Origin of the sequence: Maritalea sp. S77 (assembly GCF_049801075.1) — a bacterium.
In the GTDB taxonomy this organism is placed as follows: Bacteria; Pseudomonadota; Alphaproteobacteria; order Rhizobiales; family Devosiaceae; genus Maritalea.
In genome coordinates this window covers 57,672-113,635 of sequence record NZ_JBNAGG010000002.1, presented here as the reverse complement: position 1 = coordinate 113,635, position 55,964 = coordinate 57,672, and the positions used below count along the sequence as shown (strand labels likewise).

Below are 55,964 nucleotides of genomic sequence, written 5' to 3'. Positions count from 1 at the left end.
AACAAGGACGGGATCAATCTTGATCTGGGTGCTGACGCTGCAGTTGAAGCCGGCACAGAAACCAACCAAGACGGCACAAACACAAGCACAGACACATCTGTTGATGGGAACGTTGATTTGAACAGCGATGACCAGGACAAATCAATCACCGCAGACATTTCTGCTGACGCCATGTTGGCAACTGATTTGTTGGGTGAGGACGTTCACACCCAGGCAGATGCAAACCTTCAAATTGTTGGCGACGTCAATGACATCGTGATGGACGAAGACGGCAATGCTGACTGGTTGATCGTTGGCGTGGGTGGCTTTCTCGGCCTTGGCGAAAAAGAAGTCGCCATCTCAGCTGATCAAGTTGCTTGGGCCAATATCGACAACGAGCAAGTTGTCGTAACCCAAATGACCCAAGCTGAATTTGAAGCGGCAAACGCTTTTGACCGCGCAGAACTCCAAGCAAACGGTGAATACACAGCCGAAGATCTGTCATGGACAGCTGAAGGCGAAGCCCGTTTGAGCGCTGAACAATAAGATCTTCCGAACAACGGAAGCGTCAAAGAGTAAACAAGGAGCAAAACAATGAAAAAGATGACAACCAAATTGCTAACCACAACCGCCCTGCTGACATTGATGGTACCTGCCGGCTTTGCCGACAACCATACATTGTCAACCGACACCAACACAGGTGTGGATGCAAATGTTGAGTTGAACACCGAAGACGGTGTGAGCGTTGACGGTGAAGTCAACACTGATCTAAACGCCGACGCCTCAACCATGGGCAAAGACGGTGCGATGGGCACCAACACAGCCATGGGTGCAAATGCACTCCTCGCGTCAAACTTCATGGACAAGGAAGTCTTTGTTGAAGGCAAAAGCGGTGCAGAATCTGTCGGCAACATCCACGACATTGTTATGGATGAAGAAGGCAACGCCGAATGGATCATCGTTGGTGTTGGCGGCTTCCTCGGCCTAGGTGAAAAAGAAGTTGCCCTGTCAGTCGACAATATCGAGTGGGTTGAGCGCGATGGCGAACGCGTGATCGTGACCAGCACGACAAAAGCTGATCTTGAAGCAGAACCTGCTTTCGACCGTGCAGCTGTCGAATCTCAAGGCGAGTACAGCGCTGAGCGTCTATCTTGGACAGAAGAAGGCCAACAATGGCTTAAAGATACGCAAATGAAAGCCCAAAAAGCCTTGGACGATATGTCCATGACCGATGAGCAAAAAGGTGAAGATGGCAAAACTGCCCCGACACCACCGAGCAACGGTGAAAACACCGACACCACAATGACTGACGGTCAAGACTTGGCTGTTGAAGGTCAGGATGGTGACATGAGCACCGATGGCTCTGCCCAGATGGACACCAACACCGATTGGAACTGGGACGCGGACGGCATGGAAACAATCGCCAATGGCGAATTGAGCGCCGAAGAATTGATCGGCACCCGTGTATACGGTCCAGACCGTGAAGATGTAGGTGAAATCTCAGACGTGTTGATGACACAGGACGGTCAAGTAACAGCCTACATCGTTGATGTTGGTGGTTTCTTGGGCCTCGGTGAGAAACCGGTTGCCTTGAGCGCAAACGAGTTGAAAATCTACACCGATGCCAATGGTGAGTTCCGTGTACGCTCAGAATTCACAAAAGAAACGCTAGAGTCAGGCCCAACATATTCTGAAGAAGAATATAACAACAATCCTGATGGCGTCATCATTCAATAGGTATTTATAAAATATCGAATTAGGAGGCGCTGTTTTCAGCGCCTCTTTTTTTGTGGAACGAAAGTATGTTGAGAACGTTTAGTTATCAGCAATCCAAAAAGGAGGATTACGATGGCGACGAAAGCAACAAATCAAAACTCTACATCGACCAATCAAGCCGACCTCGTAAAAGCGTTGGAATCTCAAATTGAGGGATTGCAAAGCGATGTACACGCCCTGATGAAGGCCGTGACGGAAAAGGGCGAAAGCAAGCTCGACCAAGCAGCAGAAGCTGTGAGCGAAACATCGCAAAAAACCGCTGATTTCGCCAATGAAGAAGTTGAGCAAGTGCGTAACTACATCAAAAAGCAGCCGTTGAAATCAGTGGGCATTGCACTTGGCGCCGGCATGGCACTGGCGCTTCTTTCACGTGGCTCACGCGGGTAGAGGAACATGTCTCAGTTTAACGGACCAAGCATTCTCGCAACGCGCCTGTCCAACATCATGATGAACCGAGTGCAGACGAACACCGTGCTGCTGCTGGTGTGCCTCACCACAGGCGCCGTGGCTTATTTGGCCTTCATCGCTGCAGCATGGTTTGCGCTTGAGCAGGCAACCAATGCGGTTTACGCCTCCTTGATTGTGGCCACCGGCATGTTAGCGCTCACCTTCATCGTGTGGATGATCAAACGTTTCCGCGACAAGCGCGAACAGGCGCGTCAGACAATCACGCAAAACCAATTGCTTGCGACGCTAACCCACACCACGGTGGACCGTGCGCTTGAGAAAAACTCTTTGTTGGCCCCTGCCGTCGCTCTAATCGGCTGGTCGTTGCTCAGCAAAGATCAAGATAATTCGAACGTCAAACACCTCCCACGATAGCGCCTCTCACGCGCTATCGCGGCACCTAGCCTAAATGCCACCGCCACCTCAATTTTTGCACATGATTGGACCCTTCCAATGTCGCACCGCTTTGACAAATTGCATGTCGCCCCTTGGCTTCTGAGCCTGTTGCAAGCGGGGGCGCTGACGCTAATCATTGTCATAGCGGCAACGACTATTCTTGTGTTTGGCCAAGTCTTTCTGGCGCCTCTTATCGCCTCAATCGTCATTGGGCTTATGTTCGGCCCCCTTGCGGACCGGATCGAACGGTTCGGCATCCACCCTGCAATTTCGGGCGGCGCTGTGGTTGTGATATTTTTCTTGATCATCATGACCATGCTAACCGCTTTTGTGTGGCCCCTATCGGGCTGGATTTCGCGGCTGCCGGAACTATGGTCGAAACTGCAGGGCATCATTGCTGACTGGCAGGGCATGATGACGACAATTGAGGGCGCGCGCGAACAACTCAACCAGTTCACCAGTCAATCCGCAGATATGGTTGTGCAGGTGGAAGAAGATTCACCGATCAAAACCGTGGCCTTCTCCGCCCCCACATTTTTGGCGCAGATCCTGATCTTCCTCGTGAGCTTGTATTTTTTTATCGCAACAAGACTGCAGATCAAACAATTTGTGATCGGCCTTTTTGCAATGGTACAAACCCGCGACGCTGTTGCGCAGATCTTTGATGATGTGGAGCAATTTATTTCGCGTTATTTGCTCTCGATCACCTTCATCAATATTGGCTTGGGCCTCACCATTTCATTTGCCCTATGGGCCGCCGGCATTCCCGCCCCGTTTTTGTGGGGCATGTTGGCCGGCGTGATGAATTACATCACCTATATTGGCCCGGTCATCATGATCGCCTGCCTGTTTGGCGTGGGCCTTGTGACCTTCGACACCCTCAATGCGGCGCTGATCCCTGTGGTGATTTATACGATTATCAATGGCATCGAGGCACAATTTGTCACCCCGACCATTATCGGCCGGGCCATGACGCTGAACCCATTTCTGGTGTTCTTTGCCATCACCTACTGGATTTGGGCATGGGGGCCTTTGGGCGGATTCATCGCTGTGCCCATGCTGCTGATTGTTGTGACGATCGTGCAAAACATCAACCGCCACATCACCGAAGAAGGCTCCAAATCAACGCTGATAAAAGCCAGCTAAATTCGGAACTAATCCTTCGCCCTAACGTTTCTTAAATAGCCGCGTGACTGAGGCAACTCAGCGCGCAAAATACAAGACGAAGCCTTCAACGAAAGGATATTAACATGTCTAATGTTTCTTCAATTATGAATGCCAAATCCACATCAGAAAAAATCAATACTGGCCTAGACGAAGGTTTTCGCAACGATATTTCCAAAACACTTTCAGAAGTGTTGGGCGCAAGCTATCGGTTGATGGTGAAAAGCCACATTTATCACTGGAACGTTGTGGGCCCGCTGTTTAAGCCGCTGCACGAGCTTACCGAAGAACACTATCAAAACTTGTTCGAAGCCATTGATGTTATTGCCGAGCGCGTTCGCGCCTTGGGCAACATCGCTCCCTATAGCATCGGCAATGCTGCTAATTTTGCCCCAGAAGGCAAAGAAGTTGAACACCTCACAGCCATCGACATGGTTGATGATTTGATCAGCGAACACGAAGCCATTTGTCGCCAAATGCGCGACGTGGCCGAAAAAGCGGGTGACAACAAAGATATGGTGACCGAGGATCTGATGACAGAGCGCCTCGCCTTCCACGAAAAAGCAATTTGGATGTTGCGCGCGACAGCCAGCGAATAGCAAATATTTTCAGAACGAATTAAGGGGGCGGTTTTCACCGCCCCTTTTTTTGTATCTCGCACACTGACCTAAAAAAGCAGGGGCAACGTGTCCCTGCTGTCTTAACTCAATGATGAATTTTCTCTGCTCTAAAGCGCCATCGGCGATTTAGTCACCGCAGACGCACCTGCATCTGGACCGTAATCCTGGTGGCCAGAAACATCCAAAATCTCTTTCAGCTTTTCCCGCGCACGGTTTACACGGCTTTTGATTGTACCAACCGCACAATCGCAAATCTTTGCCGCCTCTTCATAAGAGAGCCCCGAAGCACCAACCAAAACAATCGCTTCGCGTTGATCATCTGGCAACTGGCCCAGCGCTTTTTGAAAATCACGCAAATCCATTGAGCCTTGCTGCGCTGCGTGGGTAGAAAGCGAATCTGTGAAAGCACCGTCTGTGTCTTGCACTTCCCGGCCCTTCTTGCGCATTTGGGAATAAAACTCGTTGCGCAGAATTGTGAAAAGCCAAGCCTTCATATTGGTGCCCGGTTCAAACTTAGTCTTATTCGACCATGCTTTCACAATTGTATCCTGCACCAGATCATCTGCGCGGTCATGATTACCGATTAAAGATATCGCGAAACCGCGCAAACCTGGTAAACAGGTCAAGAGCTCTCGCTTAAATGAGTATTTTTCGCTCATGAAGAGGGCTCCTCATCTGAAGAATTTTTCTCGGCCGCATCTAGTTTCTCCAAGAGATCTAGAAAGCGGTCGGAAATTCCTTCATCGGCCACTGAATCATATAGCTGTTTGAGCTTTTCTGAGATCATTTCACTTCCATCCGCGGATTGCGCGGTTTTTCCGTTCAAACTGACGCCATTTTTGTTGGCATTTTCTGTCATTCTTCAGCCCATTTTCCCGAAATCTAACTTTTTGATACAGTCTAAACGCCCCACCTCAAAAAAAGTTCCCACCGTTGGAACTTTTTTCGACCTACCGCGTTTTTGATGAAGTACACCTGTTTTGGGGAATGGAGAATTAAATGTCACTATCCACTCGTATCGCGGCGCACTTGCCCTATCTACGGCGCTTTGCGCGCGCAACAACCGGCTCTCAATCATCAGGCGATGCCTATGTGGCCTTGCTGCTGGAAACCTTGATTGAGGATGTGAGCAGCTTCCCTGAAGCCTCTAGCGATAAGGTTGCGATCTATAAATTATTCTGCCTTTTGCATAATTCTGCCAAGGTAGATTTAAACACAATGGACAGCCCTTATAGTTGGGAAAAACGCGCCACCGCCAACCTTTCCGCAATTCCATCGCAAGCCCGCAATGCATTTTTGCTGCACAGCGTGGAAGAATTTAATCACGAACAAATTGCTGAAATTCTCGATACTGACCGGGACAATGTGGTCAAATTGCTGGACCAAGCCCATCAGGATATCGCTCGCCAAGTCACCACCCGCGTGATGATCATTGAAGATGAACCATTGATTGCAATGGACATTGAGCAACTCGTCGAAGATTTGGGCCACTCCGTTACCGGCATCGCCCGCACCCATGATGAAGCACGCGACCTATATGCCAAGGAAAAGCCCGGCCTTGTTTTGGCAGACATTCAGTTGGCAGATGGCAGCTCCGGCATTGACGCTGTGAACGAAATCTTGGCGCAAGATGCACTTCCCGTAATCTTCATCACCGCTTATCCTGAAAGGTTGTTGACTGGCGAACGTCCAGAACCAACCTTCTTGGTGACCAAGCCGTTCCGCGAAGAAACAGTTAAGGCTTTGATCAGCCAAGCGCTGTTTTTTGATGGTCATAGCGCTGAGGAGGGAACTAAATCAGCTTAGAGGCGTTGATTAGACAGTAACAAAAGGAGAAAAATGATGCTTTATTATGCACTTATCTTTTTGGCTGTCGCAGTCATCGCAGGTATATTTGGTTTCTCCGGAATAGCCGGCGCATCTGCAGGTATTGCCCAGATCTTGTTCTACCTATTCTTGATCTTTCTGGTCGTATCGGTAATCACAGGGTTTGTTCGGCGGAAACCATAAATGGCGAAAAAATGCAGGTGGTGCTTTGCGCCACCTGCATCGCAGTTTAAGAGCCTTTTATGCATAGACATTCACTGACCTGGGAAAATCAGGAAACAGACACAAACAGACAACGTGACTATCTGACCTTTGCGCTGGTGCGGTCTGGTGTGTGCGCCATGTTGCAAGATTCCAACTTCCGATATCTCTACATTGCCAACTTGCCGACGGATTGGAATTCTCCCGGCTCGGAAGAAACTCCATCCGACCTCAGCATTTTTGGGCGCGACCTCGGCGAGAAACTCGCTGCCGAAAAAGAAAACATTCTTCAAACCGGTCAAAAACGAGAGTTTGAATGGGTGGATGCGCGCGGGCGCACCTACCATTTCCTGGTTGAGCTGGTCTTTGACCGGCAAGATGGCAAGCAGATATTCACCACCGTAAACGACCTCACCGACGAACGGCGACGGGAAAAAACCCTGCGCACGCTGCTCAAAGAGGTCAGCCACCGTTCCAAAAACTTGATGGCAATTATCCAAAGCGTGGCCTCACAAACGGCACGGCACGCCCCATCGCTTGAGCGCTTTGTGCAGAGTTTTCACGGCAGGCTGCAAAGTCTTTCGCTGGCCCAAGACTCCATCATGGAAACGGATTGGCAGGGCTCCAGCCTAAAGGATTTGCTGGAACGTCAACTCAGCCATTTCCCTTTGCAGGTTAAAAAGCTTGTGGTGTTCGATGGCGACGATGTCGTGATCAGCCCCAATGCCGCCGTGCATGTGGGATTAGCCATGCATGAATTGCTTTCAAACGCAGTGAATTACGGCAGTTTTGTGCGGCAAAATAAACCGATCAAAATCTCAACCAAACTGCAACAATTGCAAAGCCCTACGCCAACGCTCACCCTCAATTGGATTGAGCCGACCAACGCTGAAGCCGCCCCCGCGGACCATAAGCGTTTCGGCAGCACTATATTGGAAAGAGTTGTGCCCAACGCCCTATCGGGAAGAGCGGACTATAACTTCGCAGAAGACACAATCAATTATGCGCTTTCTTTCCCGTCAAATGCATAAAAGTGCTCCCAAGGATCGCCTTTTACTATTTATTGAGAAGCCAACGGAACTCAACTAGTGCTCTTCCAATCGAAAATTGACAAGCCACCGCTCCACTTCTTCTTCTACATCTTCTTGGGCCATTCCATATTTTTCTTGTAGTTCGCCAACGGGCTTTTTGCGGCTGCCGTCAATAACGTCCAGGTCCTCATCAGTGAGTTTACCCCACTGCATTTGCACCTCACCTTTGAACTGCTCCCCTTTACCAGAGATTTGCTCCAAATTGGCTGACATGTGCTGCCATCTCATAGTAAATTCTTTTTCGGTTACTAAAGCTGAACACGAAAAGTGAAGAAAAGCCCCAATAATTCAACAATGTAACTAAGTGTCTTGCAGCAAACACATTTTAAATTTATAGAAATTTTTGCGTAACAATTCAGGATAAACAATGAAGCGGTTTCTTCCCCTTATCGTATTTGTGCTGGTCACCGGCCTTGGCATCGGCATGACCACTGTTGTCTATCAAGCTGAATTGAACTCAGAACAAAAACGGTTTGAAATTCTCGCTGCTGAATCAGTCGACAGCATTCAAGCGCGCCTGCGCCAGCACATTGCGCTGTTGTTCGCCACGCGTTCACTATTTTCCGCCACTGACGGGGAAGTCGACGGCAAGGCCTTTAAACGCTTCGTCGCGGGCCTCGACATCAATGATAAATATGCCGGCGTTCAAGGCATTGGATATGCCCGTTTCATCAAAACTGGCGATGAAATTAAGGCACAGTTAGATATCTCAACCAACTATGCGCTTGGCCGCGCCGTATGGCCCGAAACCGACCAAGAATATCGTACGCCCATCGTTTTGTTGGAACCACAAGACGAGCGCAACAAAGCGGCGCTTGGCTTTGATATGTTCCAAGAACCTTCGCGCCGCGCGGCCATTATGCGCGCACTACAAAGCGGCGAAACAACATCCAGCGCACCTGTGGAACTGGTGCAAGAAATTACATCACACAAGCAGGCTGGTTTCCTCGTCTATTTGCCCTTTGGCCGCTCTGACGAATCCACCATCGTTGAAGATACTGTTCGCGGCTTCGTCTATGCGCCGTTCCGCGCGGGCGACCTGCACCTCGCCGCGCTTTCAAAGCAAGATAGTCGCAAAGTAGAGCTCAAAACGTCTGATGGCGAAGATCCGCTGTTTGAGACCGCAAATTTTGATCCTGAAAATGCAGGCTATACGATCACCCGCGAAGTTGAATTTGCTGGCCGCAATTGGACCATTGAGCTCCACGAAACGCCTGCTTTTTATGACAGCGCTTTTCCGCATCTGAGCTCACTCATTCTGGGCACGCTCTCTGCCATTCTTGCCTTCGCCCTAGCGATCGCCACCGTCGCGCAGCAAAATGCAGTGCGCCAAGCGCATGAAGTAAAACGCGTGGTGGAAGATACGCTCAAGGAAAAAGAAATGCTGCTGCAAGAAATGCGGCACCGGATCAAAAACTCTATCGCGCGTGTTCTGGCTATTTCGCGGCAAACCGCAAATGGCGCAAAAACCATTGAAGAATTTGCCGAAAGCTTCACCGCGCGCCTGCACGCCATGTCCAAATCGCAAGATTTGCTGACCCGGTCCAAATGGCAGCGCGCCGACCTTGAAACGCTCCTAAATGCCGAAATCGAGCAAGTTTTTGGCGACAGCACAGAGCATTATAAACTGGACGGCCCCAAAACAGAGCTGAACGAACAAGCGACCCAAGCAATCGGCCTCGTATGCCACGAGCTCGCCACCAATGCGCTTAAATATGGCGGGGTGACAGAACCGGGCGGCAAGCTGGAAGTAAGCTGGAACGTTACCGGCAAGAAATCGAAAAAACGCCTGCATCTCACTTGGCGCGAAAACGCCACAACCCCATCGAAGCCTTCTGAAAAGAAAGGCTTTGGCACCAAACTTATTGATGCCAATATCCGTGGTGAGTTGGGTGGTTCAATTGATCGCACATTTGATGAAAACGGGCTTTTGGCGGTCATCGAAATTCCCCTAAATCGATAGAGCAGTAGTCGGCGGCGCGACTTCTTCATTTAATTTGGGAACTATTTCCCGCCACCATCGTTAGTCTTCTCAAGTACACTTATTCCAAGTGTTCATTTGGGGAGACTATTCATGGAACAATTGATCAAACAAGCAAACGCTTTGATCTTCAGTCGCACCATTCCATTCCGGAATGGTTTTCGCGAACGTTTTCCGTCATCTCATTAAGATACTTGCGCTTTAAGCAGGCATCCCTCGAATACCATCATCGCTTGTTCAACTGACTTGAACGCAAGCGCAAACAACTATGAACAACGTACCGCCTAATTTCAGCGGTCTTTGCATTGAAAGGAAATAGAATGGGTTTTGAAGTTGGCGGTCTACTTGGCCTTATCATCTTGATTTTGGACATCTGGGCAATCATCAAGGTTGCTCAATCTTCTGGCTCCACCATATCCAAAATTCTTTGGATTTTGATCATCCTGCTACTCCCTGTCGTGGGCTTGATCATCTGGTATTTGCTGGGACCCAAAGGGTAAATATTCAACATCGAACGGGCGCGATCAAAAGCGCCCGTTTGCTTTTGCAGCTAAAGCCAACGCGGCAAAATCATCGTCACGCACATGCCTTCAGATAGAGGTTCAAACTGCAACTCACCACCATGGCCGCGCACCACAGAATTGGCGATGGTCAGGCCAAGCCCGGTGCCTTTGGTCAATTTCGCATTTTCACCCCGCACAAAAGGCTCAACCAACCGTTCCGGCGTTTCAAAGCTCGCATGGGAACCAAAGTCAATTACCTTGATTGTGACTTGATCTGCCGTGGCCAGCAGATGCACTTCGGCCTTTTCACCATATTTAATGGCGTTGTCGATCAAATTCGTCAGCGCCCGGCGCAAGGCATTCGGGCGGCAACGAGACAGTACTCGCTGATGATCTTGCAGCAGCAGCTTGGTGCCCTCGCTGGTTTGCGAAAACACGCTACCGGGCCGATCTAAATTCACCAGCTCCGGCGCGACAAATTGCACAGGTTCGCCAATATCTTGATAGTCATCCACCAATGCCTCAACAAGCGAACGCAGGGAAATCTTCTTCGGCGCTTCCTGATCCATTTCGTGACGCGTATAGCTCAACACGCCATCGATCATATCGGTCATCTGATCAATGTCGCGATCCAACTTCTCCCGCAACACCTCATCTTCAATAAGTGCCGTGCGCAGCTTTAGCCGCGTCGCTGGCGTGCCCAAATCGTGCGAAATGCCGGACATGAGCAATGCCCGCTGCTCCAGACGCTCATGCTCATTTTTGAAAAATTGGTTCACCGCGGCCGTCAATCGACGCACCTCTGTTACCCCTCTTTCTGGAATTTCCTCCAACAAGCCGCTGCGTGCGGCCTTAAAAATTTGACGTGCCAAGCGTTCCAACATCAGTGAAAATCCATTGGCCACGCTAAACAATATGCCGATCACAAGCGTGCCCAGCAGCAGCGCCAGCAACCTATAATCAGGCGGCCGCGCGGTACATGCCCACACATCAGGCGCTTGCGCTTTAAGCCATCGCTCGTCATCCAGCGCCACAAACAATGTCGCATCTGAGCACAGACGCGCGATTTCACGCGAAATTTCCCCAAATTGATAGGCCAGTCCTCTGCTTTGCGGGCTTTGCACCGCGGCAACGGCATATTTAATGTCCGGCGAATAGATCCGCACGCTCAACCGCTCACTGCTGGTCGGGCTACGTTGGCCAGAGGGGCGCAGCGAAAAACTGGTCTCATAAACCGCGCGGCTGGGCAAATTGAAGACAAGTTGCTCCACACCATTTCGAACCTGCCGTTTGGGAGTAACCACCTCAACATTAAAATCTGACCGCGGCAACGGCACATCTACATTGCTGCGCAATTCTGACACCAAACCGTACAGGGCAACGCCGGCGTTAAACCCCCGATCCAAATGGGCGCGCCACGCGCTGTTAGAACTTTCCCACATAATGGCAGCGGCCAAGCCCGCGACAAAGGCAAACACCATCATCACAAATGAAATAGAGGTGGCCGACAAGGCTCGCGAATTACCCGTTGAAGGCGTTGGCTCATTCATGCCGCTGCACCGCGCAACATAATTGATAGCCCGTGCCGCGCATCGTTTTAATCAGTTTAGGTGCCTTGGCGTTTTGCTCAATCTTTTGCCGCAACCTCCCCACCAACACATCAATGGCGCGGCTTTGCTGCGCGTCCAATTTATCCTGTGGCTCGCCTTCCCCCGTCAACACGCTCGAAATCTCTTCGCGCGTGAGCGGGATTTGCGGATTGGCCAAAAAGGCTTTTAGCAGCGCGGTCTCGCGCTTAGACAACATGGTCTCAACCCCATCTTGCCCCACAAGTTCTTCACGATCCCCATGAAAGGTCCATTTGCCAAAAACATAGGTGCCAATATCTCGGCGGTAGTTCAAAGAGCTCGCCCGCTGCGTACGGCGAAACACAGCCCGCACCCGCGCCAAAAGCAAGCCAGGGTTGAACGGCTTGGCAATGTAATCATCTCCACCAACTTGATAGCCCGTTAGCCGATGATGATCCGCTGAAAGTGCGGAAAGGAAAATAATCGGCACCGCATTTTCGGCGCGCAATTTCTGGCATACATCAAAACCTGATTCTTCGCCCAGCATCACATCAAGGAAGATTAAGTCCACACGCTGCTGGCCAACTTTAATCAAAGCGGTGGCAGTATCGTGTGCGATTTCAACGGCATAGCCTTCGCGGGTTAGATATTGTTTGAGCATGATGCCAACATCTGGATCATCATCCACAACCAATATGCGCCGTATTGTCATAATCCCCCCGCTGCAATGCATTTATCCACATCAATGGCCTATGTGGCATATTGTGGGTAACAAATTGTAACAAGCAAAGCCGCCATGTAACAACATGTAACAAAGCAGCGCAGAATCTTCGCCCAATACCCGACAGCAGCTCTGTAGGGTCTTGTATTCAGCGCCACGCCACAGGCAACTAATCACACCCGATCCGCAAAGGGGCGGCAATCGGGTTCAGCAAATTTTTGCGGGAGGAAATAATATGAAAAAGATGCTTATGGTCTCAAGCGCATTAGCGCTCGGCTTGGCAACAACAGCAGCCAAAGCCGAACCTCAAGCAGAAGTGCTACACTGGTGGACCTCTGGCGGCGAGGCCGCTGCGGTTAAAGTGCTCATGGAAGAGTTCAGCGAAAATGGCGGCACATGGACAGATATGCCCGTTGCAGGCGGTGGCGGCGATGCCGCGATGACAGCGCTGCGTGCCCGCGTGCTTTCCGGCAACGCACCAACAGCAGTGCAACTTAAAGGCCCTTCAATTCAAGAATGGTATGAAGAAGGCGCACTAGGCAGCATTCAAGGTGTGGCCGAAGCAGAAAACTGGGACGAATTGCTGCCACAAGCCATCCAATATCACCTCAAATGTGATGGCGAATATTGTGCGGCACCAGTAAACATCCACCGGATCGACTGGATCTGGTCAAACTCAGCAATCTTGGAAGATGCAGGCATTGAACCTCCAAAATCTTGGGACGAGTTCAACGCAGCAGCAGAAAAACTTCAAGGCATGGGCATCTTGCCATTGGCACATGGTGGCCAAGCTTGGCAGGACGCAACCTTGTTTGAAGCCGTTGTTGCTGGCTTGGGTGGACCTGACTTCTACCGCAAAGCCTTGATCGATCTAGATCAAGACGCTTTGACATCTGACACCATGATTGATGTGTTCAACCAAATGCGCACCCTGCGTGGCTATGTGGATGACAATTTCTCTGGCCGCGATTGGAACTTGGCCACCGCCATGGTGATCAACGGCGAAGCCGCCTTCCAAATCATGGGCGACTGGGCCAAAGGTGAATTTATTGCAGCTGGCAAAGAGCCAGGCAAAGACTTCTTCTGTTCGTCACCTTCAGGTGGGTCCTACCTTTACAACGTAGATAGCTTTGCTTTCTTCAATGTTGATGGTGAAGATCGTCAAGCAGGGCAACAACTGCTTGCCAAACTGACAATGGGCAAAAACTTCCAAAAAGTGTTCAACCTTAATAAAGGTTCAATCCCTGCCCGTTTGGACGTGTCTATGGATGATTTTGAGTTCTGCGGTCGCCAATCAAACGCAGACTTGAATACAGCAATCGACAATGGCTTCTTGCTGCCAAGCTATGCCCACGGCATGGCGCTTCGCGGCGCACAAGCTGGCGCGGTGACAGACGTTGTTACAGCTCACTTCAACTCAGATATGAGCGCTGAACAAGCTGTTGAGCAACTGGCACAAGCCGTAGCTGCTTCACAATAGTCACCCTTTATAAAACCACACCCACGCAACAAAAGTTGCGTGGGTGACCTGGAGTTCATCAATGACCGATTGGCTTGAAAAACACGTCCCCAAACTGGTGCTTGCGCCCAGTTTGATCGCCATTTTCGTCTTTGTGTACGGCTTTATCGGGTGGACGGCCTATGTCTCGTTCACCAAATCACGCCTTCTGCCCAAATATGATCTGGTTGGCACCATCCAATATGAAAAATTGTCCAATAGCCCACGCTGGGATGTTGCGCTAACAAACCTTGCGATCTTTGGCATTCTCTTCATTCTGTTCGCCATGGTAATTGGCTTGATCCTTGCTATCCTACTCGACCAGAAAATCCGCACTGAAGGCCCATTGCGCACCATCTATCTTTATCCTATGGCGCTGAGCTTTATCGTGACAGGCACAGCATGGAAATGGATTTTAAACCCTGGTTTGGGCATTGAATCCGTGTTCCGCGATATGGGTTTTGAGAACTTCACCTTTGATTGGCTCGTCAATCCTGACCTCGCGATTTATACCGTAGTTATTGCTGGCGTCTGGCAATCATCAGGCTTTGTGATGGCGCTCTTTTTGGCTGGCCTCCGTTCCGTTGATGGCGAGATTATCCGCGCCGCAATGGTGGACGGCATTTCAACGCCACGTATCTATATGAGCATCATCATTCCTTCCATGGCGCCGATTTTTTTGTCATCCTTTATTGTGCTGTCGCACCTCGCGATCAAAAGTTTCGATTTGGTGATCGCGCTAACTGGTGGCGGCCCCGGTTATGCCACCGATTTGCCCGCGACCTTCATGTACGCCATGGCGTTTTCACGCGGCGATATCGGGCAAGCAGCCTCTAGCGCCACGGTCATGATGATGATCGTCACTGCCATCATCGTGCCTTACCTTTATTCAGAACTGAGGCCCCGCCATGACTGATCTCTCAATGAATGATCACCAACTGGACGAACGGGCCAACCGCAACCGCCTCATGAAGCGGATCGCCTTGCGCCTCGGCCTCTACACCATGCTGATCTTGTTCGCGCTTTATTACTTGATGCCGCTCTTTGTGATGGTGGTCACCTCACTTAAAAGCTTGGATGAAATCCGCACGGGTTCCCTGCTGTCTTTGCCACGGGAGATAGATTTCTCCTCTTGGGCCAAAGCATGGTCTGGCGCGTGTACAGGCATCCAATGTGATGGTTTGCGTCCCTTCTTTTGGAATTCGGTTTTGCTTTCCATCCCGGCCGTTGTCATCTCCACCCTTTTGGGCGCGATCAATGGCTATGTGTTGGCGCAATGGCGGTTTAAAGGCTCCAACATCTTGTTTGCACTGATGTTGTTTGGTTGCTTTATCCCGTTCCAAGTTGTGCTGCTGCCAATGGCAATCACGTTGGGTGCCCTGAAAATTGCCGGTTCCATTCCGGGCCTTATGCTGGTGCACATTGTGTACGGCATCGGCTTCACCACACTGTTTTTCCGCAATTTCTACGTCACCATTCCGGCTGAATTGGTGAAAGCGGCGAAGGTGGATGGTGCCGGGTTCTTCCGCATTTTCTTTGCGATCTTCCTGCCCGTGTCACCCCCGATCATTGTGGTGACCGTGATCTGGCAATTCACCCAAATCTGGAATGACTTCCTGTTTGGCGTGTCCTTCAGCCAGGCAGGCACGCAGCCCATCACCGTTGCTTTGAACAACATCGTCAACGCCACCACAGGCGTGAAGGAATATAATGTCGATATGGCAGCCGCCATCATCGCCGCATTGCCCACCCTTCTCGTTTATGTGGTTGCAGGTAAATACTTTATTCGCGGCCTCACCGCGGGCTCTGTGAAGGGATAATCCCATGTCAAACGCTATGAGAAAAGAAATGACAACGCCGCAACAAGCTGAACACATTTTGGCCGTCGAAAATCTCGATAAGAGCTTTGGCTCCGTCAAAATCCTGAAAGACATCAATGTGGCTATTGAACCAGGTGACTTTCTGGTGCTGGTTGGCCCATCTGGTTGTGGCAAATCCACCCTGCTCAATTGCATTGCCGGGTTGGAAAGCTCCACGGGCGGCGACGTTAAAATCGGCGGACGCTCCATGAATGGCGTGTCGCCAAAGGATCGCGATATCGCCATGGTATTCCAATCCTATGCGCTTTATCCCACCATGACTGTCGGCAAGAACATCACCTTCGGCATGAAGGTACGCGGCGTTGCCGAGGCAGAACAAAAACGTAAACTCGATGAAGTAGCGAAATTGTTGCAGATCGATCATCTACTCAATCGCAAGCCCTCGCAGCTTTCTGGCGGTCAGCGCCAACGCGTGGCCATGGGCCGGGCATTGGTGCGCGATCCACAGCTCTTCTTGTTCGATGAGCCCCTATCGAACCTAGACGCAAAATTACGGGTTGAAATGCGCACCGAAATCAAGCGGCTGCACCAAACATTAGGCGCGTCCATCGTTTATGTGACCCACGACCAGATTGAGGCCATGACCTTGGCCACCAAAATTCTGGTGATGAAGGATGGCATCATCCAGCAAGCGGGCACACCAAACGAGATTTACAATCAACCAGCCAATATGTTTGTGGCCGACTTTATGGGTTCGCCTTCCATGAACCTGATCCCCGCCAGCGTGGAAAAGGTGAATGGCGTCGCCAAAATCTCGATTGAGCGGCCAGATATGGAAGACATTGTGTTGGATTTCGATCGCGAAATCCAAGGTCTCGGCACGGGCAAAAAGTCTGTCATTCTCGGCCTACGGCCAGAAAACATCACAGATGCGGCCAACCAGCACATCACCAAAGGCCAAGTGGCCGAATGTCGGGTGGATGTGGTGGAGCCCGCCGGGTCCGACACCTTTGTTGTGACAAATCTAGCGGGCAAGCAAGTCACCGCCCGCCTCAATGCAGATGCACAAATCCTCGCTGGCGACACCGCAAGCTTTGCCTTTGATCTGTCGAAAGCATCTGTTTTTGAACCTGAATCCGGTGCGCGCATCGCATAAATGCGCTCACCACACTCTTCCTTCCTCGCCGGGTGCTACTTGTTGGCCCCGGCATTTTTTTGTCCACGCGCCACGGCGAAGTTGACAAAGATCGGCAAGATCAAGATCAGAAGAGAGATGCGGAACAAATGGTGCAACGCCACAAATGCGGGATCAAATCCTAGCGCCAGCCCGATGGCCGCCATCGCCTCCACGCCACCAGGGGCGTAAGCCACCCAGATTTGCGCCAGGGGCAAACCAGAAATTGAACTTGTTGCGATGGCGAAAACCGCAGAAACCAATGCCGCCACAGCAACACTGGCGAATGCGGCCCCTAAATTGCGCATCAAATCCGATAGCGCAATATTTGAAAAACGAGCGCCACTCGCCGACCCGACCAAAGCAAAACCAACCACGATCACCATAAACGGGGGTAGCCCATGCACCCAATCAAATATGTGGGCAATCGCGCTCACCGCCATGCCGCCCAATAAAAAGGGGGCTGGAAAATTCAGCCGCCAAAAAACCAATGCAGCGAGCACGCCTGCACCTGCCAGCAAGACCAATACGCCCCAGCCCAGCACAACATCGCTGCTCCCCGCGCCCGCGCCTTCAGCACCCATAAAACTCACCAAGAGCGGCAAAAACGCTGCCAGCATCAACAGGCGCATGGATTGCAAACAGATAACGGTGGTGCTGTCGCCTTTGCCATCCGCAGCCATGGCCAATGCCAAAGACAATGTGCCCGGCGCGCTGGCCAAAAGGGCGGTTGAAGAGGAATGCTTCCAAAACCGACTTAAAATCCAAGAACTTGCTAGCATGGAGGCGACGATTGAGACACTGAGCAAACTTAAACTGAAGGCAAATGTGCCTGCTTGTTCGATCATCGCCGCGTTAAAGCCCGAGCCGAGCGAGAGGCCAATCACCAATAGCCCAACATCGCGCAACCGATCTGGCACCCACAATTTCACGCCACCACCGGCAAGCCCGGCGGTGACCAACATCGCGCCAAGCAAGGGCGCAGCAGGCAAATCCAAAGCGATGGCTATGCTGGTGCCAATGGCACCTGCAAGCAAGGTCCCTATGGCAACGATCAAAGATGATTTCTTGAAATTGGTGCTCAAAACTGCCCCCAAATGATGTGCACATGCTTGCAGATTATTACCGAATTGCAAGCCAATTTGGCTGACTTGTGGCTGACCTCAAGCTGACTCACAGCAAAAACACTTGGCCAACTTCGTTTGCCGCGTATGATGAACCCATGCGCATATTGGTTGTTGAAGATAATCAGGATTTGGCAGAAACCATTGTCGAGCGCCTTCAGGGCGAAGGGCACGTTGTTGACCTTGAAACCAATGGCGAAACCGCTGACCTTTTGTTGAAACATGCCCAATTTGACTTGGTGATCCTGGACGTCAATCTGCCTGATAAATCAGGCTTTGAAATCCTCAAATCTATGCGCGCGGGCAAAGTGGATATCCCGGTTTTGGTCCTGACTGCCCGATCACAAATTGAAGATCGTGTTGTGGGGCTAGATTCTGGGGCGGACGATTTTATGGTCAAACCCTTTGATTTTCGTGAGCTTGGTGCGCGGGTGCGGGTTCTAGGCCGTCGCAGTGCAGGCACCGCAATCAATGCTTTCGTTGCCGAAAATTTCACTTATGACCGCTTGGCACGCCGCGCCTATATCGACGGCGTTGATGTCAATCTCAAAAACAAAGAAGTACAACTCATCGAGATATTTCTCAGCCATTTGGGCAGCGTGCTGAGCAAAGAAGATGTGGCGGACAAACTCTATACCTATGATGAGGCTCCGAGCCTGAACGCGGTGGAACAGCACGTTACCCGTTTGCGCAAAAAACTTGAACCCACGCCGCTAATCATCAAAACTGTCCGTGGGTTGGGCTATATGGTTTATATTGATGAAAACTAAGCAGCGCGGGCATTATTCACTTCGTCGCCGATTGATGACAGCAATGGGCGTCGGCTTTGCGCTCCTTCTGGTCATCATTTCGATCTTCTTAATTGGCTTCACCCGCAACGCAGCGAACAAAAGCTATGATTTGCTTTTGGCCGGGGCCGCCCTCTCCATTTTGGAAAAAGTGTCCTATGCCGATCAAGAAATTACCATCGACCTGCCCCATTCGGCTTTAGACATTCTTAGTCTCGCACCACAAGACCGGGTGTTTTATAGCCTCACCACAGAAGATGGCGAGCTACTGACCGGCGATCCAGCCCTTGCCAATTTGGCCACCCAAGAAAATAGCGCCACGCCACATTTCAGCGATGATGTGTTTCTCAAATCGAGGGTGCGGATGGTGCACCAAAGCCGCAACATCATCACGCCAAGCGAACGTAAATGGGTCACCATCACCATCGCTCAAACCACAATTGCACGCGACAATCACGCCTTCTCGCTGTTTCTGGCAGGTCTGACGGGCGTAGCAATCATCTCGTTAATCGGCATGGGCTTCGTGTGGATGGCAATTGGCAAAGCACTGCAACCGCTGGCAAAAATCGAGGACAATCTGTCCAAGCGCGAGCCGACGGACCTCACCAAATTGCGATTGCAACCGCCACGTGAGGTTGTGGGGCTGATCAATGCCATCAACGGCTTTATGGCGCGGCTAGATCAGGCGCGGCAGCAAAGCGAAGCCTTTATGGCCGATGTTGCGCACCAAACCCGCACCTCGCTTTCTGCCCTGCAAGGCAATTTGACCTTGGCCGCCGATGCAAAAGACCAAACCCAGATGCGTCGACGCCTCAACCGCGCGGCAGACCAAGCAGCCCGCGCAACACGTCTCACCAACCAATTACTGTCCCATGCCATGGTGATCCACCGCGCGGAAAACCAAGCCATGACACCATTTGATTTGAAAAAACTGGTGCGTGATTTGATCACGGATATGCTGCGGGACACCAGCCTTCGACGCATCAATCTTACGTTGGACGACGAGAGCGTGGACAATGAACAGGCCATCGTTTTCGGCGATCAGATTTCGATCAATGAAGCGCTCAAAAACCTCGTTGAAAATGCCATACGCCACGGCCCCGAAACCAATGAAATCACGCTGCGGCTGACGCGGGTGAATGAAAACCACATCTCTGTGGAAGTGGAAGATGAAGGCCCCGGCATTCCAGAACATCAACGGGAGGAAGTTTTGGAGCGATTTAAATCTCTAAATATGCACGCAAATGGATCAGGCTTGGGTCTGGCGATCGTCAAAGAGGTTGCGGACGCCCACAATGCCGATTTACAGCTACGCGAAGGCAAGAATGGCGGCCTGTTGGCTCGCATGGTGTTTGAAGCCCAGCGCATCGCTGCAATTTTGATGTTGGCGCTGCTTGGCTTAACCAGCACGCCCCTCACGGATAAAGCACATGCCGACCCGAGCGTTTTGGAAATCTGGGGCGCCACCGATAAATCAGCATTCCAACCCGTGATCGATGCCTATATGGCCGCAAATCCCGGCGTCACGGTGCAATATACCGAAATTCTCACCGCAGAGCTTTATCGCCGGATACTGGCAAATGATCCAGAAACACCAGATATTGTAATGAGCTCAGCCATGGATCTACAGATTGATCTGGTCAATAAAGGCTATGCGCAGGCGCTGCCAGAACAGGCCTTACCCAATCTTAAATCTTGGGCTGCGTGGCGCTCTGAATTGTTCGGCTATACATTTGAACCCGCGGCTGTGATTTATCACGAGCCGACATTTGCGGGCCAAAAACTGCCTGCCACTCACGCAGACATGGCCAATTTCATCCGCGACAATGAAGATCAATTGCGCGGCCAAATTGGGTATTACGACATCCGAACTTCCGGCGCTGGCTATCTGCTCGCTACGCAAGAGGCACGCCTTTCCCAACAATTCTTCCGGATTGCAGAAAGCTTGGGCCGCGCGGGCGTGCGCGTATTTTGTTGCACCGGCAGCATGATCGACGCAACGGCCAGCGGCGAGTTAAAAATGAGCCTAAATGTAATCGGCTCCTACGCACTCAACGCCACCAAAGACAAGCCCGATATGGGCGTGCATTTCTTTGATGACTTCAACCCTGTAATGTCGCGCACCGTGTTTGTGGCTAAGGCGGCCGACAATCGCGAATGGGCCCGTAGCTTCGTCGCCTTTCTACTGTCAGATGCAGGGCAAGCGGTGATTTCTGAAAAGTCTGGGCTATTGCCCATTTCCGAAACATATTTACGCACCAACGAGGCCAGCGGGGAAAATGTGCTGTCCATCGATTCAGGTCGATTTGTGCCTATTCGCCTTTCAATCGGCTTGTTGACTTATCTCGACCAGATGAAAAGGCAGAAGTTTTTGGAAAGCTGGCAGGAAGCCGTGCAAGAGATCAATTAGCAGCACGCGGCAATAAAGGCATCAAAAACCTTATTGCCGGGATGCGATTGGGTGCAGAATTTCTCCTGATGCCATTGAAGGCCAAGGGCGAACTTTTGCTCAGGCAATTCGATGGCCTCGATGATCCCATCATCCGCCCGGACACTCACCGCCACCTCATCTGGACAAACCACCAATGCCTCGCGATGCAAGCTGTTTACTTCAAATGAAGTTACACCCGTGATTTCAGCCAGCTGCGTTTTGGGTTCGATGAGCACCCGATGACTTAACTCCGCGCCATCATGGCGTTCGACATGTTCAGTTTTCACCAAATCCGGTGTCATCTTCGCCCCGTGCATACAGGCCAAAAGCTGCATCCCTGCGCAAATGCCCAACACAGGCTTATCAGCGGCCAAGAAATCACCAACCAATTGCCGTTCAGTCTCAAACCGATCGCTAGCAGGCGAATTAGACGTCCAATCCCGCGCATAGAAATTATCGGGATAGGCAAATCGCCCACCGGGACACAGCAACCCATCAAATTCGTTTGCCGCATTGGCCAAAAGCGAAGGCGTGAAGAACAGGCCAAAGGGCTGTCCGCCTGCACGCGCAATCGCTTCGACATAGTTTTTGCCCAACTCATACCGTGTCCCACCGTCGCTCGTGTTTTCGTCCATCAAGATCGCGATTTTTGGTGTCATGTTTGGTCCCTATTGTATGGTGCGGCGCAATTATCTTGCATGTGTCCGCCCCCTATGGCACCTGATTGCTTTATGAAAAAATCAAATTTTGCAATTATTGGCGGTGGCCCGGCAGGCTTAGCGGCAGCAGAACTTTTAGGCCAACATGGCCACAAAGTCACGATCTATGAAGCTATGCCCACCCCTGCCCGCAAATTTTTGATGGCGGGTAAATCTGGCCTCAACCTGACCCACAATGAAGATTTTGAACAATTCAAAACCCGCTACGGCACCGCTTTGCCTCATCTTGAGCATGCGCTTGACGATTTAATGCCACTGGACATTCGCCGCTGGGCCAACGAATTGGGCGCGGACACTTTTGTTGGTTCTTCAGGCCGCGTTTTCCCCAAGGTGATGAAAGCCTCGCCCTTGCTTCGAAATTGGCTGAAGCGATTGGAACAGCTTGGCGTAGAGCTAAAAACCCGCCACCGTTGGCAAGGATTTGACGATGATCAACTCTTGTTTCAAACACCAGATGGTCCCACAACAGCAAAGCATGACGCAACAATACTCGCCCTTGGTGGCGTTTCATGGCCCCGTTTAGGCGGCAATGGCGATTGGATAGCGCCAATCAATGCATTGGCCGTGGACATTGCCCCATTTCAGCCTGCCAATTGCGGCTTTGACGTAGAATGGAGCGACCATTTCAAAGAAAGAAATGCAGGTGAACCAATAAAGTCCGTTTGCGCCACCAGCAGCAAAGGCGGCCAAAAGGGTGAATTTGTCATCTCAGCCCATGGCGTTGAAGGCAGCCTAATTTATCATCACAGCGCAGCACTGCGCGAAGAGATAAATGCAAACGGTCACGCGACGCTCGAACTAGACCTAGCACCCGATCAATCGTTGGACAAACTCACCGCAAAACTGGAGAAGCAAAACTGCAAACAGAGTTTTTCGAACCTGCTACGTAAAGGGGCAAAACTAACCGGCGCTAAAGCGGCGCTCATCCGCGAAGTGAAGCGCGATGCAAACAAGTTGGATAGCGCGGCGCTTGCCCAACTGATCAAGGCGTTGCCCTTACGCCTCTCCGCGCCACGGCCCATCAAAGATGCTATCTCAAGTGCGGGCGGCGTAAAATGGACTGAGGTGGATGAGAACTATATGTTGAAAAAACGCCCCGGTCTTTTCGTCGCGGGAGAAATGCTGGATTGGGAAGCCCCAACAGGTGGCTATTTGCTCACTGCATGTTTTGCCACCGGGCGCGCAGCGGCTTATGGCGTTCTAAAATGGTCTATTCAGACATAAATCGCTTTTGCATCTCTGCTTCTTGCAAAGACATCAAGGTTTGCGCTGTGGCCATGTGATCGCCCATAATCTGGTGTGCTGCCTTCGCATCTCCGTCGCGCAGCGCTTGCACCAAATGCACCTGATAATCCCGGCCTTTTTGCCAAAGCTCAACATTCGGCGGGTTGTACAATTTGCGGTACACCGTCAAATCCGCGAGCATATTGGTCATAAAATCAATGAGAAATGCCAACAGCTTATTTCGCGATTGCGTTGCCAACAACGCATGGAAACGCAATGAGGCAATATGCTGCTCTCGTTCTTCATCTGCGGTTTGCGCCGGCTCTGGATAAGAAGCGATGTTCTCCTCCAACTGATCCAAAAACTCATCGGACAATTTGCCAGCCAATGAAGCCGCGAGCTGTGGTTCTAGCGTGCAGCGCAACTCATAAATGTCGGCGATTGTCAGGTCTTTGAAATAGAAATAATTGCCCAAAAGCGCCCGCGCCCGCTGTTTAGACACTTCGTGCACAAAGCTACCACCGCCTGGCCCTGTGCGCGTACGCACCAGCCCTTGCGCTTCTAAAATCCGCATCGCCTCCCGAATGGTGCCCTTGGCCATGCCAAACTGTTCAATCATTTCAGGTTCGCTGGGCAAGCGGTCGCCCGCCTTTAGTCCCTTTTCAACCACCCAATCCTTGATGGCCTCGGCTACACGAACCGGACGGCTTAGCCGTGGTTCATCCTTTGATCGGGTTGTGACAAGCGGCAAAGTGGTCGTCTCCCATTTCAATTAGCGCTGGGTCAGATGTTTCGCAGATGTCAGTAGCATAAATGCACCGCTTGGCAAACGGGCAGCCTTGAGGCGGATTTAACGGATCAGGCAATTCATCCGCTTTTTGCTTCGGCGCTTCCAGCGCACGCCCAACCACTGGCGCACTATCCGCCAGTAATTTGGTGTAGGGATGTTTGGCATGTTTGAAAATCGCATCCGCTGGGCCAACTTCAACAATCGCACCAAAGTAAAGCACCATCACCCGATCACTCACCGCCTCCACAACCGCCAAATCATGGCTGATGAACAAATAGGTGAGGCCAAATTCTTTTTTCAAATCTGCCAGCAAATTAAGCACTTGCGCCTGTACAGATACGTCCAGCGCCGAAACAGGTTCGTCCAAAATCAAAATACGCGCGGCAGCAGCCAACGCCCGGGCAATGCCAATCCGTTGCGCCTGTCCACCCGAAAATTCATGCGGATAACGCGACAGAAATTCTTCGCGCAGATTTACGGAGGCAAAAATCTCGCTGATGCGTTTGTTGCGCTCTGCCTTGCCCATGCCATGCAAACGCTTCAGTGGCGTTTCCATGATCTCGCGAATGGTTTTGCGCGGGTTGAGACTAGAAATAGGATCTTGAAATACATATTGGATCATCTGGCCAAATTCGCGCGGACTGGCCTTATCCTGCACCTTGCCCTCAATCTGAATTTCGCCCTCAGAGGGTGGTAGCAGCCCCACCAGCATCCGTGCCAAAGTAGACTTGCCACAACCGCTTTCGCCCACAATGCCTAGGGTTTCCCCATCGCGCACGTCGAAGCTCATGCGGCGCACGGCTTTTACACCTTGGCCCTGGCTGAACAGGGTCTTGCCCACTTCAAAGGTCTTGGTGAGATCTTTCACTTCCAGCGCATTCATGATGTCACCTCAGTTTGGCTAACCTTGTCGGGGAAAAGGCATCGCACAGCGCGTTCCCCATTCGGATCGAGTTTGATCTCGCCCTGTTTACACACATCCTGCGCAAACGCGCAGCGCGGCGCAAAGGCACAACCTTGGGGCAAGCGATCCACCGCTGGCGGCAAACCGGGTATGGCATGCAACTCGCGCTTGCCACCACCCAGCTCCGGCACGCAGACCATTAGCTTTTTGGTGTAAGGATGTTGTGGATCATCCAGTATAGGCGCTGTCGGCCCCTCTTCTACAATCCGCCCCGCATACATAACGGCCACGCGATCGCACAATTGCGCCACCACACCGAAATCGTGGGTAATAAACACAATCGCCAAATCTCGTTCGCGACGCAAATCATTCAACAAGGAAAGGATTTGTGCTTGAACCGTCACATCTAGCGCCGTGGTTGGCTCGTCAGCGATGATCACATCTGGCTCGTTGGCCAAAGCCATTGCGATAGACACGCGCTGGCGCATACCACCTGACATTTCGTGCGGATAATTATCCACCCGCCGTGCGGCGTTTGGAATACGCACCGCTTCAAGCAGTTCAACCGCCCGTGCCCGCGCCTCTTTTTCCGGCAGTTTCCGATGCGCCTGCATTGCTTCGATCAATTGATCGCCCACTTTATAAAGCGGATGCAAAGTTGAGAGCGGGTCTTGGAAAATATAGGCCACACGATCGCCACGCAATTTGCGCAGCTCATCATAGGTCGCGCCAACAAGGTCGTTGCCTTGAAAGCTCACCGCGCCGCCAACAATTTTACCTGGGGGTGAAGCCACCAATCCCATCACAGATAATGCTGTGACCGATTTGCCAGAACCAGATTCCCCGATAATGCCTAAGCACTCGCCTTTATTAACCTTCAGCGAAACGCCGCCCACAGCCTTATAAACTCGCTCACCCACCTGAAACTCGGTGCGTAGCTCTTGCAGCGCCAGCAAATCATTGCTGGGCGCAGGTGGTGTTGTGTCGCGTTCTACAATCGTTGCCGGCAACGGCCGAGACAGGGCGCCCGACTTCAATCGCGGATCGATCGCATCGCGCACACCATCGCCCAACAGATTGATCGACATAACAATTAAAAAGATCATGATGCCCGGCACAATCGAGGTGTGGGGGGACGTGATCAACGCTGACCGCGCTTCGCCCAACATTGACCCCAAATCGGCCTGTGGCGGTTGAGAACCAAGGCCCAAAAACGAGAGACCTGCGGTTTCCAAAATCATCCAGCCCACCGTGGTGGACATGGCGATCACGATCACCGGCAACACGTTTGGCAATATCTCAAAAAGGATGATTTGCAGATTGCTCATGCCACTCAATCGAGCCGCATCCACAAATTCCTTATTGGCCAGCCCAACCGTCACACCGCGAATATTCCGCGCGAAAAACGGGATATTGACCGCTGCCACCGCAAAGAGCGCATTGATCAATCCCGGCCCCAAGGCGGCCACAATGGCCAACGCCAAAAGAATATAAGGGAAGGCCATCAGCATATCGACCAAACGCATAATGATATTGTCGGTGCGCCCGCCCATAAAGCCAGCCACAATGCCAATGGTAGAGCCAATAAAGGCCGCGATCAGTGCTGCGGCAGCTCCTACCGCCAGCGATAGGCGCGTGCCCCACATCAAACGCGAAAACAAATCACGTCCCAAATGGTCTGTGCCCAAAAAATGACCATCAGAAAATGGTGGCTTAAAGCGATCTGCGGTTGCCGTAATGTCTGGATCTGGCAACGGCAAAAGCGGTGTCAAAACAGCCAACAGCAGAATGATGCTCAGCACCACGGCACCAAGGCCAGCCAAGCGATTGCGGAAAAGGAGTTTAAGAAACTGGATCATGATTTAATCCTCGGATCGAGGAGCGATTGGGCCACATCCACCACAATGTTAAACAGCACATAGCAGGCCGCAACGAACACAACGCCGCCCTGCACCAGCAAGATATCGCGTTTCAAAATCGCGTCGACCAACATGCGGCCGATCCCCGGCCACTGGAACACCATTTCAATGTAAACCGCGCCAGACAGCACAAACCCGGCCTGAATGCCGAGCACGGGAATAATGGTCACCATCGCTGATTTCAGCGCGTGTCCCAAAATAACTTTGCGCTCGTTCACGCCTTTGGCGCGTGCCGTGCGGATATAGTCCTGTCGCAGTACCTCCAACATGGCGGACCGCGACATACGCGCCACCACGCCCGTAGCGACTGCGGCCAAGGCAAGCGCGGGCATCACCAAATGATTGAGCAAATCGGGAATATCGCCGCCGCCATAAATCGCATACATGCCCGACACAGGGAACCAGCGCAGCCGCACAGCGAAAAACAAAATCATCACCATACCCAAAAAGAAGGATGGAATTGAAATGCCGATCAACACGGTAAATGTGATGACTTTATCCGCCCAGCCATATTGACGTGCAGCGGAAACAACGCCTGCCAAAATGCCGAAGACGGCACACAGCACGAAGCTGGTGCCTGCCAGAATAAGCGTTGCGTTAAACCGCTCAAGAATTTCATCAAGAACAGGACGATTGAGAGAATAAGACCGGCCAAAATCACCAGTGAGCATATTGCCCAGCCAGATGAAATAGCGCTGAAACAGGGGAGCATCTAGCCCGAGATCTTTGTTGATCTTCGCCACATTGTCCGGCGTGGCATAGGCGCCCAAAATAGCCGTGGCCGGATCACCCGGAATCATCGCCATGATCAAAAAAACAATCAGCGTGATGCCAAACAAAACCGGAATGGCCGAAATGAGCCTTTTAAGAATATAGGCAGCCATTTTCCTCCCCCCGAGAAAGAAACTGGCGGACCATCAGGCCCGCCAGTTTATTTGATTATTTCTTGGTCACATTCTGCAAGTGAAGCAAGAAAGATGGCTCGAGGTCAAAGTTTTCAACCCGATCATTGGTCACAGCATTCTGTTTCCAGTTCGCTACAAACACCCATGGTGCATCATCTTGAACGATCGCTTGCATTTCGCGATATAGCGCAGCGCGCTCGTCCTGACTTGTGGAAGTCCGTGCTTTTTCAAGCAGCTCATCCACTTTTTCATTGGAGTAATAGCCAGAGTTGAAGCCACCGTTTTCAGGCCATGCTTCAGTGCGCAGCGCAAGATAAGGCAATGTATCTGGATCATTGGTCATCCAAGCCATTTCCGCCATATCCGCCTTGCCTTCAAGACCAGGGTTCACTTCACCCAAGAAGGTGTTCCACTCATAAGTCTCAATTTTCACATCAAGACCAACTGCAGCCAAATCGGCTTGAATGGCTGTGCCCATGGCCACCGGATCAAGCATACCTGAACCACCTTCAGTCACATAGAATGTCAGTTCGGCACCCTCTGCCCCAGCTTCAGCCAAAAGCTCTTTGGCTTTTTCTGGATCATAAGGATATGGGTCCAATTCTTCATTGTAAGCCCATGCAAAGGCCGGTGGTGTTGGGCCAGCTGCAACAGCCGCTGTGCCTTCAAGCACGTCATTCACAAGCGCTTCTTTGTTGATCGCATAGTTGGCCGCTTGGCGCACAAGCTTGTTCGCGAATGGACCTTCTTTTGCGTTCAAAATCAGGAACCAAACGTGTGGACCTGCTTGCTCAACAATTGAGAAATCGTCACCTTGGAACTGTGACAATGCGGTTGGTGGCACTTCCACCATCATGTCGATGCCGCCTGCAAGCATTTCAGCAACACGTGTATTCGCATCTGTAATCGGACGGAACACAACGGCTTGAACACCAGCTTGCTCGCCCCAATAATCAGCATAACGATCAACAACAACACGCTCATTTGACGCCCACTCAACAAATTTGAAGGCCCCTGTGCCTGTTGGATGACGGCCAATATCTTCGCCATGTTGCTTCACTGCTTCAGGCGAAACCAACAAGCCTGTTGGGTATGCCAAGTTAGAGAGGAACGGCGCAAACGGCGCATTCAATTTAAACTTAACAGTCAACTCATCCATTGCTGTTGTTTCTTCAACCGCAGAGAAGAAGAAGGCCAACGGGAATGGGCCAGTATTGTGATAAGGATGATCTTCATTCAACATCCGGTCGAAGTTGAATTTCACAGCTTCGGCATTAAATGGTGTGCCATCATGGAATGTTACCCCTTCGCGTAGCTTGAAGGTGTATTCAGTGCCATCTTCACTGATTTCCCAGCTCTCAGCCAAGGCCGGGGCTACTTCCAATGTGCCAGATTTATAGCGCACCAAACCTTCATAGAGGTTCACCAGAATCCGGAAATCATTCACTGCAGTGACAGCCGCTGGGTCCAACGATTTAGGTTCTGCAATTTGCCCCACCACCAACACTTCAGCTGGCGTTTGCGCATGAGCGCTCGTCAGCGCCGGGAACATCCCCAACGCCGCAATTGATGCCGCGACAAAGGCGCGGCGCGTTAATTTCAATATTTGCATCTTGACCTCCCTTTAGGATCACCTCGTATTTATCATGATAAATTGCAAGCGTCAATTTTTCATGATAAATAGAATGCAAGGAGCTATTATGACATATTCAATTCTTGTGTTCGATCCAGAGACCAAACAACTTGGCGCTGCCGCGGCCACAGGTTCGCTTTGCGTGGGCGGATGGGTCTTGCGCGGTCGCGTAAATGTAGGGCTCAGTGCCAGCCAGGGCGCGGCCCCCAGCACATTTTGGCGCGACGATATTTTAGATCTACTCGACCAAAACATACCTGTTGAAACAGCGATTAAAGCCATAACCGATGCTGATATGGGACGTGAATCCCGCCAACTGGCGGCCCTTGATTCGCACGGCAATGGCGCAGCCTTCACTGGCAACAAAAACATGCCAATTGCACATGCTTCAACTTTTGAAAATGGCATTGTTTCTGGCAATTTGCTGGACAATGAAAATGTGGTGCCCGCCGCCATCGCTGGCTTTAAAGAAGGCAACCGCCATATGGGCGAACGCTTGCTATCTGCACTACATGCAGCGCAGGAGGCTGGCGGAGATTCTCGCGGGCTACTTTCCGGCGCAATGTTGATATTGTCACCAAATGAGGCGCCACTCGATCTAAGAATTGACTATAGCGAAAAGCCACTCACCGATCTGACCGCACTATATGAGCGCGCCATGACAGGCGAATATCGCGACTGGCATCTCACCGTGCCAACGATGAACAATAAGGAGCGCGGCATTGACTGATTGGGGACAATTGGCGGCTGATCGCCTGACCGAAATTGCCAAATTCTCCGAAGCGGGTCCGGGCGTCTCGCGCCTGCCCTTCACCCGTGAACATGCCGATGCCGTGACGATGATTGAAGGCTGGATGCACGATGCCGGTCTTGTATCCCATCTGGACGCCGCAGGCACATTGGTGGGCCGCACTCAATTCACCGGTGCCACCCAGACGCTTTATATGGGCTCCCATCAAGATAGCGTACGCCAGGGTGGCGCTTATGACGGCATAATGGGCATTGCCCTGCCAATTCTCGCGCTGAAAAAGCTGAGCAGCGAGGGTATAACATTACCCTTCAATGTCGAAATCCTCGCATTTGCTGACGAAGAAGGTGTGCGCTTCCCAACCGCCCTTATCGGTTCACGTGCCTTGGCGGGCACCTATGATCCAGCGGTGCTGGAACTACAAGATCGAGAGGGCATCTCAATTGATAAGACCATGCGCGCCTTTGGCCTTTCGCCAGAAAATATCCCAAAGCTCAAACGCAACAACAATCAAGCATTGGGTTTTGTAGAAGTTCACATCGAACAAGGTCCGATCTTGCAGGACGAAGACTTATCCCTCGGCGTGGTCTCCGCCATTTGTGGCATCGAACGCCATAGCGTCACGTTCCATGGCGTCTCCGGCCACGCGGGCACCTTGCCCATGCGCAACCGACAAGACGCACTGGTGGGTGCCAGCAAATTGGTTAGCTTTGTTCACGAATTGGCACTCAACACTGAACATTTGCGTGCCACAGTGGGAGCCTTGGATATCTCACCCAATGTGGTCAATGCCGTGCCAAATGAAGCGCGGCTAACGGTTGAAATGCGATCTGCCGACGATGCAATCCGCAGCGAAGCCGCTCAACGATTTGAGGATGAAGCCAAAGAAATTGCGCAGGCGCATGGCCTCACATTGCGATATGAAAAGACATATGCACAACCCGCACAGCAATGTGCCGACAGTTTAAAATCACCATTGGCGGACGCAATAGAAGCCCATTTGGGTCGCGCTGTTACTTTGCCATCCGGCGCCACGCATGACGCATCGGCCATGGCCGATCTTGGCCCCATGGCGATGATGTTTGTGCGCTGCAAAGATGGCATCAGCCACAATCCAGCAGAATATGCGTCGCCGCAAGATATGGGCGATGCAGTGAATGTTTTGGCGCAATTTATCCAGAATATGGCTGCACGGGTTTAATCAAACGCCTTGAAATCCATTCATGAACGCCGTCAGATTATCGCCCAACTCATCACACAAATAGCCGCCCTCTTGTACCATCACGCACGGCATATCCATGCGGGCAAACCGTTTGCCGATTTCGGCAAAACCCTGCTCACTAACAGATAGCCCGCCAAAGGGGTCGCCTTCAAATGCATCCAGCCCCAGCGCCACAACGATGATATCGGCACCAAAATCCTGCACTCGCTCCAAGCCTCGATCAAGCGCCTCTAGGAAGCCCTCATCACCGGTGCCCATCTTCAACGGCAGATTAAGGTTGGTACCGAGCGCATCGCCCTCGCCGCGCTCATGGGCATGTCCCCAAAAGAACGGGTAATATCGTATTGGATCAGCATGAACAGAAACCGTCAGCACATCAGGGTCGGCATAAAAGATACCTTGAGTGCCGTTGCCGTGATGCAAATCCACATCAACCACAGCCGCTCGCAATCCGTTCTGCTTAAGATGTGCCGCTGCAATCGCTGAATTGTTGAAAAAGCAAAACCCGCCTGCCAAATCAGCAAAAGCATGGTGCCCCGGTGGTCGACACAACGCATAGCTTGCGTGGGCGCCAGCCAACACATCATTGGTGGCGCTGATCGCGGTCTGCGCGCTCCAATAAGCTGAATGAAATGTATGTTCTGAGATCGGACAGGCCGTGTCTGCCATATGAAATCCCGCTTGCCCAACAGCAGACTTTGGATAGCTTACCGTACGCCGATCAGGATGGATATTGGGGATCACCTCGGGCGATGCCCCTTCGATGCGCTGCCAGCGCTTATAAATATGCCGCAAAAAATGCACATATTCGGCACTATGTACTCGGCCGATCGGGCCCATGCCATGATCTTCGGTCGCGCTTTGGGTCAAGCCCGCCGCCTTCGCACCATCCAACAATGCCTGCACACGTCCCGGCTGTTCAGGATTGGGCTGCGCCGCGCCTGAAGAAAGGAAATTCACGGGATTATGTAGCCGCTGGGCTTCGTCAAAAAAGAACTTCATTACAAATATTGTCTTTCCATCGTGTGGTGGTTCGCCTCTGGATCAATGCCCAAAATTTGCCGCGCCTCTGCAGGCGTCGCGACCTGCTTGCCATTGGCCTCGATCAGGGTTTTCACCTTCTCCACTTGCTGGGCATTTGATTTGGCCAACTCGCCCTTGGCGATATAAAGATTGTCTTCCAACCCCACGCGCACATGGCCGCCGAGACCAATCGACAAAGCCGCCATTTGCATTTGCGCGCGCCCAGCCCCAATCACCGAAAAGGCATATTGATCGCCAAACAATTTGTCGGCTGTGTTTTTCAGGAAAGACAACACATCAGGCAGCGGCGGTGCACCACCCAAAACGCCCAGCACAAATTGCAAAAAGAAGGGTGGCTTTAAAATGCCGCGATTGGCCAAATGATCGAGCATGTAAAGATGCGACACATCATAACATTCCAGCTCAAACACTGTGGGCCGCTGGCTCAATTTACCCACAATCTCGCGCACATCGCGCGGCGTGTTTTTAAACACCAGATCATCTGAATTGCGCAAAAACGGCTCTTCCCAATCATGCTTCCATTCTTTGATCCGGTCCGCCAAAGGATAGAGCGCAAAATTCATTGACCCCAAATTCAATGACGCCATTTCCGGCCGCAATTCACCTGACGCCGCAAGCCGATCATCCAAGCTCATCACAGCCGAGCCGCCGGTCGACATATTAAGAATTGCGTCCGTTTCGCTGCTCAAGTGCGGATAAAATCCTTGCCAATGATTGAGCGCAGCACTGGGTTGCCCGGTTTCGGGATGGCGCGCATGTAGATGCAAGATGGACGCGCCCGCTGCACTCGCTGCCTTGCCTTCCCGCACCATATCTTCGCCACTCACCGGCAGGTAGGGCGACATCGATGGGGTATGAATGGACCCCGTAAGTGCACAACTCACAATGATCTTATCGGACATATTACGCCACCTCTTTCAAATAGAGGTCAGCAAATTGGCCCAATGACTTATCCAGAAGCGCAACGAGCTCATCCACTTGCGCTGCGGTGGTGATCAAGGGTGGGCAGACCATAAAATGATCTCCCTCCGCCCCATTGCGGGTGCGGCGCGAATAGATAATCAATCCATTGTCATAGGCAATATTCACAAGCTTCGCATGGGCATGAAGGTCCTTAGGCAACACCTGCTTGGTTTGCGCATCAGCCATCAATTCAAAGGCGAGCAACAAGCTCTTGCCGCGCACATCGCCAATAAAGGGATATTTGGCCTGTAAACCCAGCAAGCGATCATAGAGCATATCGCCAATGCGCGTGGCGCGATCACACAATTGCTCATCTTCAATCACATCTAAAACACCCATGCCTGCCGCCGCTGCCAACGGCATCGCCGCATTGGTGAAGCCATGCAAGAAGCCGCCATGGTCCAGCACATCTTCCACAAGATCATTGCGGGAGATCACCGCGCCAAGAGGAATGTAGCCCCCGCCAAGCCCCTTGGCGCTGATGATCATGTCAGGCACCGCATCAAAATGCGCCGCAGCAAAGTAAGTGCCTGTTCGTCCGCCCCCGGTCATCACTTCATCGTAAATCAGCAAGAGCCCATATTGATTGCAGAGCGCCCGCAAGCCCTCCATATAGCCAGTGGGCGGCACCAGTGCTCCCGTGGATGCGCCACCAATTGGCTCCACCAAAAAGGCCAACAATGTCTCCGGCCCTTCCGCCAAAATCTTGTCTTCAATCTCTTTGAGATAATGGGTCGCTGTGGCCGGATCATTTGGGTCTAGCCCATCCAAATAATGCAGCGGCGCACGCACCTTCGGCATCGTCTTCATCATCGGCGCGAATGGATCAGCAAACGGCGGCGTGCCCGTCACGGCGACAGCCCCCAATGTCGAACCATGATAAGATGGCAACCGTGACATAATTTTATGTCGGCCGGACTCCCCCCGCGCCAACGTCGCCTGTCGGGCGAGCTTAATGGCTGTTTCCACGGCCTCAGATCCGCCAGACACAAAGAAAACCTTGTCCAAACCATCCGGCGCCTTTTTGGCCAACCGTGCTGCGAACTGCTCCACAACATCACTTTGAAAATGCAGTCGATAAGCAAAAGTCGCCTTTTGCATTTGTGCGGACATGCAAGACAATACATGCGGATGCGAATGCCCAATATTTGACACCATTGCACCCGAGGAGCCGTCAATGTAGCGATTGCCATCCTTGTCCCATAGATAGATGCCCTCAGATCGCTCTATAAAAGGACGTGTTTGTCGCGTTTGGTAAAAAAGATGCTCTGACATTTCGCGGGTCTCTAATCGCCAAGAAGTGTGCAATTTTGCGGGTCAAAATGAACCTGAACCGCATCTCCCTGGTTAAACAGCGCTTGGCCAACCGTATTGATTGCCTGTAATTTCTGGTCGCCCACCTGAACGAAATAACGCACGGATTGTCCCAGATAATCGACAGCCTCAACCGCGCCAACGGCAGAAACTTCGCCTGCCTGCGGCGTTGTGCTTTGCGGGCTCAATTGCAGCTTTTCAGCACGCAGCACCAATTTGCCTTTTTGCGATGCGCTGCCTTTTGGCACTTGGGTGGTATCAACCTCAAACTTGCCAAATTGCGGCAATTCCACCGCCACTTTATCGGCGCCGGCACCTTCGGTCGAAACGTCCAAAAGATTGGACGCGCCCAAAAATTGCGCCTCAAATTCAGATGCCGGGCGGTTGTAAACCTCCCAAGGGCTGCCAACCTGTTCAATGCGCCCATCGCGCATCACCACAATATTGTCGGACATGGCCAACGCCTCGCCCTGATCGTGGGTCACAAAAACGGTCGTCACCCCAAGTTTTTCTTGAATATTCTTAAGCTCAACCCGCATATCTTCGCGCAAATTTGCATCCAGCGCGGAAAGCGGTTCGTCCAACAGCAACACGTCTGGCTCAATCACAATTGCACGCGCCAACGCGATACGTTGCTGTTGCCCACCCGAAAGCTGCGAGGGATAGCGATCGCCCATATGCGGCAATTGCACCAGCTCCATCGCGGCTTTTACTTTTTCTTCCACCTGCGCCTTCGGCACATTGCGATATTTCAGGCCAAATGCGACATTTTCGAAAATCGTCTTGTGCGGAAAAAGCGCATAGCTTTGAAAAACAATGCCCAAATTCCGCTTATGAATTGGCACGGTATTGACCCGCTGACCCTTCACCAAAATGTCGCCTTCAGTTGGGTCCAACAACCCAGCAATCATGCGCAATGTTGTGGTTTTGCCGCAGCCAGATGGTCCCAACAGCGTCAAAAAGCTCCCCTGCTCGATTTCCAAATCAAGCGGATGCACGGCTGTGAAGGTGCCAAATCTCTTTACAATTTTGTCTAAAGTTACGGCGGTGCTCATGATGATCTATCCAGTGCAAAAATGGTGGGCAGCGCACCGCCCACCATATTGAAAATTAATAGCCTTTTTGAACGCGTCCAAAGGTTTTGGACCACTCAGCTTCGTTGCCATTCCAGTAATCTGGGTTCGCAAAGGTCAAACCATCCAACTTGCCTGTTGCGTCAAACGCTGGCAGCGTTGGGATTTTTGAACCCAAATCAACTTTTGATGGATCAAGCGCTGGCGGATAGTTTTGCGCTTCCGCAACAGCAATTGATGTTTCAGGTGCCAGCATAAAGTTGAGCAATTCCTCAACTTCCGCCATTGGCGAACCTTTCATCACGAACAAGCATTCCTGCCAACCAAAGCCATTTGGCGGATCGTAATAGCCAATATCATGACCTTGCTCTTGCAACGCATAAATCCGGCCTGACCAACCTTCAGTGACGTAGATTTCCTCTTCCGCCAAAAGGCTCATCAATTCAGCACCTGAACCCCAATATTTCAAAGCCAGATCGCGGTGCTGGCGAATAGCATCCCAAACCGCATCCATATCTTGGATATTGTTCGGGTCTTGGTCTGTTTGCAGCGCGCCATACCAAATGCGGGTACGCCAATCGCTCCAACCGCCAATTTTGCCTTTATATTTCTCGTTGAGGAGAATGCGAGCACCTTGCTCTTTCATCTCCTCGTCAGAAATATATTTACGGTTATAGGCCAAGCCTGTGGTGCCATAATCATACGGCACGCATGACAATTGATCGCCAGAAACTGTACGATAAACATCAACAAGTTTCGGAATAACAATATCCAAGTTTGGGATATTGTCGCGGTTCAATGAAGATGAGAAACCAAGATTGTGGTAGCGGGCATAGTCAAAAACACCAGACAAGTGCGCAATGTTATATTCGCCTTCTTGCGCGGTTTTCACCCGAGCGAGATATTCGTCGCCACTGCCGAAAGTGCCATCGACCACTTCAACACCAGTCTTTTTGGTGTATGGATCAAACGCTTTCGCGCGGAACGCTTCTGAAACAACGCCGCCCCAACCATCAAACCGCACTTGGCTTACATCTTGAGCAAACGCCATGTTACTAAATGGCATCTGCACGCCATAGGCTGCACCAGCAGCACCCAAAAGGCCAAGAAATTTCCGGCGGCCAATATCGCCATTGCCAAATCTCTCTCTTAGCCGTTCATATCTTTTTGTATCGTCCATTCTATCCTCCCTAGGTGGTATTCGATTCAAAAAACGTGACGCTATCTGTTGCGTCGCGCGGCAGACCAGCGGGCCACCGCAATGCCAATCAATGGCAAACCTGTTGTCAGCATGATCATCACAGCCCCCAGCGCATTGATCTCCGGTGAAATGGAGTTGCGCAGCATGGCAAAAATCTGTGTCGGCACGGTCTCAACCCCGCCCGGCTTCCAGAACAATGTGCCAGTGATATCATCAAATGAAATGGTGAAGGCAAAGAGCCCGCCCGCCATCACCGCTGGCATAATCAGCGGCAAGGTGATTTGAAAAAATGCTTGGATTGGTGACGCGCCCAAGCTGCGCGCAGCTTCTTCATAATCCTTCTTCACCGCCACCAAACGCGCCTGCACCACAAGCACCACAAATGGCAGCGTAAAAATTACGTGTCCCATCAACAGCAAAAAGAAGCTTTTTGGAATATTGAGCATTTGCAGGAACAACAGCAGCGAAACCGCCAGCACCACCTCGGGCACCAAAATTGGCGCGATCAACAAAGTGCTGATGCTGTTTTTACCGGGAAAATCATACCGCACCAATGCCAGCGAGGCCAAAACGCCAATGGACGTGGAAATCAGCGCGGTCAATATGCCGAGCGTTAATGAAGTTTGGAATGCCCGGACAATTGCATCATTTTCCCACAAGGCCACGAACCAACGCAAGGAAAGTCCCGTCATCGGAAACGCGCCGAACTGGTTAGCGTTAAAGGCAAGAATAATCACCACCGCCACGGGCAAAAACATGAAGCTATAGACCAGAATGGTCCATGCACGAATAAGGGGCCAACCACGCATTATCCGATCCCCTTTGCAATCTGTCCAAGTCCCATAAAGCGGTTGTAGGTAAGGACCACGGCACCCAACACGACCAGCAGCATCAAGGAAAGAACTGCGCCAAGCGGCCAGTCGAGCTGCGTAATGATGGCTTCAAAGACCAGGTTGGCAAACATGGCATCGGTGGGACCGCCAAGTATAACCGGGGTGATATAGGTGCCTGCGCCAAGCACAAAGCACAACACTGAACCGGCTGCCAAACCTGGAACTGAGAGCGGAAGCGTAACTTCCCAAAATGTTTGCATGGGGTTCGCCCCAAGAGAGTTCGCCGCATCTTCCAACGCGCGATCAATCCCATCGAGGCTCACATATGTGTTAAGGATCATGAAGGGCAGCAAAAAATGCACCAAACCCAAAATGACGGTCGTTTCGTTATAGAGCATTTGGATCGGCTCATCGATCACACCAATTGCCAGCAAAAGCGAATTGAGCGCACCAGACACGCCCAAAATATTTATCCAGCTCATGGTGCGGATAATATAGCTGACCCAGAAAGGCAGCATCAAAAGCAACAGTAGGAACCCACGATTCACACCGCGGGCCCGCGCCACAAAATAGGCAACTGGATAGCCAACAATCGCACACACAATAGTGGTGATGGCGGCGATCCGCACGGTACTGATCAAAATGTCGAGATAAAAGCGATCGGTGAGCGCATCGCGCCAATTTGCAAATGAGAACGCCGCTTCAACGCCCCCAACCGAAGTGCGCAACCAAAATGAATAGACCACGATGAACATGATCGGCACCACCAGCAAAAGAGCAATGGTCACCAGCGCTGGGGAGAGCAGCACCCATGGGGCCCTCTTTTCACTTTGCTCAATTGTTGCCATTAAACTCCTCCGATGGGGTAAGGTTTGGACATACTCAATCATAAATCAAATAGATATTTACAATTCCGATTATTGATTTAATCTATAATGATGGATCGAGACGCCGAAAACCTTGCAAGACACTTGGATTGGAACCTGCTGCGCATGTTCGTGGTGCTGGTCGATGCGCGCTCAATTACACTGGCGGCATCCAAGCTGGGCCTACAACAACCCAGTGTTTCGTCGGCGCTCAAACGGTTGGAAGAAACCTTGGGGCGGCAATTGATCGAACGTGGGCCGGGCAAATTTCGCGTCACCGATGCCGGACAACAGCTATATCGCGAGGCTGTGGATATCAACGGATCAATCCTCCGCCTCTCGACCTTGATGCGCGATATCACTGAAACCGTACAAGGCCATGTCAAAATAGCCATGGCCAGCCATGTTTTGTGCCCGTTTTTCGATGATATCTTGGGGGATTTTCATATCCAACACCCCAAAGCCACAGTGGAAATTATTGTTGGCCCAAGCCATGACGTGATCGAACAGGTGGTCTCGCGTCAAGCCAGCTTCGGCATTTGCCTTGTTTATCACAAGCACCCAAAGCTGCATTACCAACATATGTTCCGCGAACATTTTGGCCTGTATTGCGGCCCCAAACATCCTCTATTTGGCAAACCCGACCTCACCACAAATGATTTGGCGGGCAACAATTGGGTTTCGTTCACCACCGACCAATTGTCCGATGTGCTGCGCCCTGTCACTTTGTTGCGGGCAAAAGCCGCGCCGCAGGATGCAATTGTTGGCTCCTCCGCCAATTTGGAAGAAGTGCGACGCATGATTCTCTCGGGTTTGGGCATTGGCCCCCTGCCCGTTCACGTGGCCAAGCGCGACGTTGAAATGGGTTATTTGCACCGCCTACCGCCCTATCAGGACCCGCCAGAAATCGACGTTTATGTGGTCACCAACCCAGCAACAAAGCTCAATCGTGCCGAGCAACTATTGCTGACTGAGTTGTCCGAACGCATAGAGTCGATCCCGCTCGAAGATCGCATCTTCGGCGGATAGTCTAAACTTATCAACGCCTTAGCCGCTACTCGCCAAAGTGGATTGACAAATTCGGCCTGCTGCTTCTTATTAGAAGACAGATGGTTCCAGGGCGTTCTAACGACAAACTGGATGAAAAGGGAATATGGTGCGATCGACCCAAACAGGGGATCAAGTCCATAGCTGCCCCCGCAACTGTGAGCGGATAGCGATCTGAAGTCACCACTGGCCAAGCGCCGGGAAGGTTCAGACATCGCAACGACCCGCAAGTCAGGAGACCTGCCATCGCATAATGTCAACCATCATCGGGCGGGGTGTCCCGGTAAGGAGTAGCGATGAATATCCTTATGGCCATTGGGCCAATTCAAAATTGCTGTGCCGTACCCACCCTAGGGAGCGGACAATGCAATTTGAAATCTTCCTAGTTAGTGCAAGTTACGTATCAAACCGCAAATTTGCGGCATTAGCAGAAACTTTAAAGGCGGCGAATGATACGCCGTGCGAAGTGGTGCGCCTTGAGCACCAAGGTGACCATATGTTCAATGCGCTGGATCGTGCATTGGCGGACGGCGCGACACGCATCATGCTGCGCCCTATTGGCATTCCGTTTTCGCAAAGTCTGCGCAAATGGGTGCCCAACGCAGCGGCAGACTGGCTCACGCGCCAGCCAGCGGATCAAGTCGAATTGGCCATGGCAGCCGATCTTGATGAAGATCAGGAATTGCTGAAACTGGTGGCCAACCGCCCCTATCGTGCCGATCCCATTGCGCCGAAAATTGATGGCATGAATGGCAAAGGTTGGGATGAGCCGCCTGCCTATGAACATCATTTACTGGTGTGCACTGGCCCACGCTGCCATATGCGTGGCAGTTTTGGGCTGCTCGATCCGCTAAAAGCTGCAGTGCAGCAAGCGGGCCTCAGCTCAAAATGCCTGATTGCCACAACGGGCTGCCTGTTCCCCTGCAACAATGGCCCCGTGGTCGTCCACTATCCCAAGGGAGATTGGTATCAGCTCAACTCGGAACAAGAAGTTGCTCGCTTTGTCGATGATGTGCTGATCCATCAGCGCAACTCACCATTGCGCCTCCCGTTCGCACCGACACCGGCCGAACCGTTGCCCGAGAAAGTAATGCTGCATGCCGACGAGTGAATTCGAGCTCAAAAAATAACAGGCACTTCACACTTGCCGAACAAACAATACGTAATGTAATAACATTACAATAAATCAAATTAAAGACAGAGTTATGATCAAACAAATTGCACTTTCCGCCGTCATCTCCACACTTTTGGCATTGCCAGCATTTGCCGAAACAATTGAATATGAAAGCTGTGGCGTGCCCGTCACTATTGAAAAAGCGCCCACACGTGCCATCACCCTTAACCAGCAGGCCACCGAAGTGATGCTGGCGCTCGGGTTGGAAGATCAAATGGCAGGCACCGCCTATTTGGAAGATGAGATTCCAGCACAATGGCAGGCCGCATATCAAAAAGTACCCGTTATCTCAGACAAATACCCAGCCAAAGAAGTGGTGCTTATTGAAGAACCTGATTTTCTTTTTGCGGGCTTTGTTTCGGCTTTTGCCGAAAAAAATGTCGGCACGCAGGAAGAGTGGAACGAACGCGGCGTCGCCACCTATTTGGTAAATGCCTCCTGCGATCAATATAATCCCAAAAATGTCCCTGTGACGACCGCACCTATCCTCAAAGATATTGAAGTCATCGGCAAAATTTTCGGTGTTGAGGACCGTGCTGCAAAACTTATTGCGGAGACATCAGCCCGCATTGAAAAGGTTCAAACCCTGAATCCAGGCGCGGGTCGTTCGGCATTCTTTTATGACAGTGATGCCGACCCCGTTTACACGGCTGGCTGTTGCGGTGGGCCTGCCCTTTTGATGAGAATTTTGGGGCTAAAAAGCATAACTGAAGACATTGAGGGCCGTTGGGTCAATGTGGGTTGGGAACATGTTGTGCAACATGATCCAGAACTCATTGTGATCAACGATGCCGTATGGTCCACCGCGGCCGAAAAAATAGAGAAGTTGAAAAACGATCCAGTGCTTTCAGATTTGGATGCTGTGAAGAATGAGCGTTTCCTGATCATTCCATTTTCACAAACAGTGCTGGGCATGCGCTTCACTGATGGCGTGGAAAATCTAGCGCAACAAATCGCAGATCTGGACCAGTAAAATGTTTGCGGCGCGTTACCCTCTACTGACCATCGGCGCCAGCATCGCTTTAATCGCGATGCTGATCGCTGGCGTATTTTGGGGCACCGCGCCAATTCCGTGGCAAGAAAAATTAGCCGTGCTGCTGCGCACACCAGACGCGAAATCCAGCCTCACCGCCATCATTTGGGAGTGGCGTATGCCACGCGTACTCGCATGCGCTTTGGTGGGGGCTGCCCTATCTTTGAGCGGCGCGCTTATTCAAACCGCGTTGCGCAATCCCCTCGCCGATCCCTATTTATTGGGCCTATCCTCCGGTGCCTCGGCCGCGGCAGTTGCCGCCATTATCTGGTTGCCTGCAGGTATAGTTGCGGCGTTCGGCCTGCCCCTAATCGCCTTTCTCGGTGCAGCAGCCGCCTTCGGCTTCACCCTTTTGATGGCCTATAACCGTGAACGGCCCATGGATCGCCTGCTGGTGATCTTGGCGGGTGTCGCTGTCTCTTTGCTGTTTCAATCCTTCACCGCGTTCTTGCTGCACATCTCAGAACCCAACGCCACAAAAACAGCTCTAAATTGGCTAATGGGATCAGCCGCAGGCACCAGCTGGAATGAACTGCCGCTGATCGCCATCGCCACCGCCATCATCGCAGCGATAGCGATGACGCAACACAAACAGCTTGATGCCTTGCTTATGGGCGATGCCCGCGCCACTTCCTTGGGCGTGGCCACCTCTCCGCTGAAGCTCGCCATCTTTCTGGCCACGGCACTTTTGACCGGCTTAAGCGTTTCCATCATGGGCATTGTCGGCTTTGTTGGCCTTATCGTGCCGCATTTGGCGCGGCAGCTTTGCGGTTCAGCGCACAAAAAGCTTCTGCCCTTGGCGATGCTGCTAGGGGCGTTTATCCTCACCTTCACAGATTTGCTGTGTCGCACGCTACTCGCGCCGAGTGAATTGCCACTTGCCGTCCTGCTAGCCCTATTCGCCACGCCGCCATTTATCTTTATTCTGAGGCAAACACGTCATGTTGCATAAAGCCAATATCACCGCTGCCACCAATGTACTCTCGCTCAATCGCGTTGGCTTTGAGATCGGCGGCAAACCTTTGGTGGAAGAGTGCACATTTGATGTGCCCACCGGCAGCTTCTTAGGCCTTCTAGGGCCAAACGGGGCGGGCAAATCATCACTATTGCGTTTGCTCTATCGTGAGAAAAAACCGTCAAGCGGCAGCATTTCTGCTTTTGGCGCGCCACTGGAAAGCTGGAGCCGCAGAGCATTTGCCGCAAAGGTGGGCACCGTGCTGCAAGAAAAAGCGCAACTGGCCGGGCTCACCATTGAGCAGGTTGTCGCCCTTGGGCTTTTCCCACTAAATTGCCCCAAATCAGACGAGCGGAAACGCGTTCAAGACGCCCTTGAGTTGGTTGAACTGTGGGACCGTCGTGAAGAGAATGCCGGCTATCTTTCTGGTGGCGAGCAACAGCGACTATTTTTCGCGCAAGTGCTGGCGCTCGATCCTGATATCTATTTGCTAGACGAGCCCAACAACCATTTGGATATCTATTTCCAAATACGTCTGCTGGATCACATTAAGGCCAAAGGCAAAACTGTCATCGCGTCATTTCATGACATCAATCTCGCTGCCCGCTATTGCGACAATGCAGTGTTGATGCATGAAGCAAAAATGGTCGCAACTGGCTCGCTAGCGACAGTGCTTTCGCCCGAACGATTAGAGCGCGTCTACCGCGTCAACGCCCGGTTTGCCGATAGTGCCATCGCAATAAACGCGCCCGTAGTTTAAGCGCAAACTGTTCAGCCTACAAAGAACCGCTAATGCTAGCGCACCACATAAACTGAACAGGTAGAGTGGCGCACTACGCGCGCCGCATTTGGCCCCAACAAAAAGTCGCGGAAATCGGGCTTGTGTGCGCCGATCACGATGAGGTCTGTGCCCGCTTTATTGGCCGTGCGCAAAATCTCTTCATACGCATTGCCAACAGAAACGATATGCCGCACCTCTTTATTGGCTTCCGCCCCCACGACACTCTCAGTGACTTCAATCAAATGATTGTGCACGGCTTCTTTGACCTTCTTGGTGTGGTCAGCATCAAAATAGCTGCCCACAACACTCATGCCATAGTCGGGCACCACTGTAATCACATCAAGGCGCGCATTATCCATCTTTGCCAAACGGAAAGCTTCTTCCAAAATGTGTTTTTCGTCTTTGGGCCGATTTATGTCGACCGCACAAAGGACTGATTTACTCATTATGCATTCGCCTCCCTCAACGATTTTGCACGACGTGATTGCAAGAATGCGACAAACGCCAAGAGAATAAATGTTGGGATAAACATCAATTCTTGCGGCAATTGTTGCACGCGCACTTTCGCTTCCTTAAGCGTCACAGGTTGATCGCCATAGAAATCAAAGTCGCTCATCTTGTCAAAATATGGTGTGCCGGGGAACGGTTCTTCCATCAGCAAATTGTCGCCATCTTCCATGAACGCCAATCCAAGTGCATCAAGGCGCTCATCAGCGGTTGCCCCTTCAGTGAAGGTCAACACCAGCGTGCGTTCTTTCGGCTCGCCCGTATCAAAGTCTGGGCCGCTCACCACAATCCGCATTTCTTTATCCGCATCAACAGAACCCACTGTTTCGCTAAAGGCAGCAGGTGCCACATCGCGATAAGGAGGTTGGATTTGATCCATAATGAAATCGGGGCGGAACAATGCAAAGGCAATCAAGATCAATGCAAGGCTTTCCCAAATCCGGCTCTTAGTGAGGAACCAGCCCATGGTACCCGCGGTGAAGACCAATATGGCTATGGTCGCCACCACAAAGACGATTATGCCCTGCCACCATGTCACATCGATCAACAACAGATCTGTGTTGAAGATGAAGAAGAAGGGCAGTGCCACTGTCCGCAATGAATAGAAGAACGCGATGAAGCCCGTGCGGATGGCATCGCCACCCGAAACAGCCGCAGCTGCAAAACTGGCCAGCCCCACCGGGGGCGTCACGTCCGCCATGATCCCGAAATAGAACACAAATAAGTGGACGGCGATCAAAGGCACAATCAAACCAGATTGCGCACCCAGCTCAACAACTACGCCAGCCATCAAGCTGGACACCACAATATAGTTCGCGGTGGTCGGCAAGCCCATCCCGAGGATAAGCGATAGCAAACCTACAAAGACCAACATCAAGATCAGATTGCCGCCGGAGATCAGCTCAACCAAATCAGCCATCACTTGGCCAATACCGGTCAGCGTCACGGTGCCAACAATGATGCCCGCAGTCGCTGTTGCCAGACCGATGCCGATCATATTGCGCGCGCCTTCGATCAAACCAGCAACCAGGTCCATGACGCCCAATTTGACCTTCTCACCATAATCGCCCGCATTGCGGAACATGGCTTTCAACGGCCGCTGCGTCAGCAAAATAACGAACAATAGTGAGGTTGCCCAAAAGGCAGAAAGGCCCGGTGATTTTTGCTCGATCATCAAGAAGTAAACCAGCACAACAATCGGCAACAGATAATAGAGGCCAGCTTTATAGATCTCCGCAATTTCAGGCAGTTCTACAACTTCTGCATTTGGATCATCTGGTTCCAGATCATCTGTTTTTGACGCCAGCCAAACCAATGCCACATAGGCAAGGAACAGCATAAGAGCCAAAATCCAGCCTGAGTTTTCAGGCACCAAAGCTGTCACCCAGCGCACCGGATATTGCACACCATAACAAAGCGCTGCAAAGCCCGCGAAGAACGCAGCCATGCCACCAATAGTGCGGCCAACAGAAACTACTTTATTGCCCAAAGTCGGCATGTTGCGTTTCACCGCTTCGAGGTGAACGATGTAAACCAACGCAATGTAAGAGATTGCCGCTGGCAAGAAGGCATGGGTAATCACTTCCACATAGGAAATGCCCACATATTCCACCATCAAAAAGGCAGCAGCGCCCATAACCGGAGGCATGATTTGCCCGTTCACTGATGACGCTACTTCAACCGAACCGGCTTGCTCGCTGGAGAAACCAACGCGCTTCATCAAAGGAATGGTGAACGTACCCGTGGTCACCACATTGGCGATGGATGAACCTGAGATCAAACCTGTCGCCGCAGAACCGACAACCGCCGCTTTCGCCGGGCCGCCTTTGAGGTGACCCAATGCGCCAAAGGCCATTTTGATGAAATAATTGCCCGCGCCAGCCTTATCCAATAGCGCGCCGAACAACACAAACAAGAACACGAACTTCGTCGATACGCCCAAGGCAATGCCAAACACACCTTCGGAGGTGATCCACATATGGCTCATTGCTTTTTTCAGCGATGCCCCTTTCCAGCGCATCACTTCGGGCACCCAATCAGATGAGCCGAAGAATACATAAAGCATGAAGATGGTGGCGATAATCGCCATCGCGGGCCCAAGCGCCCGTCGCGTGCCCTCAAACAAGATCAAAATACCAACAAGGGCAACCCACTTGTCCGTATCGTCAGCCAGCCCGCCGGCGGCGACAATCTTGTCGTAGAAAAAGAAACCATAAAGCGCGATCAGCGCCCCTAATATGCCCAAAACCCAGTCCTGCACTGGAATTTTGTGGCGGGGGCTCGATTTAAGCGCCGGATAAGCCATAAAGGCCAAAAACAAAGCAAACGCCAAATGCAATTGGCGTGAGTTATTAATCAAATCACTGGGTAAAATATAGTTGGAAAGCGGAGAAGCCAGCGTCACCTGATAGATCGACCAGACCAATGCAACAGCTGCCAAAAACAAGCCAACCGCACCTTCCGGATTTCGCGACCCTGCGTCGCTCGACGCCACCAAATCCTGCAGCTCGGCTTCGCTCAGCCCGCTGCCATTACCTGAATTTTTGACCATTATCTCCCCCTTCGAAAAACTTAAGGCCAAGCTCGAAAAAAGCTGGGCAAAACGCGCAATCCCCAAGCGCAGCATTTAACTATGCCGCAAAAAAGGACAGGGGCGCAAATTGGCCCCTGCCCGTCTGTTGATAAGTCTGGCTTATTCAATCCAGCCTTGTTCGCGATAATATTTCGCGGCGCCATCATGCAATGGAGCTGAAAGACCTGCTGTTGCCATCTCTTTTGGATCAAGATTTGCAAAGGCAGGGTGCAATTGTTTGAAGTCTTCAAAGTTTTCGAAAACTGAGCTTACAACCGCATAAACAGCGTCTTCAGACACAGCTGTTGATGTTACGAAAGTCGCACCAACACCAAATGTTGAAGTGTCTGCATCGTTGCCACGATACATGCCACCAGGAATGGTTGCTGTACGGTAGAATGAGTTGTCAGCGATCAATTTTTCAACTGCGTCGCCATCAACATTCACCAATACTGAATCACAAGCTGTTGTTGCTTCTTGGATAGAACCAGATGGGTGACCAACGGTGTAAACCATCGCATCAATCTGGTTGTCGCAAAGCGCAGCAGACTGTTCAGCAGCTTTCAACTCTGTTGCCAAAGCGAAATCGCCAGTTGTCCAGCCTTTCGCATCCATCAACACTTCCATCGTGCCGCGTTGGCCAGAACCCGGGTTACCAATGTTAACGCGCTTACCTTTAAGGTCGTCAAAGTTGGTTACGCCTGAATCGGCACGTGCAACAACGGTGAAAGGCTCAGGGTGCACAGAGAATACTGCACGCAACTCTTCAAACGGACCAGCTTCTTCAAAGCGTGATGTGCCGTTATAAGCGTGATATTGCCAGTCAGACTGTGCCACACCAAATTCCAATTCGCCTTCGCGAATGGTGTTGATGTTGTAAACAGAACCGCCAGTAGATTCTACTGAGCAGCGAATGCCGTGATCTTTGCGGCCTTTATTGACCAAACGACAAATCGCACCACCTGTTGGGTAGTAAACGCCGGTAACACCGCCGGTACCAATGGTTACGAACTCCTCAGCTTGAGCAGTCGGCACAACCATTGCACCTGCGATCGCCGCTACGGCAAGAGATTTAAGGTACTTATTCATGTAAGACCTCCCTTTAAGGTTTAGACTAGTTTTAAGCACTCCAGGTTTCCCCGAACTGTTGATTAAGGCATTCGACTTCGAAAATTCGTTGTTTCGCCGCCTTGCCTGATCCCGCCACAAGCATTCCGATGATTGTTTCAATCAACACAATGGTTGCCGCGTAGGATGAGAAAAATTGTGGGCTATCCGTCGCCACAATAAACCCAGTGTCAGCCTCTGCCAGCACCGGGCAAGAATGGGTGTCGGTGATCACAATCACTTTCGCCCCCATCCGCGCTGCTGCTCGCACCCCTTCTATGGTGCGGCGCGCAAATGGTGGTTTTGTGACAACCAACAAAACATCGTTTTTATTTAGCGCAGATATCTCCGCGCCCAGAGACGCCCCGGCGCGTCCGGCAATGCGCCAATGGTCGGTAAAATAATTGGCCAAATAAGCCATATATTCCACAATACCGGTGGAGCTGAGCGACCCGAGCAAAAGCACATTGCGCGCATTGTTCAAATAACGCACCGCCTGCTGCAAACGGTCCTGCGGAATATTTTGCGTCAACTGCCCAATATTGGCCGCGCAAGCCGCAGATTGCCTGTTCAAGAAAGGTGTTTGATCGCCACCAATAGCGTCTTGCTGCAATCGGGTGGCCTTGTCAGTCATGTTGGAAACACTGCGACCAAGCGCACCGCGCAACATTTCCCGCAACTCTTCATAATTGGAAAAGCCCAACGCCCGCGCCAAACGCGAATAGGTCGCAGGGGAAATATCGCTCGCTTCAGAAATCGACCGGAGGGAGCGCGTGGCCGTATCAACTTGATTCTTGACGATATAGTCTGCCGCCGCTTTGAGCTGCTTGCTCAAACCGCCATATTCCGCTGCCAGTCGTTCTTCAAATTGAACCACTTGCCAATCGTCCTCGTTGATCCCTCTTTGCAACAAAAATTTTTCATCTGTTTCAAGGATTGTCAAGCCTCAAAACATATGTTTCAATTTTATTGTCCCTGGTAACTTAACCAAACAACGACAGAAAATCGACCAATGAGTAAAATTTTCCACCGCTCTTCTACCCAAATACCCGTACAAGCCGTCGCTGGTGATGGTGCCTATCTTATTGATCAAAATGGCAAACGCTATTTGGATGGATGCGGCGGTGCTGCTGTTTCTTGCCTTGGCCATTCAGATGAGTTTGTCAAACAGGCCATGCGCGAACAGCTCGAACAGCTCGCTTATGCCCACACAGGTTTCTTCACATCGGAACCGGCTGAAACGCTCGCGGAAAATTTAATTACCCACGCACCGGGGGATTTAGACAACGTCTATTTGGTTTCTGGCGGCTCAGAAGCCATGGAGTCCGCCCTAAAGCTGGCGCGGCAATATTTTATCGACAAAGGCGAACCCCACCGCCACAAAGTGATCGCGCGGCAGCAAAGCTATCATGGCAATACGCTCGGCGCGTTGGCCACTGGCGGCAACAAATTGCGGCGCGCCCCTTATGCCCCAATGCTGTTTGAAACTTTCCATATCTCCCCCTGCTATGAATATCGCAATCGAGCACCAAATGAGAGCTCGGAATATTATGGAAAGCGCGTGGCCAACGAACTGGAAGCGGAAATTCTAAAACTCGGCCCGGAAAGCGTGATGGCATTTGTGGCCGAACCCGTGGTGGGTGCAACCGCAGGCGCAGTGCCAGCCGTCGAAGGCTATTTCAAACGCATTCGCGAAATCTGCGACCAATATGGCATCCTGCTCATCTTGGACGAAGTGATGTGCGGCATGGGCCGCACCGGCACCCTGTTCGCATGTGAACAAGATGGCGTCGCCCCAGATATTATGGGCATCGCCAAAGGTTTGGGCGCGGGCTATCAACCCATCGGGGCCATGCTCTGCACGCGCGAAATCGCCGACACCATCCGTGATGGTGCAGGCTATTTCAAAAACGGCCACACCTATTTGGGCCACCCCATGGCCGCTGCCGCTGCAAACGCTGTATTACATCGCCTAACCCAAGATGGGCTTGTCAGTCGATCCAAGCAAATGGGCGAAAAATTCAAATCAGCATTACAAGACCGTTTCGGAGACCATCCCTTTGTTGGCGACATTCGCGGGCGCGGCCTGTTTATCGGCGTTGAAATTGTTGAAGACCGTGAAACCAAAGAGCCATTTGATCCAGCGCATAAAATCCACGCGCATCTCAAGCAAAAAGCCATGGAAAACGGGCTGATGATCTATCCCGGCAATGGCACAAAAGATGGCATTTCTGGCGACCATATCCTGCTGGCGCCACCCTTTATCATCACCGATGCTCAAATCGGCGAACTGATCGACAAATTGGGCCAAACATTTGATCAGGTCTTTGCCGCATGACCCCGTTGCCGCGCCTGATGGTGGCCCCCAATGGAGCCCGCAAAACCAAGCAAGTTCACCCCGCCCTGCCCGTAACAATCGAAGAAACGGTGCAGACCGCAAGAGCCTGCTTCGACGCCGGAGCGGACGGGCTGCACGCCCATCTGCGCAATGTGGATCAACAGCACATTCTGGACGCGGGTCTTTATAAAGAACTGCTCGCGGAACTACGAATCGCCGTGCCGAAAATGCAGGTACAGATCACCACCGAGGCGGTTGGCCTCTATCAACCGCCCGAGCAAATCGAGCTGGTGAAACAAGTCCAGCCAAAATCTGTTTCAATTTCAACCCGCGAACTACTTTCCACCGGCGACCAAAAACCCGCCGCAGAGCTCTATTTGTGGGCCCAGGAAAACGGCGTCGCAGTGCAACATATTCTTTACGACACCAACGACCTCGCTGCGCTCTATCACATCTGCATTGACCACAATATCCGCCGCGACAACATCCAATTGCTGTTTGTGCTGGGCCGATATACCAACGACCAGCAAAGCGATCCGTCGATGCTGACGCCATTCCTGCACCGCCTAGCCGAAATCGAAATGGCCGCTGATTGGGCTGTTTGCGCCTTTGGCCAAGGTGAAACCGATTGCCTAATCCGCGCCCACCAATTGGGCGGCAAAATGCGCATCGGTTTTGAGAATAATGAAGTTAATCCAGATGGCAGCGTGGCCAAAGACAATGCCGAGCGGGTAACCCTGCTCAATCGCTTGCTTGCAGCCCATTGATCCAATTCTGCACATAGTGATGCGCCTGCCGTACCGCCGCCTCCAGCGCCAGCCCGCCCGCCAAACCGCAGGCAATCGTGGTCGACAAGGTGCACCCCGTGCCACGCGGGGTAAATGCCTGCTTTTGTGCCGTAAACACAATCTCGCGCTGGCCATCCCTCAGCACGTCCCGCAGCACATCGCCCTCGCCATGCCCGCCTTTAAGCAACACGGCACGACATAAATCATGCAGCGACTGAGGTTCCAAAATCTCAGCCTCGAGCAAATTCGGCGTCAACAGCGCAACCAACGGCAACAGGCGTTTTTTCATCGCCGAAATGCCTTTATCCGACAAAAGCTGCGCCCCGGAACTGGCCGCAAGTACCGGATCAAGCACAATCGGCAATTCACGCCCGATAAGGGCATCCACAACCGCTTCAACCACCGCCGCATCGCCCAACATCCCAATTTTGACCGCCGCAGGCGCATTATTTGCAAACGCTGCTTCAATCTGTGCCTTCACCAAGTCAGCATCGACAAGCTCGATGCGTCGTACCGCTTCATTGCTTTGCGCTGTCACAGCGGTGACCGCAGGTTTCACCGCAAAGCCCAATTCGGTCGCCACGGCAATATCCCGCGACAGGCCAGCCCCGCCGCTACTGTCCGTTCCAGCAATCACCAAAATGCTCCGCGGTTTCAACATGCACACGCCGCCATCAGTGCCAATTTCTTATGTCCTTGCGCTTGCAATTGCTTTGCCCCACGCCATGCCCGCAGCCCGGTTTGGCAGGCCAACACCACACGCTGATCGTCAGGAAAGGCAGCCCTCGCCAGCTCATCAATCTGTCCCCGCTGCGCCTGCGCCACAATCATCTCTGGCGCTTCAGTTTCACCGCGCAGGTCGAGCACCAAATCATCACACCGCACGCCATCGCGTCCCAAAAACGGCCAAGCCTCAGACGGTTCTGACGCCCCCAAAAAGCTAAAGCTGGAGAAGCTGAGATTTTGCACATCCATGCGCACCATCTGCCCCATGGGCGACGGGTTTTGCTCCAGCAGCACCGCCAACACCATTTGTGCCTGCATCGCCCCGATCAGGCCCACCACCGGACCAAGCACCCCGGCTGTTGCGCAGTTGGCCGCTTGCGTTGGCAAATCCGGGAACACAGCCCGCAAACTCGGCGCGCCGCCGCAAAAGCCGCCCGCATATCCCGCCTGCCCCAGCACGGAGGCCGAAATCAGCGGTTTGCCCTGCGCCAAACATTGATCCGACAAGATATAAGACACGGCAAAACTATCCGCCGCATCCACCACAGTATCCGCATCCACCACCAGCGAACCCGCATTATCCGGAGTCAAAGCCTCAGCAATCGCCTGCACTACAATATGCGGGTTCCGCGCCAAAATCTGATCCCGCGCCCTCTTGGCTTTGGACGCGCCAATATCTTTGGTTTCAAACAGGGGCTGCCGATGCAGATTGCTTTCCTCAACGCAATCTGGATCAATAATCGTCAAACTGCCCACGCCGGCACCTGCCAGATAGTGCAACACGGGTGACCCAAGGCCACCCGCCCCCACCACCAGCACATGTGCCTGCGCCAGTTTCGCTTGGCCATCCTGTCCCACTTCAGGCAATTGCATTTGCCGTTGATAGCGCGTCATGAACATATCTTGATCCATTCCCGCGTCCGCGCTTCAGGGTCGTCAGCAAACCGAATATCGGTGACCACGGCCAGGCTATCGGCCCCGGCCGCCAAAACGCCCGGTGCCCGTTCCACACTCAGCCCGCCAATGCCCACCAGCGGCACATCGCCCACCATCTGCTTCCAACGCGCAACTCGCTCCAATCCCTGCGGCGCCCATTTCATCTTCTTCAATATCGTAGGATAAACAGGCCCCAATGCAACATAGGCAGGGTTAAACGACAGAGCTCGATCCAACTCGGCTTCATCATGAGTGGAGAGGCCAAAGCGGATATTTGCAGCACGAATGGCCGCAAAATCCGCTTCATCCATATCCTCCTGCCCCAAATGCACAAAATCGCAGTTTTCTTCGATCGCGATCTGCCAATAATCATTCACAATCAACTGGCAGTCATGGGCATCACAGATCTGCTTGGCTCGCCGGATTTGCGCCCGCACTTCATCTGTCAGCGTGTCTTTAATCCGCAATTGGACCAGCTTCACACCCAGCGGCACCAAGCGCGCGATCCAATCCACATGGCCGACGATCAAATAGAATTTTTCCATCAGTCAAACACCGCCAGACCCAGAATGGGGGTGGAGGGCACAGCCATATCGCGCCGCTCCATCATTTGCGCCGCAAAGCCCTGCCGCCCCGCCTCAATCGCCTGCACCATCGCCGCGCCCATGATGGCCGGGTCGCCCGCCTTGGCCACCGCCGTGTTCAACAACACCGCATCCATGCCCAATTCCATCGCCATGCACGCATCAGAGGGACGTCCAATGCCGGCATCCACAATAAGCGGCACATTCAGAAAATGCGCCCGCATCGCGCGCAACGCATCCGGATTGCGCAAACCCTGCCCAGAGCCGATGGGTGCGCCCCACGGCATCAATACCTCACATCCGGCTTCCAACAATCTCTCGCCCACCACCAGATCATCGGTGGTGTAAGGAAACACCTGAAAGCCCTCTTCACTTAGGATACGCGCTGCCTCAACCAGGCCAAACACATCCGGTTGCAGATTGTCGCTATGGCCAATCACCTCCAGCTTGATCCAGTTGGTGCCAAACACCTCCCTCGCCATCTGCGCCGTGGTCACGGCTTCCTTCGCCGTATGGCACCCCGCTGTATTCGGCAGCACCTTGACGCCAAGCTCTTTGATCAATTGCCAAAAGCCAGTGCCCGCCCCATCCACGCCTTCGCGGCGCAGGGACACGGTGATGATCTCTGTGCCAGACGCTTTCACCGCCGCCGCCAAAATCTGCGGCGACGGATATTGCGCTGTGCCCAGCAAAAGCCGTGAACCGATCTCTTCGCCATAAAGCTGCATGATCAGCCTCCCTGCATCGGGGCTAAGATTTCGAGCTGATCCCCCGCCTGCAACGGAGTTGCCTGCCGCTGCTCCCGCGCCACAAACTGACCGTTTAACGCCGTGGCCAGCGCCTCACCTTCATAGGACAATTCGTCCAACGCCGCCGCAATATTGGCCGCACTGACCTCTGTCGCTTCGCCATTGACTAGGATGCGCATTTCATTTGCTCCTGCTCAAACTGATCGGCCAATTGCTGCGCCATCGCGGGCGCCAGCAAATAGCCATGTCGGTAAAATCCATTCAGATGATATTTGTCGTCCCGCTTGATGATGCGCGGCAGATTGTCGGGAAAGGCCGGGCGCAGACCGACGCCGGTTTCTATCACGCTGGCTTCGCCAAAGCCGGGATGCAGCGCAAAGGCCGCGCCCAACAATTCCAGTGCGGACCGCAAGCTGATCGCCCGCCATGAAGCGCTCTCCACCATCGTCGCCCCCAGCATGTAAATGCCGTTGCCACGCGGCACCAAATAGATCGGAATACGCGGATGCAGCAGCCGCACTGTGCGGGTGATCGTAACGTCTGGACACTCCAGCATCACCATTTCACCCCGCACCATGCGCAGTTCCGGCAAATCTACAGCGCCGCCGCGACAATCAATATCCACCTGCTCGGGCGCTGGTTCACCAAACCGCACTTCACTGCCCAGTTTTTCTATCTGCAGCACCAGTTCCTGCCGCGCCTGCCGCGGGTCCAAATGACATTCCTGATCGAAAAACAACGCCTTGGAGAAGCGGCCCGCAAGGTCCGGCTCCAGATCAGCAATCCGGTTGTCCCCAAGCTGCTCATATTGTTCGGTGCGACTGGCAAACTGGCGCAATTCGGCTTGATCCCGCGGCGGGGCCACCACCAATGTGCCTGAGCGCTGCACCTCGGTCACCTTGGCCCACCAATCGGCAGCCCCCGCACCAAGCCGTACCACATCTTCCGGCGCGCTCACCTTTTCGCACCAGGGGGCCAACATGCCCCCGGCCAAATGCGAGCTCTGATTGAGTTCAAGGCTTTCTCCCTGTTCAAAAACGGTCACCGGATGCCCGCGCCGCGCCAATTCCAGCGCGACGCAAAGGCCGGCAACCCCGGCCCCGGCAATCGTGATCATTCGCCCGGCTCCTTGATCGGCATATAGAGATCGCCGCCTTCACGGAATTTCTCCGCCATAGCTTCCATGCCTTCCTTCTGCGCCTCGGCGCGAATATCATGGCTGATCCGCATAGAGCAGAATTTCGGCCCGCACATGGAGCAGAAATGCGCCACCTTATGCGCCTCTTTCGGCAAGGTCTGGTCGTGGAAATCGCGCGCCGTATCCGGGTCGAGCGACAGGTTGAACTGATCTTCCCACCGGAATTCAAACCGCGCCCGGCTCAGCGCATCATCGCGCCGCTGCGCCCCGGGCAACCCCTTGGCCAAATCCGCCGCATGCGCCGCAATCTTATAGGTGATCACGCCGGTTTTTACATCATCCCGATTGGGCAGGCCCAAATGCTCTTTTGGCGTCACATAGCAAAGCATCGCACAGCCAAACCAGCCGATCATCGCCGCGCCGATGCCAGAGGTGATATGGTCATAGCCCGGCGCAATATCGGTGGTCAGCGGCCCAAGCGTATAGAACGGCGCCTCGTGGCAACATTCCAGCTGCTTGTCCATATTTTCCTTGATCTTGTGCATGGCCACATGGCCCGGCCCTTCAATCATCACCTGACAATCTTTCGCCCAGGCGATTTTGGTCAATTCGCCCAGCGTTTCCAACTCGGCAAACTGCGCCTCATCATTGGCATCCGCAATCGAGCCGGGCCGCAACCCGTCGCCCAGCGAAAAGCTCACATCATAGGCGCGGCAAATGTCGCAAATTTCGTCAAAATGCTCATAGAGGAAACTCTCTTTGTGATGGTGCAGGCACCATTTGGCCATGATCGATCCGCCGCGTGAAACGATCCCGGTCACCCGTTCCACCGTCATCGGCACCATATGCAAGCGCACGCCCGCATGGATGGTGAAATAATCCACCCCCTGCTCGGCCTGCTCGATCAAGGTGTCGCGGAACACTTCCCACGTGAGGTCTTCGGCAATGCCATTCACCTTCTCCAGCGCCTGATAAATCGGCACCGTACCGATCGGCACGGGTGAATTGCGGATAATCCATTCCCGCGTATTGTGAATATTGCGGCCCGTCGAGAGGTCCATC

The 55,964-nt window shown here is 52.4% G+C and carries 57 protein-coding genes and 1 riboswitch (2 of these 58 cut by a window edge); of the genes, 27 read left to right on the top strand and 30 right to left on the bottom strand.

Annotated elements, in window-relative coordinates; genetic code table 11:
* The 6 genes from ACP15Y_RS08240 to ACP15Y_RS08215 all read left to right on the top strand — a co-directional run.
* A protein-coding gene (locus ACP15Y_RS08240) for a PRC-barrel domain-containing protein (RefSeq protein WP_424982582.1) crosses the window boundary here: on the top strand, positions 1–525 show its 3' portion. The gene continues 126 nt to the left of window position 1, outside the view; the window shows 525 of its 651 coding nt (coding positions 127–651); its start codon lies beyond the left edge, outside the window; it ends in the stop codon at positions 523–525.
* Between the two features lie 48 nt (positions 526–573).
* A complete protein-coding gene (locus ACP15Y_RS08235) occupies positions 574–1,716 on the top strand; it encodes a PRC-barrel domain-containing protein (RefSeq protein WP_424982581.1) in 1,143 nt (380 codons plus the stop codon).
* Between the two features lie 111 nt (positions 1,717–1,827).
* A complete protein-coding gene (locus ACP15Y_RS08230) occupies positions 1,828–2,142 on the top strand; it encodes a DUF883 family protein (protein ID WP_424982580.1) in 315 nt (104 codons plus the stop codon).
* A gap of 6 nt (positions 2,143–2,148) precedes the next feature.
* Positions 2,149–2,577, top strand: a complete 429-nt coding sequence (locus tag ACP15Y_RS08225) for a hypothetical protein (RefSeq protein ID WP_424982579.1) — start codon at positions 2,149–2,151, stop codon at positions 2,575–2,577.
* 78 nt (positions 2,578–2,655) lie between these two features.
* Positions 2,656–3,744, top strand: coding sequence for an AI-2E family transporter (locus tag ACP15Y_RS08220; protein ID WP_424982578.1), 1,089 nt, complete (start codon positions 2,656–2,658; stop codon positions 3,742–3,744).
* Between the two features lie 104 nt (positions 3,745–3,848).
* Complete coding sequence (locus ACP15Y_RS08215; protein WP_424982577.1) at positions 3,849–4,361, top strand: Dps family protein; 513 nt, start codon at positions 3,849–3,851, stop codon at positions 4,359–4,361.
* 128 nt (positions 4,362–4,489) lie between these two features.
* On the opposite strand, the gene ACP15Y_RS08210 is transcribed toward ACP15Y_RS08215, so the two are convergent.
* A complete protein-coding gene (locus ACP15Y_RS08210; RefSeq protein WP_424982576.1) occupies positions 4,490–5,041 on the bottom strand; it encodes a sigma-70 family RNA polymerase sigma factor in 552 nt (183 codons plus the stop codon).
* A complete protein-coding gene (locus ACP15Y_RS08205) occupies positions 5,038–5,241 on the bottom strand; it encodes a NepR family anti-sigma factor (protein WP_424982575.1) in 204 nt (67 codons plus the stop codon). Before ACP15Y_RS08205 ends, ACP15Y_RS08210 begins: the two co-directional genes overlap by 4 nt.
* Before the next feature lie 140 nt (positions 5,242–5,381).
* Here ACP15Y_RS08205 and ACP15Y_RS08200 point away from each other — a divergent pair, with 140 nt between their 5' ends.
* Genes ACP15Y_RS08200 through ACP15Y_RS08190 form a run of 3 tightly spaced genes read left to right on the top strand, consistent with a single transcriptional unit; the run spans position 5,382 to position 7,441 of the window.
* Entirely contained in the window at positions 5,382–6,188 is an 807-nt protein-coding gene (locus ACP15Y_RS08200; protein ID WP_424982574.1) for a response regulator, read from the top strand.
* A gap of 36 nt (positions 6,189–6,224) precedes the next feature.
* A complete protein-coding gene (locus ACP15Y_RS08195; RefSeq protein ID WP_133571739.1) occupies positions 6,225–6,392 on the top strand; it encodes a DUF1328 domain-containing protein in 168 nt (55 codons plus the stop codon).
* 59 nt (positions 6,393–6,451) lie between these two features.
* Positions 6,452–7,441: a sensor histidine kinase gene (locus ACP15Y_RS08190; RefSeq protein ID WP_424982573.1), complete on the top strand. Its 990-nt coding sequence runs from the start codon at positions 6,452–6,454 to the stop codon at positions 7,439–7,441.
* Between the two features lie 54 nt (positions 7,442–7,495).
* Here ACP15Y_RS08190 and ACP15Y_RS08185 read toward each other — a convergent pair whose 3' ends face one another.
* Positions 7,496–7,729: a CsbD family protein gene (locus tag ACP15Y_RS08185; RefSeq protein ID WP_424982572.1), complete on the bottom strand. Its 234-nt coding sequence runs from the start codon at positions 7,727–7,729 to the stop codon at positions 7,496–7,498.
* Positions 7,730–7,868: 139 nt separating this feature from the next.
* On the opposite strand from ACP15Y_RS08185, the gene ACP15Y_RS08180 reads away from it, so the two are divergent.
* Both ACP15Y_RS08180 and ACP15Y_RS08175 read left to right on the top strand, forming a co-directional pair.
* Positions 7,869–9,464: a CHASE domain-containing protein gene (locus ACP15Y_RS08180; protein ID WP_424982571.1), complete on the top strand. Its 1,596-nt coding sequence runs from the start codon at positions 7,869–7,871 to the stop codon at positions 9,462–9,464.
* Between the two features lie 338 nt (positions 9,465–9,802).
* Complete coding sequence (locus ACP15Y_RS08175; RefSeq protein ID WP_424982570.1) at positions 9,803–9,982, top strand: PLDc N-terminal domain-containing protein; 180 nt, start codon at positions 9,803–9,805, stop codon at positions 9,980–9,982.
* 50 nt (positions 9,983–10,032) lie between these two features.
* Here ACP15Y_RS08175 and ACP15Y_RS08170 read toward each other — a convergent pair whose 3' ends face one another.
* Both ACP15Y_RS08170 and ACP15Y_RS08165 read right to left on the bottom strand, forming a co-directional pair.
* Entirely contained in the window at positions 10,033–11,535 is a 1,503-nt protein-coding gene (locus ACP15Y_RS08170; RefSeq protein WP_424982569.1) for an ATP-binding protein, read from the bottom strand.
* A complete protein-coding gene (locus ACP15Y_RS08165) occupies positions 11,528–12,265 on the bottom strand; it encodes a response regulator transcription factor (RefSeq protein ID WP_424982568.1) in 738 nt (245 codons plus the stop codon). The genes ACP15Y_RS08170 and ACP15Y_RS08165 overlap by 8 nt, the downstream gene beginning before the upstream one ends.
* A gap of 244 nt (positions 12,266–12,509) precedes the next feature.
* Between ACP15Y_RS08165 and ACP15Y_RS08160 the strand changes: the two genes are divergently transcribed.
* From ACP15Y_RS08160 to ACP15Y_RS08145, 4 genes are all read left to right on the top strand, one after another.
* Positions 12,510–13,754 carry an ABC transporter substrate-binding protein gene (locus ACP15Y_RS08160; protein ID WP_424982567.1) on the top strand — a complete coding sequence of 415 codons (1,245 nt, stop codon included), beginning with the start codon at positions 12,510–12,512 and terminating at the stop codon, positions 13,752–13,754.
* A gap of 61 nt (positions 13,755–13,815) precedes the next feature.
* Positions 13,816–14,688: a carbohydrate ABC transporter permease gene (locus tag ACP15Y_RS08155; RefSeq protein WP_424982566.1), complete on the top strand. Its 873-nt coding sequence runs from the start codon at positions 13,816–13,818 to the stop codon at positions 14,686–14,688.
* A 52-nt stretch (positions 14,689–14,740) separates the two neighbouring features.
* On the top strand, positions 14,741–15,592 hold the full coding sequence (locus ACP15Y_RS08150; protein WP_424983081.1) for a carbohydrate ABC transporter permease: 852 nt from the start codon (positions 14,741–14,743) through the stop codon (positions 15,590–15,592).
* A gap of 28 nt (positions 15,593–15,620) precedes the next feature.
* On the top strand, positions 15,621–16,748 hold the full coding sequence (locus ACP15Y_RS08145; protein WP_424982565.1) for an ABC transporter ATP-binding protein: 1,128 nt from the start codon (positions 15,621–15,623) through the stop codon (positions 16,746–16,748).
* 35 nt (positions 16,749–16,783) lie between these two features.
* On the opposite strand, the gene ACP15Y_RS08140 is transcribed toward ACP15Y_RS08145, so the two are convergent.
* The gene (locus tag ACP15Y_RS08140; protein ID WP_424982564.1) at positions 16,784–17,851 is read right to left on the bottom strand and encodes an AbrB family transcriptional regulator; all 1,068 of its coding nucleotides are present in this window, start codon (positions 17,849–17,851) and stop codon (positions 16,784–16,786) included.
* Positions 17,852–17,988: 137 nt separating this feature from the next.
* On the opposite strand from ACP15Y_RS08140, the gene ACP15Y_RS08135 reads away from it, so the two are divergent.
* Positions 17,989–18,660 carry a response regulator transcription factor gene (locus ACP15Y_RS08135; RefSeq protein ID WP_424982563.1) on the top strand — a complete coding sequence of 224 codons (672 nt, stop codon included), beginning with the start codon at positions 17,989–17,991 and terminating at the stop codon, positions 18,658–18,660.
* The gene (locus tag ACP15Y_RS08130; RefSeq protein WP_424982562.1) at positions 18,650–21,088 is read left to right on the top strand and encodes an extracellular solute-binding protein; all 2,439 of its coding nucleotides are present in this window, start codon (positions 18,650–18,652) and stop codon (positions 21,086–21,088) included. The genes ACP15Y_RS08135 and ACP15Y_RS08130 overlap by 11 nt, the downstream gene beginning before the upstream one ends.
* Here ACP15Y_RS08130 and ACP15Y_RS08125 read toward each other — a convergent pair.
* Complete coding sequence (locus tag ACP15Y_RS08125) at positions 21,085–21,768, bottom strand: gamma-glutamyl-gamma-aminobutyrate hydrolase family protein (protein ID WP_424982561.1); 684 nt, start codon at positions 21,766–21,768, stop codon at positions 21,085–21,087. The two genes, ACP15Y_RS08130 and ACP15Y_RS08125, sit on opposite strands and share 4 nt — an antisense overlap.
* Before the next feature lie 72 nt (positions 21,769–21,840).
* Here ACP15Y_RS08125 and ACP15Y_RS08120 point away from each other — a divergent pair, with 72 nt between their 5' ends.
* Positions 21,841–23,052, top strand: a complete 1,212-nt coding sequence (locus ACP15Y_RS08120) for a TIGR03862 family flavoprotein (RefSeq protein ID WP_424982560.1) — start codon at positions 21,841–21,843, stop codon at positions 23,050–23,052.
* Here ACP15Y_RS08120 and ACP15Y_RS08115 read toward each other — a convergent pair.
* From ACP15Y_RS08115 to ACP15Y_RS08095, 5 genes are read right to left on the bottom strand one after another with little or no spacing between them, the layout of a single operon-like run.
* A complete protein-coding gene (locus tag ACP15Y_RS08115) occupies positions 23,039–23,803 on the bottom strand; it encodes a FadR/GntR family transcriptional regulator (RefSeq protein ID WP_424982559.1) in 765 nt (254 codons plus the stop codon). The genes ACP15Y_RS08120 and ACP15Y_RS08115 overlap by 14 nt on opposite strands.
* The gene (locus ACP15Y_RS08110; RefSeq protein WP_424982558.1) at positions 23,772–24,725 is read right to left on the bottom strand and encodes an ABC transporter ATP-binding protein; all 954 of its coding nucleotides are present in this window, start codon (positions 24,723–24,725) and stop codon (positions 23,772–23,774) included. The genes ACP15Y_RS08115 and ACP15Y_RS08110 overlap by 32 nt, the downstream gene beginning before the upstream one ends.
* A complete protein-coding gene (locus ACP15Y_RS08105; protein ID WP_424982557.1) occupies positions 24,722–26,605 on the bottom strand; it encodes a dipeptide/oligopeptide/nickel ABC transporter permease/ATP-binding protein in 1,884 nt (627 codons plus the stop codon). The genes ACP15Y_RS08110 and ACP15Y_RS08105 overlap by 4 nt, the downstream gene beginning before the upstream one ends.
* A complete protein-coding gene (locus ACP15Y_RS08100; RefSeq protein WP_424982556.1) occupies positions 26,602–27,549 on the bottom strand; it encodes an ABC transporter permease in 948 nt (315 codons plus the stop codon). Before ACP15Y_RS08100 ends, ACP15Y_RS08105 begins: the two co-directional genes overlap by 4 nt.
* 55 nt (positions 27,550–27,604) lie before the next feature.
* Positions 27,605–29,182 carry an ABC transporter substrate-binding protein gene (locus ACP15Y_RS08095; RefSeq protein WP_424982555.1) on the bottom strand — a complete coding sequence of 526 codons (1,578 nt, stop codon included), beginning with the start codon at positions 29,180–29,182 and terminating at the stop codon, positions 27,605–27,607.
* Between the two features lie 88 nt (positions 29,183–29,270).
* Here ACP15Y_RS08095 and ACP15Y_RS08090 point away from each other — a divergent pair, with 88 nt between their 5' ends.
* Complete coding sequence (locus tag ACP15Y_RS08090; RefSeq protein WP_424982554.1) at positions 29,271–29,933, top strand: DUF1028 domain-containing protein; 663 nt, start codon at positions 29,271–29,273, stop codon at positions 29,931–29,933.
* Positions 29,926–31,152 carry a M20 family metallo-hydrolase gene (locus ACP15Y_RS08085; protein WP_424982553.1) on the top strand — a complete coding sequence of 409 codons (1,227 nt, stop codon included), beginning with the start codon at positions 29,926–29,928 and terminating at the stop codon, positions 31,150–31,152. The genes ACP15Y_RS08090 and ACP15Y_RS08085 overlap by 8 nt, the downstream gene beginning before the upstream one ends.
* Here the strand turns inward: ACP15Y_RS08085 and ACP15Y_RS08080 are convergent, their stop codons facing one another.
* Genes ACP15Y_RS08080 through ACP15Y_RS08050 form a run of 7 tightly spaced genes read right to left on the bottom strand, consistent with a single transcriptional unit; the run spans position 31,153 to position 38,449 of the window.
* On the bottom strand, positions 31,153–32,175 hold the full coding sequence (locus ACP15Y_RS08080; protein ID WP_424982552.1) for a histone deacetylase family protein: 1,023 nt from the start codon (positions 32,173–32,175) through the stop codon (positions 31,153–31,155).
* Positions 32,175–33,119, bottom strand: a complete 945-nt coding sequence (locus ACP15Y_RS08075; protein WP_424982551.1) for a 3-keto-5-aminohexanoate cleavage protein — start codon at positions 33,117–33,119, stop codon at positions 32,175–32,177. Before ACP15Y_RS08075 ends, ACP15Y_RS08080 begins: the two co-directional genes overlap by 1 nt.
* 1 nt (position 33,120) lies before the next feature.
* Positions 33,121–34,455 carry an aspartate aminotransferase family protein gene (locus tag ACP15Y_RS08070; protein ID WP_424982550.1) on the bottom strand — a complete coding sequence of 445 codons (1,335 nt, stop codon included), beginning with the start codon at positions 34,453–34,455 and terminating at the stop codon, positions 33,121–33,123.
* 11 nt (positions 34,456–34,466) lie between these two features.
* The gene (locus tag ACP15Y_RS08065; RefSeq protein WP_424982549.1) at positions 34,467–35,549 is read right to left on the bottom strand and encodes an ABC transporter ATP-binding protein; all 1,083 of its coding nucleotides are present in this window, start codon (positions 35,547–35,549) and stop codon (positions 34,467–34,469) included.
* 55 nt (positions 35,550–35,604) lie between these two features.
* Complete coding sequence (locus tag ACP15Y_RS08060; protein ID WP_424982548.1) at positions 35,605–36,747, bottom strand: extracellular solute-binding protein; 1,143 nt, start codon at positions 36,745–36,747, stop codon at positions 35,605–35,607.
* 41 nt (positions 36,748–36,788) lie between these two features.
* The gene (locus ACP15Y_RS08055; protein WP_424982547.1) at positions 36,789–37,577 is read right to left on the bottom strand and encodes an ABC transporter permease; all 789 of its coding nucleotides are present in this window, start codon (positions 37,575–37,577) and stop codon (positions 36,789–36,791) included.
* The gene (locus tag ACP15Y_RS08050; protein ID WP_424982546.1) at positions 37,577–38,449 is read right to left on the bottom strand and encodes an ABC transporter permease; all 873 of its coding nucleotides are present in this window, start codon (positions 38,447–38,449) and stop codon (positions 37,577–37,579) included. Before ACP15Y_RS08050 ends, ACP15Y_RS08055 begins: the two co-directional genes overlap by 1 nt.
* A gap of 87 nt (positions 38,450–38,536) precedes the next feature.
* Between ACP15Y_RS08050 and ACP15Y_RS08045 the strand changes: the two genes are divergently transcribed.
* The 5 genes from ACP15Y_RS08045 (at position 38,537) to ACP15Y_RS08025 (ending at position 43,436) form a co-directional block, all read left to right on the top strand.
* A complete protein-coding gene (locus ACP15Y_RS08045) occupies positions 38,537–39,496 on the top strand; it encodes a LysR family transcriptional regulator (protein WP_424982544.1) in 960 nt (319 codons plus the stop codon).
* 64 nt (positions 39,497–39,560) lie between these two features.
* A riboswitch (cobalamin riboswitch) is annotated at positions 39,561–39,776 on the top strand.
* Positions 39,777–39,878: 102 nt separating this feature from the next.
* Positions 39,879–40,625, top strand: coding sequence for a (2Fe-2S) ferredoxin domain-containing protein (locus tag ACP15Y_RS08040; protein WP_424982543.1), 747 nt, complete (start codon positions 39,879–39,881; stop codon positions 40,623–40,625).
* Positions 40,626–40,719: 94 nt separating this feature from the next.
* The gene (locus ACP15Y_RS08035) at positions 40,720–41,661 is read left to right on the top strand and encodes an ABC transporter substrate-binding protein (protein WP_424982542.1); all 942 of its coding nucleotides are present in this window, start codon (positions 40,720–40,722) and stop codon (positions 41,659–41,661) included.
* Position 41,662: 1 nt separating this feature from the next.
* The gene (locus tag ACP15Y_RS08030; RefSeq protein ID WP_424982541.1) at positions 41,663–42,673 is read left to right on the top strand and encodes a FecCD family ABC transporter permease; all 1,011 of its coding nucleotides are present in this window, start codon (positions 41,663–41,665) and stop codon (positions 42,671–42,673) included.
* On the top strand, positions 42,663–43,436 hold the full coding sequence (locus ACP15Y_RS08025) for an ABC transporter ATP-binding protein (RefSeq protein WP_424982540.1): 774 nt from the start codon (positions 42,663–42,665) through the stop codon (positions 43,434–43,436). The genes ACP15Y_RS08030 and ACP15Y_RS08025 overlap by 11 nt, the downstream gene beginning before the upstream one ends.
* Before the next feature lie 35 nt (positions 43,437–43,471).
* Here the strand turns inward: ACP15Y_RS08025 and ACP15Y_RS08020 are convergent, their stop codons facing one another.
* The 4 genes from ACP15Y_RS08020 to ACP15Y_RS08005 all read right to left on the bottom strand — a co-directional run bounded on the left by ACP15Y_RS08020 (position 43,472) and on the right by ACP15Y_RS08005 (position 48,520).
* Positions 43,472–43,903: a universal stress protein gene (locus ACP15Y_RS08020; RefSeq protein WP_424982539.1), complete on the bottom strand. Its 432-nt coding sequence runs from the start codon at positions 43,901–43,903 to the stop codon at positions 43,472–43,474.
* Positions 43,903–46,515 (bottom strand): TRAP transporter permease, encoded by a 2,613-nt coding sequence (locus tag ACP15Y_RS08015; RefSeq protein ID WP_424982538.1) that lies wholly within the window; start codon positions 46,513–46,515, stop codon positions 43,903–43,905. The genes ACP15Y_RS08020 and ACP15Y_RS08015 overlap by 1 nt, the downstream gene beginning before the upstream one ends.
* Before the next feature lie 141 nt (positions 46,516–46,656).
* Positions 46,657–47,625, bottom strand: a complete 969-nt coding sequence (locus tag ACP15Y_RS08010) for a TAXI family TRAP transporter solute-binding subunit (RefSeq protein WP_424982537.1) — start codon at positions 47,623–47,625, stop codon at positions 46,657–46,659.
* Between the two features lie 31 nt (positions 47,626–47,656).
* The gene (locus tag ACP15Y_RS08005) at positions 47,657–48,520 is read right to left on the bottom strand and encodes a MurR/RpiR family transcriptional regulator (RefSeq protein WP_424982536.1); all 864 of its coding nucleotides are present in this window, start codon (positions 48,518–48,520) and stop codon (positions 47,657–47,659) included.
* A gap of 135 nt (positions 48,521–48,655) precedes the next feature.
* Between ACP15Y_RS08005 and ACP15Y_RS08000 the strand changes: the two genes are divergently transcribed.
* Positions 48,656–49,981, top strand: coding sequence for an aspartate aminotransferase family protein (locus ACP15Y_RS08000; protein ID WP_424982534.1), 1,326 nt, complete (start codon positions 48,656–48,658; stop codon positions 49,979–49,981).
* The gene (locus ACP15Y_RS07995; RefSeq protein ID WP_424982533.1) at positions 49,978–50,748 is read left to right on the top strand and encodes a 3-keto-5-aminohexanoate cleavage protein; all 771 of its coding nucleotides are present in this window, start codon (positions 49,978–49,980) and stop codon (positions 50,746–50,748) included. The genes ACP15Y_RS08000 and ACP15Y_RS07995 overlap by 4 nt, the downstream gene beginning before the upstream one ends.
* Here the strand turns inward: ACP15Y_RS07995 and thiD are convergent.
* The 7 genes in view from thiD to thiC are tightly spaced (at most 2 nt apart) and all read right to left on the bottom strand, a layout consistent with a single transcriptional unit that may run on beyond the window.
* Entirely contained in the window at positions 50,723–51,430 is a 708-nt protein-coding gene (gene thiD / locus ACP15Y_RS07990) for a bifunctional hydroxymethylpyrimidine kinase/phosphomethylpyrimidine kinase (RefSeq protein ID WP_424982532.1), read from the bottom strand. The genes ACP15Y_RS07995 and thiD overlap by 26 nt on opposite strands.
* The gene (locus ACP15Y_RS07985; protein ID WP_424982531.1) at positions 51,424–52,395 is read right to left on the bottom strand and encodes a ThiF family adenylyltransferase; all 972 of its coding nucleotides are present in this window, start codon (positions 52,393–52,395) and stop codon (positions 51,424–51,426) included. Before ACP15Y_RS07985 ends, thiD begins: the two co-directional genes overlap by 7 nt.
* Complete coding sequence (locus ACP15Y_RS07980; RefSeq protein ID WP_424982530.1) at positions 52,386–52,976, bottom strand: thiamine phosphate synthase; 591 nt, start codon at positions 52,974–52,976, stop codon at positions 52,386–52,388. Before ACP15Y_RS07980 ends, ACP15Y_RS07985 begins: the two co-directional genes overlap by 10 nt.
* Positions 52,976–53,743: a thiazole synthase gene (locus ACP15Y_RS07975; RefSeq protein ID WP_424982529.1), complete on the bottom strand. Its 768-nt coding sequence runs from the start codon at positions 53,741–53,743 to the stop codon at positions 52,976–52,978. The genes ACP15Y_RS07980 and ACP15Y_RS07975 overlap by 1 nt, the downstream gene beginning before the upstream one ends.
* Before the next feature lie 2 nt (positions 53,744–53,745).
* Complete coding sequence (thiS, locus tag ACP15Y_RS07970) at positions 53,746–53,943, bottom strand: sulfur carrier protein ThiS (RefSeq protein WP_424982528.1); 198 nt, start codon at positions 53,941–53,943, stop codon at positions 53,746–53,748.
* Positions 53,931–54,881: an FAD-dependent oxidoreductase gene (locus ACP15Y_RS07965; RefSeq protein WP_424982527.1), complete on the bottom strand. Its 951-nt coding sequence runs from the start codon at positions 54,879–54,881 to the stop codon at positions 53,931–53,933. Before ACP15Y_RS07965 ends, thiS begins: the two co-directional genes overlap by 13 nt.
* Positions 54,878–55,964: the 3' portion of a phosphomethylpyrimidine synthase ThiC gene (gene thiC / locus ACP15Y_RS07960; RefSeq protein WP_424982526.1), read on the bottom strand. Its footprint extends 713 nt past the window's final position; the window shows 1,087 of its 1,800 coding nt (coding positions 714–1,800); its start codon lies off the right edge, out of view — the gene reads right to left on this strand; the stop codon is at positions 54,878–54,880. The genes ACP15Y_RS07965 and thiC overlap by 4 nt, the downstream gene beginning before the upstream one ends.

Excerpts from the sequence above, each read along its gene's own strand:
- ACP15Y_RS08060 (WP_424982548.1), bottom strand. The coding sequence starts at position 36,747 with ATGGACGATACAAAAAGATATGAACGGCTAAGAGAGAGATTTGGCAAT.
- ACP15Y_RS08195 (WP_133571739.1), top strand. The coding sequence starts at position 6,225 with ATGCTTTATTATGCACTTATCTTTTTGGCTGTCGCAGTCATCGCAGGT.
- ACP15Y_RS08050 (WP_424982546.1), bottom strand. The coding sequence starts at position 38,449 with ATGGCAACAATTGAGCAAAGTGAAAAGAGGGCCCCATGGGTGCTGCTC.
- ACP15Y_RS08200 (WP_424982574.1), top strand. The coding sequence starts at position 5,382 with ATGTCACTATCCACTCGTATCGCGGCGCACTTGCCCTATCTACGGCGC.
- ACP15Y_RS08205 (WP_424982575.1), bottom strand. The coding sequence starts at position 5,241 with ATGACAGAAAATGCCAACAAAAATGGCGTCAGTTTGAACGGAAAAACC.
- ACP15Y_RS08100 (WP_424982556.1), bottom strand. The coding sequence starts at position 27,549 with ATGGCTGCCTATATTCTTAAAAGGCTCATTTCGGCCATTCCGGTTTTG.
- ACP15Y_RS08130 (WP_424982562.1), top strand. The coding sequence starts at position 18,650 with ATGAAAACTAAGCAGCGCGGGCATTATTCACTTCGTCGCCGATTGATG.
- ACP15Y_RS08015 (WP_424982538.1), bottom strand. The coding sequence starts at position 46,515 with ATGGTCAAAAATTCAGGTAATGGCAGCGGGCTGAGCGAAGCCGAGCTG.
- ACP15Y_RS07980 (WP_424982530.1), bottom strand. The coding sequence starts at position 52,976 with ATGGAAAAATTCTATTTGATCGTCGGCCATGTGGATTGGATCGCGCGC.
- ACP15Y_RS08105 (WP_424982557.1), bottom strand. The coding sequence starts at position 26,605 with ATGATCCAGTTTCTTAAACTCCTTTTCCGCAATCGCTTGGCTGGCCTT.
- ACP15Y_RS08150 (WP_424983081.1), top strand. The coding sequence starts at position 14,741 with ATGAAGCGGATCGCCTTGCGCCTCGGCCTCTACACCATGCTGATCTTG.
- ACP15Y_RS08185 (WP_424982572.1), bottom strand. The coding sequence starts at position 7,729 with ATGAGATGGCAGCACATGTCAGCCAATTTGGAGCAAATCTCTGGTAAA.
- ACP15Y_RS08055 (WP_424982547.1), bottom strand. The coding sequence starts at position 37,577 with ATGCGTGGTTGGCCCCTTATTCGTGCATGGACCATTCTGGTCTATAGC.
- ACP15Y_RS08120 (WP_424982560.1), top strand. The coding sequence starts at position 21,841 with ATGAAAAAATCAAATTTTGCAATTATTGGCGGTGGCCCGGCAGGCTTA.
- ACP15Y_RS08095 (WP_424982555.1), bottom strand. The coding sequence starts at position 29,182 with ATGCAAATATTGAAATTAACGCGCCGCGCCTTTGTCGCGGCATCAATT.
- ACP15Y_RS08090 (WP_424982554.1), top strand. The coding sequence starts at position 29,271 with ATGACATATTCAATTCTTGTGTTCGATCCAGAGACCAAACAACTTGGC.
- ACP15Y_RS08220 (WP_424982578.1), top strand. The coding sequence starts at position 2,656 with ATGTCGCACCGCTTTGACAAATTGCATGTCGCCCCTTGGCTTCTGAGC.
- ACP15Y_RS08160 (WP_424982567.1), top strand. The coding sequence starts at position 12,510 with ATGAAAAAGATGCTTATGGTCTCAAGCGCATTAGCGCTCGGCTTGGCA.
- ACP15Y_RS08010 (WP_424982537.1), bottom strand. The coding sequence starts at position 47,625 with ATGAATAAGTACCTTAAATCTCTTGCCGTAGCGGCGATCGCAGGTGCA.
- ACP15Y_RS08110 (WP_424982558.1), bottom strand. The coding sequence starts at position 24,725 with ATGAATGCGCTGGAAGTGAAAGATCTCACCAAGACCTTTGAAGTGGGC.
- ACP15Y_RS08145 (WP_424982565.1), top strand. The coding sequence starts at position 15,621 with ATGACAACGCCGCAACAAGCTGAACACATTTTGGCCGTCGAAAATCTC.
- ACP15Y_RS07985 (WP_424982531.1), bottom strand. The coding sequence starts at position 52,395 with ATGTTCATGACGCGCTATCAACGGCAAATGCAATTGCCTGAAGTGGGA.
- ACP15Y_RS08215 (WP_424982577.1), top strand. The coding sequence starts at position 3,849 with ATGTCTAATGTTTCTTCAATTATGAATGCCAAATCCACATCAGAAAAA.
- ACP15Y_RS08070 (WP_424982550.1), bottom strand. The coding sequence starts at position 34,455 with ATGTCAGAGCATCTTTTTTACCAAACGCGACAAACACGTCCTTTTATA.
- ACP15Y_RS08135 (WP_424982563.1), top strand. The coding sequence starts at position 17,989 with ATGCGCATATTGGTTGTTGAAGATAATCAGGATTTGGCAGAAACCATT.
- ACP15Y_RS08225 (WP_424982579.1), top strand. The coding sequence starts at position 2,149 with ATGTCTCAGTTTAACGGACCAAGCATTCTCGCAACGCGCCTGTCCAAC.
- ACP15Y_RS08075 (WP_424982551.1), bottom strand. The coding sequence starts at position 33,119 with ATGTCCGATAAGATCATTGTGAGTTGTGCACTTACGGGGTCCATTCAT.
- ACP15Y_RS07995 (WP_424982533.1), top strand. The coding sequence starts at position 49,978 with ATGACCCCGTTGCCGCGCCTGATGGTGGCCCCCAATGGAGCCCGCAAA.
- ACP15Y_RS08040 (WP_424982543.1), top strand. The coding sequence starts at position 39,879 with ATGCAATTTGAAATCTTCCTAGTTAGTGCAAGTTACGTATCAAACCGC.
- ACP15Y_RS08175 (WP_424982570.1), top strand. The coding sequence starts at position 9,803 with ATGGGTTTTGAAGTTGGCGGTCTACTTGGCCTTATCATCTTGATTTTG.
- ACP15Y_RS07965 (WP_424982527.1), bottom strand. The coding sequence starts at position 54,881 with ATGATCACGATTGCCGGGGCCGGGGTTGCCGGCCTTTGCGTCGCGCTG.
- ACP15Y_RS08190 (WP_424982573.1), top strand. The coding sequence starts at position 6,452 with ATGCATAGACATTCACTGACCTGGGAAAATCAGGAAACAGACACAAAC.
- ACP15Y_RS08035 (WP_424982542.1), top strand. The coding sequence starts at position 40,720 with ATGATCAAACAAATTGCACTTTCCGCCGTCATCTCCACACTTTTGGCA.
- ACP15Y_RS08020 (WP_424982539.1), bottom strand. The coding sequence starts at position 43,903 with ATGAGTAAATCAGTCCTTTGTGCGGTCGACATAAATCGGCCCAAAGAC.
- ACP15Y_RS08165 (WP_424982568.1), bottom strand. The coding sequence starts at position 12,265 with ATGACAATACGGCGCATATTGGTTGTGGATGATGATCCAGATGTTGGC.
- ACP15Y_RS08170 (WP_424982569.1), bottom strand. The coding sequence starts at position 11,535 with ATGAATGAGCCAACGCCTTCAACGGGTAATTCGCGAGCCTTGTCGGCC.
- ACP15Y_RS08180 (WP_424982571.1), top strand. The coding sequence starts at position 7,869 with ATGAAGCGGTTTCTTCCCCTTATCGTATTTGTGCTGGTCACCGGCCTT.
- ACP15Y_RS08230 (WP_424982580.1), top strand. The coding sequence starts at position 1,828 with ATGGCGACGAAAGCAACAAATCAAAACTCTACATCGACCAATCAAGCC.
- ACP15Y_RS08125 (WP_424982561.1), bottom strand. The coding sequence starts at position 21,768 with ATGACACCAAAAATCGCGATCTTGATGGACGAAAACACGAGCGACGGT.
- ACP15Y_RS08065 (WP_424982549.1), bottom strand. The coding sequence starts at position 35,549 with ATGAGCACCGCCGTAACTTTAGACAAAATTGTAAAGAGATTTGGCACC.
- ACP15Y_RS08000 (WP_424982534.1), top strand. The coding sequence starts at position 48,656 with ATGAGTAAAATTTTCCACCGCTCTTCTACCCAAATACCCGTACAAGCC.
- thiD (WP_424982532.1), bottom strand. The coding sequence starts at position 51,430 with ATGTTGAAACCGCGGAGCATTTTGGTGATTGCTGGAACGGACAGTAGC.
- ACP15Y_RS08030 (WP_424982541.1), top strand. The coding sequence starts at position 41,663 with ATGTTTGCGGCGCGTTACCCTCTACTGACCATCGGCGCCAGCATCGCT.
- thiS (WP_424982528.1), bottom strand. The coding sequence starts at position 53,943 with ATGCGCATCCTAGTCAATGGCGAAGCGACAGAGGTCAGTGCGGCCAAT.
- ACP15Y_RS08210 (WP_424982576.1), bottom strand. The coding sequence starts at position 5,041 with ATGAGCGAAAAATACTCATTTAAGCGAGAGCTCTTGACCTGTTTACCA.
- ACP15Y_RS08080 (WP_424982552.1), bottom strand. The coding sequence starts at position 32,175 with ATGAAGTTCTTTTTTGACGAAGCCCAGCGGCTACATAATCCCGTGAAT.
- ACP15Y_RS07975 (WP_424982529.1), bottom strand. The coding sequence starts at position 53,743 with ATGCAGCTTTATGGCGAAGAGATCGGTTCACGGCTTTTGCTGGGCACA.
- ACP15Y_RS08155 (WP_424982566.1), top strand. The coding sequence starts at position 13,816 with ATGACCGATTGGCTTGAAAAACACGTCCCCAAACTGGTGCTTGCGCCC.
- ACP15Y_RS08235 (WP_424982581.1), top strand. The coding sequence starts at position 574 with ATGAAAAAGATGACAACCAAATTGCTAACCACAACCGCCCTGCTGACA.
- ACP15Y_RS08025 (WP_424982540.1), top strand. The coding sequence starts at position 42,663 with ATGTTGCATAAAGCCAATATCACCGCTGCCACCAATGTACTCTCGCTC.
- ACP15Y_RS08045 (WP_424982544.1), top strand. The coding sequence starts at position 38,537 with ATGATGGATCGAGACGCCGAAAACCTTGCAAGACACTTGGATTGGAAC.